Source organism: Streptomyces sp. NPDC020884 (assembly GCF_044333935.1).
GTDB lineage: Bacteria > Actinomycetota > Actinomycetes > Streptomycetales > Streptomycetaceae > Streptomyces.
Map to the genome: position 1 here is coordinate 326410 of NZ_JBIRRY010000007.1, position 54529 is coordinate 380938.

Genomic DNA, 54529 nt, shown 5'->3' on the forward strand with positions numbered 1-54529 from the left:
CGTACTACCTCGCGCCGCTCTGGCCGGACTCCGTCGCGCTCGCCGCCCTCCAGGCGCAGGCACTCATCGACGCGGGCGCCACCGACGAACCCGCCCTCGCCGAGATCGCCGCCCGCAACCGCACCGCCGCCGCCGACAACCCGCACGCCCAGCTCACCGGCGACGTTCCCGCGGGCGACTACCTCGTACGTCCGCTGCGCACCGGCGACTGCCCGCCCATCGGCGACGGCGCGGCCGCCGTGGTCCTCGCCGCCGGGGACACCGCCCGCGCCCTGTGCGAGCGGCCGGCCTGGATCCGGGGCATCGACCACCGCATCGAGGCGCATGCCCTCGGCGTCCGCGACCTGACCGACTCACCGTCCGCACGGCTCGCCGCCCAGCACGCCGGAGCCTTCGAACGACCCGTCGACACAGCCGAGTTGCACGCCCCCTTCACCTCGCAGGAGGTCGTCCTGCGCAAGGCGCTGGGGCTCGGCGACGACGTCTGCGTCAACCCCTCCGGCGGCGCGCTCGCCGCCAACCCCGTGATGGCCGCCGGACTGATCCGGCTCGGCGAGGCCGCCGCCCGCATCCACCGGGGCGAGTCCGACCGGGCGCTCGCGCACGCCACCTCGGGCCCCTGCCTGCAACAGAACCTGGTCGCCGTCCTGGAAGGGGAGAGCACTCATGCCTAAGGAGCCCGTCGCCGTCGTCGGCATCGGCCAGACCAAACACGTCGCCGCCCGGCACGACGTGTCCATCGCCGGACTGGTCCGCGAGGCCGCCGTCCGCGCCCTGGAGGACGCCGGGCTGACCTGGAGCGACATCGACGCCGTCGTGATCGGCAAGGCCCCCGACTTCTTCGAGGGCGTCATGATGCCGGAGCTCTACCTCGCCGACGCCCTCGGAGCCGTCGGCAAACCCATGCTCCGCGTCCACACGGCGGGCTCGGTCGGCGGATCCACCGCCCTGGTCGCCGCCAACCTCGTCGCCGCCCGTGTGCACCGCACCGTTCTCACCCTCGCCTTCGAGAAGCAGTCCGAGTCCAACGCCATGTGGGGCCTCTCCCTGCCCGTCCCCTTCCAGCAGCCGCTGCTGGCCGGAGCCGGCGGCTTCTTCGCCCCGCACGTGCGCGCGTACATGCGGCGTACCGGAGCGCCCGACGCGGTCGGATCGCTCGTCGCCTACAAGGACCGCCGCAACGCGCTGAAGAACCCCTACGCGCACCTCCACGACCACGACATCACCCTGGAGAAGGTCCAGGCGGCCCCGATGCTCTGGGACCCGATCCGCTACTCCGAGACCTGCCCCTCCTCGGACGGGGCCTGCGCGATGATCCTCACCGACCGGGAGGGCGCGGCCCGCGCCCCCCATCCGCCCGCCTGGGTGCACGGCGGGGCGATGCGCAGCGAGCCGACCCTGTTCGCGGGCAAGGACTTCGTCTCCCCGCAGGCGGGCAAGGACTGCGCCGCCGACGTCTACCGGCAGGCCCGGATCACCGACCCGCGCCGGGAGATCGACGCCGTCGAGATGTACGTGCCGTTCTCCTGGTATGAGCCGATGTGGCTGGAGAACCTCGGCTTCGCCGGCGAGGGCGAGGGCTGGAAGCTCACCGAGGCCGGCGTCACCGAACTCGACGGCGACCTCCCGGTCAACCCCTCGGGCGGCGTACTGTCCACCAACCCGATCGGCGCGTCCGGCATGATCCGCTTCGCCGAGGCGGCCCTCCAGGTGCGCGGGAGGGCCGGGGAGCACCAGATCGACGGGGCCGCCAGGGCGCTCGGGCACGCCTACGGCGGCGGGGCCCAGTTCTTCGCCATGTGGCTCGTGGGAGCGGAGCCGCCGCCCGGCTGAGGGAACGCGGTGGGGCCGGGCCCGCGGGGCCGGGCCCGGCTCCGCAACGTGAGCCGGGACACGTAACATGGCAGCATGTCCTTCCTCCGCCGCCGTAGCGCCGCAACACCCGCGGGCCCGGACTTCGACGTCCTGGCCATGGATCCCGGGGACTGGCCCGGCAACCTCGGCGCCGGTCTGCTCCCCGCCCCCGACGGCAGCTGTCAGGGGGTCTTCCTCCGTTACGACCTGTACGGCGGACGAGGTCCGGCCATGATCATCGGCAACCTCCCGGAAGGCTCGCCCGCCCGCGAGACGGAGGAGGGCCAGGTCCCCTTCGAAGTGGCGCAACTGCTCCTCGCCCTGGAGAACGACGAGCCCATCGAGGTCGTCAGCTCCGAGGACGTCCCCGTCATGCAGGGCGACAATCTGCTGATCGTCCGCCGCGTCAAGCTCTCCGAGAGCCGCATCGCCTGCGTCCAGTTCGACCGCAGCGACGGCGTCCTCGTGACCATCGCCAGCTGGGACCGGCCGATCACCGACGACCTGTACACCCTGCTCAAGCCCCTGCCCGCGGAGCTCTTCCAGCAGGGCTGAAACGTCCCTGCTCAAGGCCGCCCCGGTATCCGGGGCGGTAGGGCTCAGGCCCCCCGGCCGTCGCCGTCGGCCGCGGCCCGCCGTACGTGCGTCCGCACGGCGGGCCGCGGCCGCGTGAACTACACCGGGCTGCCCGCCGGCTGGACCATCATCCGGGTCACCTGCGCCGCCGACGTGCCGAGCCCCGTGGGACCGCTGATGTGCCAGGGGGTGCCGTGGCCGCGCCGCAGGTCCTCCTCGCGGTAGCGGCGGCAGCCCCGGTGCCAGATCAGGATCCCCGCGATCCAGTGCTTGAGCTCCTGCACATAGCCCGCCAGGATCTCCCGCGCCTCGGCGTCCAGGGCGAAGTCGTCGTACAGCACCGGGAGTTCGACCTCGGCGACATGCAGGAACTGCCGCAGCCGCGAGTTCATCAGGTCGTGCACGATCGCCACGCCCGTCGGGTAGTCGACGCCGAAGAAGTTCTGCACGACCAGGACGCCGTTGTGCACCTCGCCCTCGTACTCGATCTCCTTCTGGTACGAGAACAGGTCGTTGAGCAGGCACGCGTAGTCCGCCGCCGCGTTCTCCAGGGAGCGCATCGGGCCGCTGCGGTAGACCGCTTCGGGGACCTTCCGGCCGTGCCCGAGCCGGCACAGGCTCATCGTCAGGTCCGAACCGAACGTCGCCCGTCGCATCTCGACGTAGTCGACCGGGTCGGGGATACGGTTCTGCGCCTGGTTGGCCAGCTCCCAGAGCCAGCTCGCGGTCATCGACTCGATCGCGGTCCGGAAGGTGCGCCGCCCGCTCGCATCCATCGGGGCGGCCGTCCTGCGCCACAGGTCGCCCAGACTCCGCTCCAGGGCGTTCACCGGCTCCGGCGTGCCCTCGCCGTCCAGCGGCATGAACAGCGACAGCCGCTCGTTCGCCAGCCGGGCCCCCGCCAGGTCCCGGGTCCGCCCGTGCACGACCGGGAACCAGTCGTCCCCGTACGTTCCCCAGGCCAGCCAGCCCGAGGACAGGTCCAGCTCGTCCGGGGTCGCGTCCGGATCCAGGCCCGCCGCGCACAGCGGCAGGTCGATCGCGATGATCCGCTCCTCGTCCCAGATGTGCGAACCCGGCACGCCCGGCTGGGCCTCCAGGATGCCCATCCGCCGCGCCCAGTCGACGAGCCGGACCCGGGCCCCCTCCAGATGCGGGCTCAGGGTCGTCCCGAACGGCAGGTCGAAGTCCGGGAGCAGCGAGGGCCCCACGTGCTGGTAGGGCACATGGCTGTGGCTGCGGGCCCGCGAGGTCTCCGAGCGGAGCGTGAACCTGATGGAGGCGGCGGACATGCCGAAGCCGGCCACGGCCTCGCCCGCGCCGCCGCCGTTCATGTAGCGGCTGGAGCGCATGTGCCATTCGTGGCCGCCGGACTGCCAGTCCTGGAGCCCCTTGACGTACGCCAGCACGGCGGCGGTCTGGGCGGGGTCCAGGCCCCTCTCGGCGCAGAGCGGGCCGAGTTCGGTGAGGGCGGTGTTCTCGAACTGCTGGAGCCGTGAGGTCAGCAGGTCGTTGACGGACTCGGCGGCCTCCTGCGTGGAGCAGCCGAGGAACTTCTCCAGCACCAGCACGCCGTTGCTGTTCTCACCCTCGTCCTCCACCTCGCGCTGGTAGGAGAAGAGGTCGTTGCGCAGGTGCACCCCGTCGGAGAACGCGTCCCGCAGCACCCGCAGCGGGCGGGCGTCGGCGACCGACGCGGGGACCTCGGCGTTCGCCGCGTACTCCACCAGGCCGGCGGACCAGGGCGCGCCGCCCACCTTGCGGCGCATCTCGATGTACTCGACCGGGTTCGCGATGCGGCCCTCGTGGATGTTGGCGAGCTCCCACAGGGACTCGTTCAGGAGGTTCTCCGTCGCCTCCGCGAACCGGACCCGCCAGGCGTCCGTCATCGCCGGGACCGTCCGGGCCCACAGATCGGCGAGCCCCGCCTCGACCGGGTTCTCGGGCTCCGGCGTCGGGGCGCCCCGCTCCATCGGCATGAAGGCGGGCAGCCGGTCCAGATACCGCTTGCCGCCCTCGCGGTCGGGCGTGCGCTTGAACAGCTCGAGGAAGTGGTCGTCGAAGAAGAAGACCCACACGTACCAGTCGGTGACCAGGGAGAGCGCCTCGGCCGAGCAGTCGGGGTGGGTGTAGGCGCACAGGAGGGCGTAGTCGTGCGCCTCCAGGTCCTTCTCCTCCCAGATGCCGGATCCCTCCAGCATCCCCATGGAGCGGGCCCACGCCCGGGTGTGCGTGCGTGCCGCCTCTACATGAGGGTTGAGCCGGGCAGGATACGGAACATAGAAGTCCGGCAATGAGAAGGGCTGTGCCATGTGCGTCAGGCCTTTCCAGAAGGCTCCGCGCGGGGAAACGCGCGGACCGGTCGTGTCCGCGCAGCACTACCCTTCGGCCATACGGAGCACGCACGACAGCGATTAGTCACATAATCGCGGCTTTGTGTGTGCGTGCTCGGAAGTCGCTCGCTCAGTAGGCGGAGTCGACGTTGTCGATCGAGCCGTAGCGGTCCGCCGCGTAGTTGGCGGCTGCGGTGATGTTGGCGACCGGGTCGGTGAGCTTCTTCGGGGTGCCCTTGACGTGGTACGTGTCGAAGGTGGGCTGGATCACCTGAAGGAGGCCCTTGGAGGGAATGCCGTTCTGCGCGTTGATGTCCCAGTCGTTGACGGCGTTCGGGTTGCCGCTGGACTCGCGCATGATGTTGCGGTGCAGCCCCTCGTAGGAGCCGGGGATGTTCTTCTTCTTCATGATGTCGAGCGACTCACGGATCCAGCCGTCGAGGTTGTTCGCGAACTTCTTCGGCGTGATGGCCTTGCGCTCGGTGGAGCGGTTGGCGGCCTGCTTCTCGGAGCGCGCCTTGTCGGCGTCCTTCTCCGCGGTCGCCTTGCGGGCTGCCGCGGCCTTCTTCGCGGCGGCTTCCTTGGCGGCGGTCTCCTGAGCGGCCTTCTTGGCCGCCGCGTCCTTCGCCGTGGGGATACCCGCGGCGGCGACCGGCTCCACGGAGACGGAGGACCGGGCCTGGGTGGTCTGCGCCTCGCTCGGACCGCCGGTGGCGGCTATGGCGCTGACGGAACCGGCCGCGACGAGCACGGCGGTGGCGATCTTGTGCGAGCGGGTGATGCGCAGGGTGGAGATGCGGGGCATGCGTGAGCTCTTCCTATGGGGGACGGGCTTCGCGGCCTTCGCGCCGCGTCGGCAGGAACCGGATGTCCGGGCCGCGGTCGCCGGTGGGCGCTCGTCGCTGGCTCGTACTCGGTGCTTGCCGGGATCCATGGTTAACGGGCACCGACATAGGAAGCAATCACCGCCTTTACTACTCTTCATCGTGAGATGCCAATTTATGAGCCATATGGGCGGTTCGTTACGCCGGACGAGAGGGGGCGCGTCCACTACCGGAGGTCGTAGGTGACGTGGGTCTCGTGGCGGGCCTCACCCGCCGAGGGCCCCGGAGCGGCACAGGGTCAACGCACGGTCACGCGGAGAAACGGCCCGGAACGCAGAAAAGCGCGCTGCCGGACCGGTGTGTCGGCACCGGTCCCGCAGCGCGCTTCTTCTTCTTCTTCTTCTTCACAGTGGTCTGGTCACTGTGGTTCTCGTCGGACGGGCCTCTCGCCCGCGTCGTCGTCCCGGCTCAGCGGGTGCCGACCGCCGCCCGCACCGCCCGCCGCGCCATGGCGCAGTCGTCGTGCAGCCTCCGCAGCAGCAGCCGCTGCTCCTCGCCCGAGGAGAGCGCCCCGGGGCGGTCCGTCCCCGCACCCGCCGCCGGCGCCTCGCGCATGGTGCGCTGGACGGCCGTCTCGTAATTGCGGATCTCGCGGGTCAGCACCAGCATCAGGTTCACCAGGAACGCGTCCCGCGCGGCCGGGCCCCTGGCCTGCGCCAGTTGACTGATCTGGCGTCGCGCCACCGGGGCGTCGCCCAGCACCGCCCACAGCGTCGCCAGGTCGTACCCCGGGAGATACCAGCCGGCGTGCTCCCAGTCGACGAGCACCGGCCCGGTCGGCGACAGCAGGATGTTGGAGAGCAGGGCGTCCCCGTGGCAGAACTGCCCCATGCCCTGCCTGCCGCCCGCGTGGGCCAGGCCGTGCAGCAGCTTCTGCAGATCACCGAGATCGCGATCGGTGAACAGCCCGAGCTCGTGGTAGCGCGTGATCCGCGAGGCGTAGTCGAGCGGGGCCTCGAACAGTCCGGGGGGCGGCCGCCAGGCGTTCACCCGGCTGATCGCGCCCAGCGCGGCGCGGATGTCGGCCCGCGGCGGCGCCTCCGCCGGATGCCGGGTGAGGGCGGCGACCCGGCCGGGCATCCGCTCGATCACCAGCGTGCAGTTCTCCGGGTCCGCCGCGATCAGCCGGGGCGCCCGAACCGGGGGGCGGTGCCGGACGAACGCGCGGTACGCCGCTATTTCGTGCCGGAACCGTTCGGTCCAGGCCGGCGAGTGGTCCAGTAAACACTTCGCGACGACGGTGGCCCGCCCGGTCGTTCCGACGATCAGGACCGAGCGGCCGCTGCGGCGCAGCACCTGGACCGGGTTGAACTCCGGGCAGATGCGCTGCACGGAGGCGATGGCCATCCGCACCTGTGCGCCCTGGGGGCCGGACAGGTCGATCCGACCGCTGAGCGGTCCGGTGCCCGTGCCCGGGGCCCGTCGGGCCCGGCCCGGACCCTGCACCGGTGCGCCGGCGTGAGGAGCGAGATAGGGCCCGCCGCCGGCGCCCATCGGGCGGAGCGGACGGGGCGGGGCGGACACGGAGGACGATGCTGTGTACATGGGCGAGACAGATCCCTTCGTGCGCCGACAAGGTACGTGCGCCAACCCGGCCGACGGCCGTTCGGCACCCTGGGGAGTACCTAGGGCTGCCGGGCGGGGTGGCGCTTTCCTACCTGACACCGGGGCGCGGGTGGCAGACCATCTGGCGGACCCTGGCGAACCCTGGCGAATAGTCACAGCGCATCTGACAGGGGGTTAGTGTCAAGTCAGCCGAGAACCTGGGGGCTTGAAGTGACCGGAGAACCCAACACCCGCCTTTCTGACCTGTTCGGCCTGGCCGGCTGGTCCAAGGGCGAACTCGCGAGAATGGTGAACCGGCAGGCGGCGGCCATGGGCCACCCGCAGCTGGCCACCGACACCTCGCGCGTCAGGCGCTGGATCGACATGGGGGAGTCCCCCCGTGATCCCGTGCCCGAAGTGCTGGCAGCTCTGTTCACCGAGCGGCTCGGCCGTGTCGTGACCATCGAGGACCTCGGGTTCGGCCGACGCGGGCGTGTGGGGAAACGGCGTGACTCCGGGACGGAACACGATCCCGATCAACTGCCGTGGGCGCCCGAACGGACGGCAGCGGTCCTCACCGAATTCACGGGAATGGACCTCATGCTCAACCGACGCGGCTTGGTGGGTGCGGGCGCCGCGCTCGCCGCCGGCTCAACCATCGCCGGCCCCATGTACGACTGGCTGCAGAGCGACCCCGCTCCGGCGGCCGACGCTCCACATGCCCACGATCCCCTGCACGCCGATCCCGCCGGTCTCGACCGGTACGAGGCCGCGCCGGTCGGCTCCGAGGAGATCGAGGCCCTGGAGCATTCGGTCGAGGTCTTCCGCGCCTGGGACGCGTCCCGGGGCGGCGGACTTCAGCGCAAGGCGGTCGTGGGCCAGCTCAACGAGGTGGGCGGCATGCTCGCCTACCGTCACCCCGACCATCTCCAGCGCCGGCTGTGGGGCGTCGCCGCCAACCTCGCCGTCCTGGCGGGCTGGATGTCCCACGACGTCGGCCTCGAACCCACCGCCCAGAAGTACTTCGTCATCGCCGCCCACGCGGCCCGCGAGGGCGGCGACCGGCCGCGCGCCGGAGAAGCGCTCTCCCGGGCGGCCCGCCAGATGGTCCACCTGGGCCGGCCCGACGACGCGCTCGACCTGATGAAGCTCGCCAAATCCGGCTCGGGCGACGAGACCCTGCCCCGTACGCAGGCGATGCTGCGCACCATCGAGGCCTGGGCACAGGCCTCCATGGGCCGCGGCCAGGCCATGCGGCGCACCCTCGGCGAGGCCGAGGAGCTCTTCGTCTCGGACAAGAGCGATGTGCCGCCGCCCAGTTGGATGCAGATGTTCGACGAGGCCGATATGCACGGGATGCAGGCGCTCGCCTTCCGCACGCTGGCCGAGCACGACCCGGGGGCGGCGATCATCGCTCAACGCCACGCCAAGCAGGCGCTGGAGCTGCGGATCAACGGCCGCCAGCGGTCGAAGATCTTCGACTACATCTCCCTGGCCTCGGCCTGCTTCATCGCCAACGACCCCGAACAGGCCGACCGTTACGCCCGGCTCGCGCTGGTGTCGATGGGGGAGACCTCATCGCACCGCACCTGGGACCGGCTCCGCGAGATGTACCGGCTCACCGGTCAGTTCTCGGGATACGCCGGGATCCAGGATCTGCGCGAGGAGATCGAGCTCTCGATGCCGCCGAGCCAGAAGAAGGCCAGAGGCACGCAGATCTGATCCGGTCCCGCCGCGCGGCTCCGCGCTCCCTCATGCCCCGATTCTGGCGACGAGCACACACGCGTCGTCCAGGCGCTCCGTGCCGCCGAACTCCTCGACGACGCTCCGCACGCACTCCTGTGCCGTACGGGCCTCCGCCAACCGGGGGGCGAGGGCGAGCAGTGCCTCCGGGCCCGCACCCCGGTCGTCGCGTCGGGTCAGGCCGTCGGTGTGCAGGACGAGCACATCGCCGGGGAGGAGTCGCACCTCGTCCTGCTCGAAGACGACGTTGGACGCGGCGCCGAGCAGCACCCCGTCCGGCGGGGGCAGGAGCCGTCCCGAACCGTTGCGGAAGAGCAGCGGTGCGGGGTGTCCGGCCTGCGCCCAGGAAAGGATGGAGCCCTCGGGGTCGAAGCGGCAGCACAGGGCGCTGCCCAGAGCGGGCTGTATCGACGTTTCGAGGACCTGGTTGAGGTGTCCCATCAGCGCGCCCGGCTCGATGCCGGCGACCGCCATGCCGCGCAGTGCGCCCAGCATCATCGCCATCGCCGAGGTGGCGGGGATGCCGTGCCCGGTGAGGTCGCCGACGGTGAGCAGGGTGCGCCCGTCCGGGAGCTCCATCGCGTCGTACCAGTCGCCGCCGATGAGCCCGCTCGACGCGGAAGGGAGGTAGTGCGCGGCGATGTCCAGGGCGCCGGGGCCCTGCGGCGGGAGGCGTAGTGATCCACGCCATGGCGGCAGGACGGTCTCCTGGAGCTCCACGGCCATGCGGTGCTCGGTCCGCTCGATGTGCTCCTCGCGCCGTACCGACGCACGGCTCCTGCTGACGGTCCGCTCGCCGCGCCGCAGATCGCTGACGTCCCGCAGGACCGCCCACATCGAGGCGGTGCGGCCCTCGGCGTCGAGGACCGGCTCGCCCGTCATATGCAGGGTGCGCGTGCGGCCGTCGGGGCGCACGATGCGGAACTCGCCGTCCATCGGCCGGCCGTCGACGAGGCAGCCGGTGACCATCGCGGTCAGCAGCGGCTGGTCCTCGGGCAGCAGCACGGACGGGATGTCGTCCAGGGAGAGCGGAGGGGACCCGGGGGGCCTGCCGAAGATCTCGTACAGCTCCTCGGACCAGCTGGACTCGTCGGTGAGGAGGTTCCACTCGGCGCTGCCCACCCGGTTCAGCGGGGAGCCGTCCCTCGAGCCGTCCGGGGCCCGGTCCTCCCGGGGGGCGGAGTCCTCGGCGCGGCGGCCCGGCAGACCCGCCCTGAGCTGGCCCAGGTGCTCGTCGAGGTTGTCCAGGTGATGCACGGCCAGCTCGCACAGGGCACGCTGCCAGCGCAGCTGGGGGTCGTCCTCGTCGAACACGACGGCGTCCCGCCGCACGGCGTCCACGTCCCCCCGCAGCCGGCGCGTCCGATGGATCAGGGCGTCGACGGCATCGTGCGCGGGAGGCTGTGGTGCGGGGCGGTCCGCGAACAGGGGGGACGGCATCTCGTACTCCGATACAGGCGCGGCACAGCCGGTTCTGAAGGGTGGACCGCTACCGACTGTCGCACAGGCCGCCGCGGCCCGTAAGAGATTTGGCAACACTCGATGGGTTGTTGCGTCTGGCATATGCCAGCGGCTCTCCGGAGTGATGAGCATCCGAACAGGTTTGCGTGTGCGGCGAGTTGACCGCGCGGTTCGGGGTGCATGGCGGGGCGGGAATGCCGAGGGGGCGGCTCGCGTTACCTCACCAGAACGAAAACGAATCCCATTGCCGATAGGGGAATGGGGTCGGCAGAGGCTTCGGGAGGCGCCCATGGCACGCAACGAGATCAGGCCCGTCGTCACCCTCCGGTCCACCGTCGGAACGGGCCGGAGCTATACGACGCGCAAGAACCGCCGCAACGACCCCGACCGGCTGGAGCTCCGCAAGTTCGACTCCGCCGCCGGCCGGCACGTCCTGTTCCGCGAGGTCCGCTGACCGACCGGATGAGGTCTGTCCCCCTGTACGCCACCGCTCCGCGCGGTGAGGAAGGAACGCATCGATGAAGTCCCGTATCCACCCCGAGTCCCGTCCGGTGGTCTTCCGTGACCGCGCCGCGGACGTCGCCTTCCTGACCCGCTCGACCGCCGACTCCGGCGAACGCGTGGAGTGGGAGGACGGCAACAGCTATCCCGTCATCGACGTCGAGACCTCGTCGGCGAGTCACCCGTTCTACACCGGCGGTGGCCAGGTGCTCGACACGGCGGGCCGGGTCGAGCGGTTCCGGCGTCGCTACGGCGTCGGCGAGACGCCCCCGAGCTGATCGAACGAGCTCTGATCGGGAGCGGAGTCCGGGATTCCGTGCCGTGGATCACATCTGCGGAGGCGGGTTCCCGGGAACGACCTGGGATGGTTTATCGTTCATCTATACGTGGGTGTGCGGGGGACAGTGTCCCCGGGCCTCACCTGTGGCCCATGGGGAAGATCGCACCGCCGAAGCCCCGTGGAGCCCTTCGCCGAGAGGCGAGGGCCTTCACGCCCGCACTCAAGCCGCCCCGGCTGGATTCCCCCGATCCGGCCGGGGCTTCCCCTTGCCCGGCCGGAAGAGACCTTCCCGGCGCGGGGCCGTCTCCAGGACCAGCGCACCGGCAGCCAGCACCACCGCGCCCAGCGCCGCCCCGGGGCTCCACCACCGCTCGGTCAGCGCCGCGACCGCTGCCCCGGCCACCACCGCCGCCAGCCGCCCCAGCACCCAGCCGTCCCCGCCGCGCAGCTCCCGCAGGGCGAAGCGACCCGCGAGCGAGGTCAGCGTCCCCGTGAAGTAGTTCGTCGGCGTCACCCGTACGCGCCCCTGGACGCCCATCGCGAGCGCCACCAGGGCCAGCACGCCGAGCCGGTCACCGTACGTCGAGACCAGCTCCAGCCCCCACAGCACGGCCGCCGCCCCCAGCAGGACGACCTCCGTCCCCAGCAGCAACGCGACCCGGGGCCCTCGCGACCCGGTCAGCAGCGCACCCGCGGCCACCCCGCAGAAGTACGCCCCCAGGGCGACGGCCACCTTCAACGCCACACCGTCCTCGCCCGCACCGGCGGCCGAAGCCCCGAGCAGCACCAGGTTCCCGGTCATCACCCCGGCGAAGACCTGCCCCACGCACAGGAACACGAACGCGTCCGCCGCCCCGGACGCCGCGGACAGGAGAAGCAGCGCCCCCTCCCCGCGCCACGGCGCATCGCCGGCCCGGGGCGCGGCCGAAGAAGGAGAGGACGGCGGAGACGGCGGGGGCGCCGGGGGAGCGGTGGGCACCCGAGCATTCTCGGCACCCGCCGCTCCCGGACCGGCGCGTCGGCCACGACGCTGCGCGCCGCGGACGACCGTCCCCGCCCCGCCCGCGTCACACGGTCGCGTCGAGGTCCTTCGCATAGTGCTCGATCGCCCGCCGGTACTGCTGGACGTACGGATCCTGGCTGGTGGCGGCCGTCAACTCCAGCAACAGCCGCATCGCCTCCTGGTGCTCGCCGGTGTTGAACAGCGCCATCGCCAGGAACGTCCGCAGCGCGCCGTCGTCCGGGAAGTCCTCGACGCCCCGGCGCAGCGTCTCCACCGCCTGCCCGTACCGGCCGAGGACCCGGTACGTGCTGCCGAGCCCCAGGAGCGCCCCGCGCCGGTCCTCCGTGCCGAGCTCCGGCTTCGCCAGGGCGCGCTCGTAGTACGGAACCGCCTCCGACTCCAGACCCAGCACGTCGTGGATCCACGCCGTCCGGTAGGCCACCTCCGCGTCGTCGGGGTACTCGGCGGTCAGGGCGAGGAGCCGTTCACGCGCCTCCTCGGGCCGCCCCTCCGTACGCAACCGGTAGGCCTCGTCCAGCAGGTCGCTCTTCTCTCGTCCGCTCATGCGCACATCGTCGCAGGCGCTCGCGGACGCCGGGGTGAGATAGAGCGCGGCACCGCGCCCGGGGGGTGTGTTCCGGCCGGTCGGGGGAATCCGTCGCCCATGACAGCAGAGGCGAATCCCCCCGCACGTCAGGGGACATGGGTACGAGTGCTGGTGCGTGGGGCGGTCCTCACGGTGGTGTTGCTGGGGCTGGTGGTGTTCTCCGTGCTGCTCGCCAAGGTGACGCTCACGCCCTCACCGGCCTCCGAGGACCTCGTCACCTCGAATCTCCGCCCCGGGCGCTCGTTGCGCCAGTACGCCGAGGACTACACCTTCCTCGCCGCGTGCAAGCAGGCCGGCGGAAATCTGCTGCTCGGCGTGCCGTTCGGGCTCCTGCTGCCGTTCTTCGTGCCGCGCCGCCTGCGGATGATCCGGACGACGCTGCTGACGGCCGGCGCCATGGTCATCGTCGAACTGATCCAGGGAGCCCTGGTCGCGGGGCGCGCCTTCGACATCGACGACGTCATCCTCAACACGACGGGCGCGCTGCTGGGGTACTTCGTGCTGGGCCGCCGGATCAGCCACCGCTACTACACCTACGCCGACGCCCCCGGCCCCGCCGAACGGCCGGACGAGCCCAAGGCCGAGCAGCAGCGCACGCCGAGGCCGGCCGGCCGCACGAAGACCGCCGGTGCGAAGGCCGCGGCCGCCAAGACCGCAGGTGCGAAGACCGCCGGGACGAAGCCTGCCGCCACCAAGCCCGCCCGCACGAAGGCCGCCGGGACGAAGACCGCCGCCACCAAGCCCGCCCGTACGAAGACCGCCGCCACCAAGGCCGCCCGTACGAAGGCCGCCGCCACCAAGGCCGCCGGCACGAAGACCGCCCGCACGAAGTCCGCTCGTACCGGCACCGCCGCTGCGAAGGCTGCCCCGACGAAGGCCGGCCGCTCCCTGCTCGACCGCTTCCGCAGGCGCTGAGCGGGGGCACCCGTTCGGGCCGGGCCGTTTGCGGGCGGCCCGGACCGGACGCACGGTGAGGACAGATCCTGCGCGCGGATGCCGTACGGATCCCCTGCCGAGGAGGAGCGACATGGCCGAAGGCCAGTGGAGCCCAGGCCGCAAGGAGACGGACGCGGACGAGTTCAGGCCCGTCCTGGACATCGTCGAACCGGCACGCCAGCGGCGGCTGACCGTCCTGCTGCGACTGCTGCTGCTCGTCCCGCACTTCATCGTGCTGTTCTTCCTGCACATCGCGGCGTTCTTCACCGTGATCGTGGGATGGTTCGCGGCCCTGGTGCTGGGGCGGCTGCCCGATCCGGTCTTCCGTTTCCTGACCGGCGTCCTCGGCTACGACATGCGGGTGTCGGCGAGCGACATGCTGCTCATCGACCGCTACCCGCCCTTCGCCCTGACCCCGCCCGCCGACTACCCGGTGCAGATCGAGGTGCGGCCCACCCCGCTGAACCGGCTGGCGGTGCTGTTCCGCGTCTTCCTGATGATCCCGGCGGCGATCGTGCAGAGCCTCGCCGTGTACGGGTGGTGGGCGCTGGCCTTCGTCTGGTGGCTGATCACCCTGTGCCTCGGCCGGATGCCCCGGCCGCTGTTCGAAGCGACGGCGGCCACCCTGCGCTACCGGATGCGGTTCTCCGCTTACGTCATGATGCTCACCCCCGCCTACCCCAAGGGCCTGTTCGGGGACGACGACCTCGCCGTGGTCCAGGGTCCCTCGCGCTCCGCCACCCGCCCGCTGGTCATGAGCAGCGCCGCCAAATGGCTCGTCGTGCTGTTCCTGGTGCTCGGCCTCGCGGGGAACATCACCTCGTCGGTGACCGCCTCGACGTCCGACGACACCTCCGACACCCGTCTCGTCGGACGCTAGGCTCTGTCGTCAGCCTCCGTCGCCGCGGCGTCGGCGTAGCGGCGGGCCAGGTGTGCGAAGGCGTCCCTGAGCTCGGCGGGCCCGACGACCTCGATGTCCACGTCGAACCTGCCGAGCTCGGCGGCCAGACCGGGCCACGACCAGGCGCCCAGGACCACACGGCAGCGGTCCGGTCCGTACTCCTCCACGATCCCGTCGCGGGCATGCCCGGCCACCGAGGAGGCCGGCGCGTCCAGGATCACCTCGCCGCGGCAGGGCCACCGGCCCGGTGGCTCCGAGCCCTGGAACCGGGCGGCGACGAAGGCCGCCACATCCCCGCCCGGCACCGCACGCGGCGTGAACCGGGGGCCCGTGGGGGTGCGCGGGGTGATCCGGTCCGCGCGGAAGGTCCGCCAGTCCTCCCGGTCCAGGTCCCAGGCGACCAGATACCAGCGCCCGCCCCAGGTGACCAGGTGGTGCGGCTCCACCCGCCGCACCGCGGGCGCGGCGTCGGCGGTCGGCGAGGTGAACGCGGGGGAGTGGTCGAAACGCAGCACCTCGTGGGCGTGCACCGCGGCGCTGAGCGCGAGGAGAACGCGCGGATCGGCCTGCGGCCGCGGTGGGCCTCCCGTGCGCTCGACGGCGGTGACCTCCAGGGCGTCGACGCGATGGCGCAGCCGGGCGGGCATGACCTGCCGGACGGTGGTGAGCGCACGGGCCGCGGCCTCCCCGATCCCGGCACCGGTCGCGGCGGCGGTCCGCAGCGCGACGGCGAGGGCGACGGCCTGATCGTCGTCGAACAGCAACGGCGGCAACCGGGCGCCCGCGTCCAGCCGGTATCCGCCCTCCGGCCCCTTGAAAGCCGCGATGGGATATCCCAGTTCCCGCAACCGGTCGACATCACGCCGCACCGTGCGCGGACTGACCTCCAGCCGCTCGGCCAGCAGCCGGCCCGGCCAGTCCCGGCGCGCCTGGAGCAGGGAGAGCAGCGCCAGCAGTCGCGCTGAGGTCTTCGGCATGACGCCAGTATGACCGGAGAAGAGGCCACACCCTGGCCTCTTCCCTTGCGAAGGTTGATCCGTACCGCACGACGGGAACCACCGGAAGGACCCGATCACCATGACCGCACTCCCCACGTCCCCCGACGCCGAGCGGACGGACCTGCTCGCCGCTCTCACCACCGCGCGAGCCGCCCTGATCCGCTCGGTCCAGGGCCTCGGCGACGAACAGGCCGGTGAGCGCCCGACGGTCAGCGCGCTGTGCCTGGGCGGCCTCGTCAAGCACGTCACGGCCATGGAGGAGAGCTGGCTGCGCTTTGTGACCGAGGGCCCGTCGGCGATGTCCTTCGCCCTGCCCGACGGGGTCACCTGGGACGATCTGGCGGCCGGGACGGCACGCGAGTTCCCGACGTGGGCGATCGAGCGGGAGAAGGAGTTCCGGATGCTGCCCGGCGAGACGACCGCCGGGGTCCTCCACGCCTATGAGCAGGTCGCCGCCCGCAGCGAGAAGACCATCCTCACGGTTCCCGACCTCTCGGCGACGCACCCGCTCCCCGAGGCCCCCTGGAGCGACCCCGGCGGCGTGTGGAGCGTACGGCGGGTGCTGACCCATGTCATCACCGAGACCGCCCAGCACGCCGGGCACGCGGATATCCTGCGCGAGACGCTCGACGGGCGGCAGGCGACCTGACCGCCGACGCGCCGCGCGGGGACGCGCGAGGAACCGACGGCAGACAACCGAGGGAAAGGCGTCCCTGTGCAGACGCGCGAGATCGCGGCGGGCCGCCGCACCGCAGGACCCCCGGCCGGCGAGCGCGGCGGGGCGATCCGATGACCGTCCTCGACCACCGGGCGCTCAACCGCGCCACGCTCGCTCGGCAGCTGCTGCTCGACCGGGCCGATCTGCCGGTCGCGGACGCCGTGGCCCACCTCTGCGGCCTCCAGGCGCAGGAACCGCAGGAGCCCTTCGTCGGGCTCTGGTCCCGGCTGACCGCCTTCGACCCGGCGGTCCTCTCGGACCTGCTGACACGGCGCGGCGTGGTGCGCACCCATCTCATGCGCCGCACGGTCCACCTCGTCGCCGCCGAGGACGTCCTGGCCTGGCGGGCCCGTCACGACGCGATGCTGCGTCAACGGGTGCTCGGCGTCTACCGCGACGAGCTGAAGGGCGTCGACCTCGACGAACTCGCCGTGGACGCAAAGGCTTTGATGGCCGACGGGCAACCGCGCACCGCGGCCGAGATCGTGCGGGCGCTCGCCCCGGGCCGGCCCGGGGTGGGGCCCCGGCCCCTGGGCGAGATGGTGGTCGCCGCCCTCGTCCCGATGGCGCAGGCGCCGCCCCGGGGGCTGTGGCGGACGAAGGGCGGGGTGCGCAACGTCGCCCTCTCCTCCTGGCTGGGCCGCCCGGTCGATCCGCCCGCCCCCGACGGCGCCGACCCGGTCGGCCAAGCGCTGGTCCGGCGCTATCTGGCCGCCCACGGACCCGCCGCCACGGCCGACCTGCGTGCCTGGTCGGGCCTGGCCGGACTGCCCGGCGCGGTGGCCGCCGTACGCGGGGAACTGGTCGCCTTCCGCGACGAGCGGGGACGGGAGCTCCTCGACCTCCCGGACGCGCCGCGCCCGGATCCGGACACCCCCGCCCCCGTACGGTTCCTGCCGGCCTTCGACAACGCGATCCTCGGCTATCAGGACCGTGGCCGGATCATCGACGACGCCCACCGCGGCCTCTCGGTCGCCGGTGAGCGCGTGGTGCTGGTCGACGGCCGGGTGGCGGCCACGTGGAGCGTCTCCGAAGGCGCCGTCACGGTGACCCCCTTGCGCGCCTTCTCGCGGGCCGACCGCACCGCCGTGGCCGACCAGGGGCGGGAGCTGGCGTCGTTCCTCTCCGACGGCGAGAGCGACCGGGTCAGGGTGGCGGCCTCGCCGCGCTGAGCGGACCCGGCCGCCGGGAAAGCCCTCGCGTCTGCACGGGCGTACCGGAACTGGCCCATTTTCTGGGGGAGATGGCGGGAGGCGGACTGAAAGCACCGGGCACGGGTCACAGGCAGAACATGACGTCCAGTGACGTAACCCCAGAGCCCGCGCCGAACGGCGACGAAAAGCGGAACGCCCGCCCCTCCCGGGGGTGGCTGAAAGCCCTCGGCGGCTGTGCGGCCGTACTGGTCCTGCTGTTCGCCGGCAGCCGGCTCAGTCTGCTGCCGGGACTCGACGACCTCTTCGGCGAGGAGACCCACGACCGGTCGGGCCCCGCCGTGCTCAAGTCGATCCAGGACATGAGCGCGTACGAGGCGGCCTCGGGGAACTTCCAGGTCGTTGTCGACCTGGAGAAGGACGCGAAGTTCCTCCCCGACGCGGTGCGCGGCACCCGGACCCTGTTCGTCGGGGCGGGCACCGTCGGCGCCTCCGTCGACCTGGGCAAGGTCACCGGGAACGGCGTCGTGGTGAACGAGGACCGCACCACCGCCGAACTCCGGTTGCCGCACGCGGTGCTGGGCAAGCCGGCGCTCGACCCCGACCGCTCCTACGCGGTGTCCAAGCAGCGCGGTCTCCTCGACCGGCTGGGCGACCTCTTCTCCGACAACCCCGGCAGCGAACAGGCGGTCAACCAGCTCGCCGCCGAGCACATCTCACGGGCGGCGAAGGAGGGCGAGCTGACCGCCCGTGCGGAGAAGAACACCGCCGACATGCTGAAGGGGCTGCTCGGTTCTCTCGGCTTCGAGCGCGTCACGGTCCGCTTCGGCGACGACCAGGGGTGATGGCCTCGTACGGGTGGCCGCGCGCACCCCGCGCGGCCACCGGCGAGGGTCCGGCGGGGGCGTTGCCCGCCGCGCACCGCCCTTGACGTGAACGCGTCGGTCGGTATGGTCTAGTCCAAGTGCAAGGCGTTTCCGGACACCTGTCATCAGGCTTGTCCGGCAGGGTACTTGCAGCTCTTCGCGCCTCTTGGCCCCACACTCGCGAGGCCTCGCCGCCGAAGCCGGGCCCCCCACGGCCCGCCACCGCGCGGTGCGGTCTCATGTGAAGGAGAAGCATGCACGCGAAAAGGAAGACCGCACTCGCCGTCGGCGCCCTGCTCGCCCCGGTTCTCGCCCTGAGCCTTCCGGCGAGCTCCGCCAGCGCCCACGGCTACATCTCCAACCCGCCGAGCAGGCAGGCGCAGTGCGCCGCGGGAACGGTCAGCTGCGGCGCCATCAAGTACGAACCGCAGAGCGTCGAGGGCCCCAAGGGGCTCAGCAGCTGCAGCGGCGGCAACAGCGGCTTCGCCGAGCTGGACGACGACTCCAAGGGCTGGTCGGTCACCCCGGTGAACCGCTCCCAGCAGTTCGAGTGGAAGCTCACCGCACGCCACTCGACCAGCACTTGGCAGTACTTCGTCGGCGGCGAGAAGATCGCCGAGTTCGACGACGGCGGCGCGCAGCCCGGCGCGACCGTGACCCATCAGGTCGACTTCGGCAACAAGACCGGCCAGCAGAAGGTCCTGGCCGTCTGGAACATCGCGGACACCTCGAACGCCTTCTACGCCTGCATCGACGTCAACGTCGGCTAGCAGCCTCGCCGGTCGGGGCCCCGGGCCCCTGCCTCCGCCGTGCCCCGGTCGCGCCTCGTCGCGGCCGGGGCACGGCGCTGTTCCGGTGGCCGGAAAACGGCATGGCGCGGCAGACTCGTGTAGTCGAGCGGTTACCCTACGTCAGCTGTCCTGATGGATCATCAGTGCTCGAGGGGACTCCTGAATGAACCGTATGCGTACCGTCTGCGCCGCGCTCGGCATCACCGCCGGACTGATCTCCGCCCCGGCGGCGAGCGCCGCACCGGGGCCCGAGCGGCCCGCGCCCGCCGCCGAGCGCCACGAACCCTGCACCGGCGAGTTCCGCGGCGACGCCCGCCTCGGCCCCAAGTGGCTGCCGAACAAGCGGCTCGCCCCGGTCGGCCCGCTGCTGAAGGGCTGGCAGCGCACCGGCGACCTCGCGCCGAAGGACTTCCTGAAGAAGTACTGGGAGGGGCCCGCGGACACCGGCAGCTGGAAGTACCCGCCCAACGACGGCTTCGCCGAGGTGAACGGCGCGATCGACAAGGAGCCCGTGAAGCTCCGCACCGGCCAGCGCCTGGACCGCTTCGGCTCGGAGTACGGCGGCTACCTGGCCCCCGCCGGCGACGCCTACGCCGAGCGCGCCCTGCCCCCGCAGAACCTGAACACGCGTGACGCGGCCACCCCGTGCGACTACCGCGTCTACAAGGTCGCCAAGCCCTTCTGGGTCTGGCAGGGCGGCATCGCCCCGTGGTTCGAGCAGCCCGGCGGCGGCCAGCAGATCAAGCTCGACGCGGTGTTCCTCGACCCGGGCGAGGGCCAGCGGCTCAACGTGAAGTGGCTGCTGGAACACGCCTATCTGACGCCCGTCGGCGCGTAACCCGCCATGGACCGCCGGGCCCTGCACACCGCACTCGTCGAGGCACGGATCCCCGGCGGCTACTACTGGATCGAGGGCGTCCACGAGCCCGTTCCCACCCCGCCGGACTTCCTCTTCCTCCGGCGGGGCGGGAACGGCGGCTGGGAGACCGGGGCGTTCGAGCGAGGAACCCACGAAGTCCTCGCCCGCCACCCGGACGAGGCCGCCGCCTGCGCGCACCTGCTGAACCTGCTCGTCCGGCCCGCCCCGCACCGGTGACCCTCCCCGCACCGCCTTTTGCCGGACCGGCAAAAAATCTTGTCCGGGCGGGCGCACCGGCCGAATGATCGTGACCGGGCGGCCGGGCTCCCCGGCCCGGCCGCCCGCCGAAGCGTCACGACCGCCCCGCCCGCACGGGGCGCCCGAGGAGGAGCCATGCCGGAGCCCACCCCCCGACCCACGCCGCCCGCGGACCCCGCCGCCCGCCCCTCCACCGTCCTGCCCGGTGCGACGCACCGGACGGTCGACGTCCCCGGCGGCCGGATCCACTGCGTCGAGCAGGGCGCCGGCCCCCTCGTGCTGCTCGTCCACGGCTTCCCCGAGTCCTGGTACTCCTGGCGCCACCAGCTCCCCGCCCTGGCCGCCGCCGGATACCGGGCCGTCGCCATCGACGTACGCGGCTACGGGCGCTCCTCGGCGCCCGCCGCCACCGACGCCTACCGCATGCTCGCCCACGTCGCCGACAACACCGCCGTCGTGCACGCCCTCGGCGAGGAGGCCGCCACCGTCGTCGGACACGACTGGGGCTCGCCCATCGCCGCGAACAGCGCCCTGCTCCGGCCGGACGTCTTCACCGCGGTCGCCCTGCTCAGCGTCCCCTACGCACCGCGTGGAGGCCCCCGCCCCACCGACGGCTTCGCGCGGATCGGCGGCCCCGAGGAGTTCTACGTCAGCTACTTCCAGACCCCCGGCCGGGCCGAGGCGGAGATCGAACCGGATGTACGGGGCTGGCTCGCCGGCTTCTACGCGGGCCTCTCCGGAGACACCCCCGCCCCCGCCGACCGGGGGAGTCTCTTCTTCGTACCGCCGGGCGCGCGCATGGCCGACCGGTTCCCCACCGACCGGCTCCCCGGCTGGCTCGACGAGCGGGACCTCGACGTCTACACCGAGGAGTTCGAACGCACCGGCCTGACCGGCGCGCTCAATCGCTACCGCAACGTCGACCGGGACTGGGAGGACCTCGCCGCCTGGGACGGGACACCGCTCACCCAGCCCTCGATCTTCATCGGCGGCGCCCTGGACTCCTCCACCACCTGGATGTCCGACGCCATCGACGCCTACCCGCGGACCCTCCCCGGCCTGTCCGCCGCCCACATCCTCGAGGGCTGCGGCCACTGGATCCAGCAGGAACGCCCCGACGAGGTCAACCGGCTGCTGACCGACTGGCTGCACGGCCTGCGCTGAGGGACCTCCGGTCCGCGCGGCGCTCGCCTCAGCAGGCCGTGCCGCGGGTCGCCGCCGTCGCCCGCAGGAGATCGCGGACCAGCGTGAAATCGATCTTCTGCGGGTCGCGGAAGCGCAGACAGCCCTTGCCCATGTCCTGGGAGGCCAGCCGGTCGGCGAACGCGTCGCGGACGTCCGTGCGCAGCAGGTAGAACGAGAGGTACTGCTTCTGGTCGGCGAAGGCGATCTCGCCCGTCCCCTCCCGCTCGTAGACGGGCATGCCGTACGCCATCACCTCGCGGAACCCCGTCAGCTCCGCCCGGCACAGCGCGCGCAGCGCCGACAGCGCCTCCCGGCGGGCCTCCGGGGCCTCGGCGAGATACTGATCGACATTCTCCGCGCTGCTCCGGACCATGAGCAGATCGTACGACGGCCCGCAGGGGACCCGGCGGTGTGTCGCACCCCGGGCCCCCTGCGCCCGGTGGGCCAGAGTGGGCAGATGAACACTGCAGGCATGCTGGCCGAAGCGTTCGACCGGGTCGGGGAAGCGGTCCACGCGGCGGTCGAAGGACTCCCGCCCGGCGACCTCAACGCCCGCGTCGAGGTGGGGGCGAACTCGATCTCCTGGCTGGTCTGGCATCTCACCCGCGTCCAGGACGACCACATCGCCGACGCCGCCGGAACCGGACAGATCTGGCTCACCGAAGGCTGGGCCGACCGCTTCGGGCTGCCCTTCGACGAGAGCGCCACCGGCTACGGGCACAGCAGCGACGAGGTGGCCGCCGTCCGTGTGGACTCCGCCGCAGCCCTCCTCGGCTACTTCGACGCCGTGCACGAGCGGACCCTGGACTTCGTCGCCGGGCTGGAGGGCCACGCCCTCGACCGGATCGTCGACGCGGGCTGGTCGCCCCCGGTGACCCTGGGCGTCCGGCTGATCAGCGTCATCGCCGAGGACCTCCAGCACGCGGGCCAGGCCGCATTCGTCCGCGGGATGCTCGAACGCGCCTGAGAACCGGCGGCGGGAGCCGGGACCGCGCACACCCGTGCGCGGTCCCACCGGCGGTGCCATACTCGGAAGGAGTCGGCTGGACAGGCTTGCCATCGTCCGAAAGGTGACCGTCATGAGCTGGGCATCTTGGACGACCAGCGGGGTCTTCGCGGGGACCGGCGGAGTGCGCACCCAAGAAGCGGGCATCCTCAGCGGCGACCTCACCGTGCACACGACCTGGTCCGACGGACAGGCGTCGGTGGCCGTGCAGTACAGCGGCTCCTCGGACTGGTTCACCCTCACCGGCAGCCCCGTGCCGTGCCCCTCCGAGGCGGAGAGCCGCACCTTCCACCAGAGCGTGGTCGAAGCGGTCCGCGCCGGGGAGGGTGCGACGGTCCCGCCGGTCGGAGCGGAACCCGCATAGCGTTCGCCGGACACGCCCTAGAGTGGATCACCGGATCCGTCCCCCGAGGGACGGGCGGGCGGTACACGGGGCGAGGAGCGGGTCACATGGGGCGTGCGGGCACACGGCGGTCGAGGACGCGGAAGAACCGGCCGTTCTGGGTGGAGCTGCCGCTCCTCATCGGTATGGCCCTGGTGCTGGCCCTGCTCATCAAGACCTTCCTGGTGCAGGCCTTCTCGATCCCCTCGGACTCCATGCAGAACACCCTGCAGCAGGGCGACCGGGTCCTGGTCGACAAGCTGACCCCGTGGTTCGGATCCGAGCCGGAACGCGGCGAGGTGATCGTCTTCCACGACCCGGCCGACTGGCTCGCGGGCGTGCCCGTGGACGAGCCCAACACCGTGCAGAAAGTCCTCAGCTTCGTCGGCGTGATGCCCTCCGCCGAGGAGAAGGACCTCATCAAGCGGGTCATCGGCGTCGCGGGCGACACCGTGGAGTGCGCGGGCGACGGCCCGGTGAAGGTCAACGGCACCGCCCTGGACGAGCCGTACGTCTTCCCCGGCAACAGCCCTTGCAGCAACGACGAGGGCGGCCGGTTCAAGGTCACCGTGCCCGACGGCAGGGTCTGGGTGATGGGGGACCACCGCCAGGCCTCCGCGGACTCCCGCTACCACCAGGACGACCCCCACCGGGGGATGGTCCCGGTCGACGAGGTCGTCGGCCGGGCCGTCGTCATCGCCTGGCCGGTCGGCCGCTGGAGCACCCTGCCGGTGCCGGCCACCTTCGAGAAGGTGGCCGACCCGTCCTGAGGGGCGTCTAGCGCGGTGCGAAGTTCCGTACGTAGCGGCGCTGCCAGGGCGTTTCCACCGCCCGCGGGTGGTAGCCGGCGCGCACGAACGCCACCGCCCCGCCTGCGGGGACCCCGTCCAGCACGGCCAGACAGGCCAGCGCCGTCCCGGTGCGGCCCATCCCGCCGCCGCAGGCCACCTCGACCCGTTCGCCGGCGGCCCGGTCCCACACCTCCTGGAAGAGGTCCCGCGCCGCCGCCCGGTCCGCCGGGAGCCGGAAGTCCGGCCACCGCAGCCACCGCGACTCCCAGCCGACCGGGGGCGGGGTGCGGCCCAGGAGGTGGACGGAGAAATCCGGTGCGGGGCCCGCGGGCAGGGGCTTGCGCAGCCCCCGGCCGCGCACCAGCCGGCCGGAGGGAAGGGCCAGGACGGCGGGGTCGGCAGCGTTCCACGTCTCGGTCACGGGTCCCAATCTAACGACCCGGCGACCGCCGGTGGCACGCATCGCGGGAGCGGGCCGGGGATCAGACGGCGGTGTCGAGATCCTGCGCGAGCAGCTCCGCCAGCTCCTCGACCGCCGCCCGCGCCCCCTCGCCCTCGGCGCTGAGCACCACGGTCTCCCCGTGCGGCGCCGCCAGGGCCAGCACCGCGAGCATGCTGCGGGCGTCGACCGGGTCGCGGCCCTCGCGGGCGATGGTCACCTTGACCGGCTGGCGGGCGGCGGCCTTGACGAACAGCGACGCCGGGCGGGCGTGCAACCCGCTGCGGGAGGCTATGGCGACGGTCTGCTGGTGCATGGATCACTCCTCGGTGGTGGACGAACGGTTGGCGGGACGGGGGGTGCGTGTGCGCGGTGTTCAGGCGGCGACGCTGACCCGGGAGTCGCCGGGGTCCGTGGCGCCGGCGTCCCCGGCCGGGGACGAAGCCGTCCGGCGTGCGCCCTTGAGCAGGACCACGAGGGCCGTCGCCACCAGCGTTCCGGCGGCGATGGCGAGCAGGTAGAGGAAGGGCTCACCGATCAGCGGGACGACGAACACGCCGCCGTGCGGGGCGCGCAGGGTCGCGCCGAAGGCCATCGACAGGGCGCCGGTGACCGCGCCGCCCGCCATCACCGACGGGATGACCCGCAGCGGATCGGCGGCGGCGAACGGGATCGCGCCCTCGGTGATGAACGAGGCGCCCAGCACCCAGGCCGCCCGGCCGTTCTCGCGCTCGGTCTTCGTGAACAGCCTCTTGCGCACGGTGGTCGCGAGCGCCATCGCCAGCGGCGGGACCATCCCGGCGGCCATGACCGCGGCCATCACCTTCAGGCTGCCGTCGGTCGGGTCGGCGAGACCGCCGACCGCGAAGGCGTACGCCACCTTGTTCAGCGGGCCGCCCATGTCGAAGCACATCATCAGGCCGAGGACCACGCCGAGGATCACCGCGTTGGAGCCCGACAGACCGTTCAGCCAGTCCGTGAGCGCGCTCTGCAACGAGGCGATGGGCTTGCCCACCACGATGAACATCAGGAAGCCCACGACCGCCGAGGCGATCAGGGGGATCACCAGGACCGGCATGATGCCGCGCAACGTCGCGTGGACCGGGACCCGCTGAATGGCCATCACCACCGCACCGGCCAGCAGACCGGCGACCAGACCGCCGAGGAACCCGGCGTTCACGGTGAGCGCGATGGCCCCGCCGACGAATCCCGGCACCAGCGCCGGCCGGTCCGCCATCCCGTACGCGATGTACCCGGCCAGCACCGGCACCAGGAAGCCGAAGGCCGCCGAGCCGATCTGGTTGAGCAGCGCGCCCCAGCTGTCCATCTCGCCCCACACGAAGTGGTCGGCCACCGACTTGGCGCTCGCTATCTCGTAGCCGCCGATGGCGAACGACAGGGCGATCAGCAGCCCGCCCGCCGCGACGAACGGCACCATGTAGCTCACGCCGGACATCAGATACGTACGCAGCCGGACGCCGAAGTGCGCGTGATCAGCGCCGGATCCCTCCGCTTCCCCGGAACCGGTGGCCCCGTCTTCCCCGGGAGCGGTGGCGATCTCCCCGCGTTCCGCCTTGCGGCGGGCCTCGGCGATCAGCTCGGCGGGCCGGTTGACGCCGGCCTTCACCCCCACGTCGACCAGCGGCTTGCCGCGGAAGCGGGCCTTCTCCCGGACCTCCACGTCGTGCGCCCAGATCACGGCGTCCGCCGCCGCGACGACGGCGGGGTCCAGCTTCTTGAAGCCGGCCGAGCCCTGGGTCTCCACCGTCACCTCGACCCCCACGGCGCGGCCCGCCGCGGCCAGCGACTCGGCGGCCAGGTAGGTGTGGGCGATACCGGTGGGGCAGGAGGTGACGGCGACGATCCGGAAGGGGGCGCTCCCGTCCGCTTCGCCGGTCCCGGTCTCCGGCTCCGCCCGCTCCGGGCCGGGGGCGGGCGCCTTCGTCGGCTCCTCTCCCCGGATCAGCGCGGCCACCTCCCGGGGGTCCGTCGCGGCGCGCAGCGCCGCGGTGAACTCCGGGTCCATCAGCCTGCGGGCCAGGCCCGAGAGGATGGTGAGGTGGTCGTCGTCGGCCCCGGCCGGGGCCGCGATGAGGAAGACCAGGTCGGCCGGACCGTCGGCCGCCCCGAAGTCGATGCCCCCTTCGCTGCGCCCGAAGGCGAGCGTCGGGGCGCTCACGTGCTCGCTGCGGCAGTGCGGGATGCCGATGCCGCCGTCGAGCCCGGTCGGCATCTGCGCCTCACGGGCCGCGACGTCGGCCAGGAAGCCGTCGAGATCGGTGACGCGGTGTGCGGCCACCATCCGCTCGGCGAGCGACCTCGCGGCGGCGTCCTTCGTTGCGGCGGACAGATCGAGGTCGACCAGTTCCGCGGTGATCAGCTCACTCATCGCGGTGCTCCTTGCTCGGGGACCGCCCTGGGGCGGCTCGGGGGGACGGGGCGGCGGGCTCGTACGGGTGGCTGCCGTACGGGAGTTGCGGGGGGTGACGGTGGTGCGGGGGTCATGGGGCGGGCTCCGTCAGCTCGCGGTCCAGCGGGACGTCGGAGGTCGTCACGACCGACGGCAGATCGAGGTCGGCAGGGGTGGGCATGAGGCTCCCTGCCAGCTGTACGGCCGCGGCCCCGTGGGCGACGGCCGAGGCGAGCGCCTCCGGGCCCCGTCCGCCCGCCGCCAGGAAGCCGGCCAGGGACGCGTCCCCGGCGCCGACATTGCTGCGCACGGCGGCCACCGGTGCGGTGGCGAAGTACGCTCCCGACGCCTCGACCAGCAGCTGCCCGTCGGCGCCCAGACTGGCCAGCACCGACCGGGCGCCGCGCCCGCGCAGCTCCTCGGCCGCCTTCAACGCGTCGCCCACCGTGGTGAGCGGCCGGCCGACGGCCTCGGCGAGCTCCTGGGCGTTGGGCTTGATCACGTCGGGCCCCTGGGCCAGCGCGGCGGTCAGCGCCGGTCCGGAGGTGTCCAGCGCGATCCGCGCACCGTCCCGGTGGGTCCGCTCGACCAGCTCCGCGTACCACTGGGGCGGCAACCCGCGCGGCAGGCTCCCGCAGCAGGCGATCCAGTCGGCGGCGGGCGCGTGGGCCCGCACGGTCTCCAGAACGTCCCGCGCCTCGGCCGGACTCAGCTCGGGACCCGCCGCGTTGATCTTGGTGAGGGTGCCGTCGGGTTCGACGAGCGTGACGTTGATCCTGGTGTGCCCGGCGATCGGCACGCCTGCGGCCTCGATGCCGAGATCGCCGAGCAGCCGGCTGAGCAGCGCGCCCTCCGGCCCGCCCATCGGGGCGACGGCGACGCTGCGGTGACCGGCCGCCGCGACCGCGCGGGAGACGTTGACGCCCTTGCCGCCCGGGTCGACGCGGTCCGCCGTGGCGCGCAGCACGGTGCCGCGCGCGAGGGCGGGCAGTTCGTAGGTGCGGTCCAGGCTGGGGTTGGGGGTGACGGTGAGGATCATGCGCGTACTACTTCCGTGCCCCGGCTCTCGATGGAGCGGGCGTCGTCGGGGCTCAGGCCCGTGTCGGTGATGAGCAGGTCCACATCGCCGAGATCGCCGAAGCGGGCGAAGTGCTCCTGGCCGAACTTGCCGGAGTCGGCGAGCAGGACGACCCGGCGGGCCGCCCGGATCACCGCCCGCTTCACCGCGGCCTCGGCGAGGTCGGGCGTGGTGAGACCGCTGTCGGGGGAGAAGCCGTTGGTGGCGAGGAAGACCACGTCGGCGTTGATCTCGGCGTACGAGCCGAGCGCCCAGGCGTCGACCGCCGCGCGGGTTCGGTGCCGGACCCGGCCGCCCACCAGGTGCAGCGCGATGCCGGGGTGGTCGGCGAGCCGGGCGGCCACCGGCAGCGCGTGCGTCACCACGGTCAGCGTCGCGTCGACCGGTACGGCGGCGGCGAGCCGCGCGGTCGTGGTCCCGGCGTCGACGATCACATTGCCGTCGGCGGGCAGCTCGGCGAGGGCGGCCTGCGCGATGCGGTCCTTCTCGTCGGCGGCGAGGGCGTCGCGCTCGGCGAGGTCGGGCTCGAAGTCGAGCCGCCCGACCGGGATCGCCCCACCGTGCACCCGGCGCAGCAGTCCCGCCCTGTCCAGGGCCTTGAGGTCGCGCCGGACGGTCTCGGCCGTCACCTGGAACTCCTCGGCCAGGGACAGCACGTCGACCCGCCCGCTCTCCTGCGCGAGGCGGAGGATCTCCTGCTGACGCTCCGGTGCGTACATGTGGTTTCGTTTCCGTTTCATGCCCGAGTCTGTGGTTTCGCGCTCAGGTTACGTCCGAGGTACGGGAATGTAAACACAATCGGGCGAGGAAGAGGCATGAACGGAAAGGTGCGTCCACGTGTCGACGTGTGGACGCACGGCCGGGCGCACGGCCGGGCGGGGCGCACCGTGCACGGTGCGCCCCGCCCGGCGGGTCGGGTCACCGGGTTTCGGGCGCCTCGCTCAGGGGACGGGCCAGCAGGGGGGCTCCCGGGATCTGATGGCCGCCGCTGGCGAGCATGCGCACCTCGCCCCGGTCGCTGATCTCGGCGCGGACGATCCCCGTCTCGTCCTCGTACACCGGGAATCCGCCCGCCCCCAGCCGGTCGGTCAGCCGGACGGAGACCACGTCGTCCGCGGCGCCGGACATCTGGAAGATGAGCTCGTAACGCTCCGTGTGAACCATGTGATCCATGACGGCCTCCCGGCCGGGCGCGGCAGAATACGGCCCTGCCGTCATTGTTTCGCACTCCGGCGTCCGCCGCCCGGGGAGCGACGGCCAACGGGCGGACCCGTCCGGTCGATCGGGTGACTCCCCGGTAGGACAACATGACCGGTGGTTCAAAGGGCTAGGCATGCGTGCATGAGACTTGAGCCTCGACGAATGAACAGTGCCTCCTCCCGTTCCCGCACCCTCAAGACGGTCGGCGCCCTCGGCTTGGCCGCCGCCACGGCCGTTCTGATGACCGGATGCGGTCAGAGCTCGGACAGCGCGACGAGCGCGGCCACCTCCGAGGCCGCGAAGGTCGTCCCGCAGAAGCAGACGACGTCGCCCTCGGCCAGCGCCCAGCTGACCGAGGACCAGCAGGAGCGCAAGAAGGTGCTCGACGCCACGAAGGTCACCTTCGACGACGCCGCCACCACCGCCACCGGCGAGGTGGCCGGGGGCAAGCTGGTCGACCTGGACCTGGAGGGTGTGGACGACGACGACAGCGACCAGAGCCCCAGCCCGACCGGATCCGGCAGCCCCACCGGCTCGGCCAGCCCTTCGGGTTCGGCCAGCCCGTCCGGCTCCGCGAGCCCCAGCGGAACCGGCACGTCCAGCCCGAGCGCGAGTCCGGGCGCCGAGGGCCCGGTCTGGGTCGCTGAGGTCGCCGAGAAGGACGGCACGATCCACACCGTCCGCATCAACGCGGTCGACGGCAAGGTGATCGAGGCCCGGGTCGACGCGGATCAGGACGCGGACGACAAGAAGCAGACGGCCGACCGGCTCGCCCAGGCCACCCAGACCCCGCAGCAGGCTGCCAAGGTCGCCACCGAGAAGCAGAAGGGGACGGTCACCTCCGTCGGCCTCGACGACGAGGGCGACACCGTCATCTGGCAGGTCGACGTGGTCGGTTCCGACTGGAAGAAGACGACCTTCGACGTGGACGCCAAGAACGACACCATCGTCCGTGAAGAGACCGACAACGACTGAACGGCCCCACCGAAGTGAAGAAGGGGTACGCCGGACACCCGGCGTACCCCTTCTTCGCGCTACCGGCGTCCGCCGCCCGGCTTTCCACGGCCGAGCAGCCGGCAGACGAAGTCCTCCTGAAGCTCGCGGAGGGTGGCCAGCAGCCGTGGGTTGGTCGTGCTGTTCACCTGGGAGGTGAGCGAGACGGTCAGCGACCGCTTGCCGTCCTTGGTCCCCGCGGCCAGCTGGGTGTAACCGGGGAAGTTGCCCGTGTGGCCGTACACGGTGCCGCAGCGCGTCGTGTACGAGAACACGCCGAGACCGGCCCTGTTGCGCCCCGGACCGGCGGGTTCGGAGCTGCCCGCCACGAAGGACAGCTGCTGCCGGCGGACCTGGGGGCCGAGGCCCAGCCCGCCGGCGTAGCCCCGGATGAAGGTCCCCAGGTCCCGGGGTGTGGAGACGATGCCGCCCGACGCCCACACGCCCGAGGCGCCGAGCACCGTGCTGATGTCCTCCGGCGGGGCCGGCGGGTCCACCGCGTAGCCGTGCAGGTAGGGCTCCGGCAGCCGGTAGCCCTGCGGGAGGCTGGTGTCGCGCAGGCCGAGCGGCCGGTAGACGAGTTCGGCGAGGAGCTTCTCGTACCGCTGCCCCGTCGCCGCCTCGGCCATCAGGGCCACGGCGATGTTGTCGGAGTTGGAGTAGCGGTACGCCGACCCCGGCCGGAACCGCAGCGGGTCCCCGGCGACGTAGTCCAGCAGTCGGCGGGAGTCGAAGTGCCTGCGCGGATCGGCCGTGACTTCGGCGATGAACGTCGGGTCCTCGGTGTAGTCGGGGAGCCCGCTCGTGTGGTTCAGGAGCTGGCGCAGCGTCACCCGGTGCCAGGCTCGGGGCAGCCGGGGCAACCGCCGCCCGATGGTGTCGTCCAGGGCGAGCGCGCCCCGCTCGGCCAGTTGCAGAGCGACCGAGCCGCTGAAGGCCTTCGCCGTGCTGGCGATCCGCATGTGGTCGGTCGTCCGGGGCGGACGACCGGTCCCGATCTGCGACGTACCCGCCCGGTACACCTCGTCCCTGCCGCCCACGGTGAGGACGGCGATGGCGCCGGGCGGCCCTCCGGGGGTGTCCACGAGAGCCTGGAGCCCGCGCTGCAACGCACGGTCGGCCGGTCCGTGCGGCCCTTCGCCGCCGTCCCCGCCCGCGTGGGCCGGACCGGTCATCAGGCCGGTGAGCGAGGCGGCCGCCAGGGCCCCGACGACGGCTCTTCGCCGCAGGGGCCGGACGCGGGAGAACAGGGTGTCCGGAACGGATCGTGCTGGCACGGGGTCCTCCTGGGAGCGTGGGCGTGGGGCGGGCGGAGCGGTGCGCTCCGTCCCCGCGAGCCCCAGCATCGGGCGGCCGGGCGGGGCCTGCCCCCGAGGTGGACCATCCGGCCGATCACCGCCACACCGTCGGCGGGACGCACGCAGCCGCCCGCCCGCTTCCGGGCTGCCCCCCCCGCCGGCGCGGGTCCCTCCGGAGGGCCGACGGTCATCGGGCCGGGGGAGCGCCCCCGCTCAGATCCAGGACGTACCGCCGCCCGGGGCGGTCGCCGAACATCACGTCCTCCAGCGGCTCGAACCCGGTGCGCGCCAGCACCGCGCGGGAGCCCGTGTTGTCCAGCGTCGTCTCCGCGCGCAGCGCGGTGAGCCCGTACTCCCGGACCGCCAGAACACAGACCTGCTGTACCGCCCAGGTGGCCAGCCCCCGCCCCGAGGCCTTCTCCGCTATCCGGTAGCCCAGCTCGGCCGAACCGTCCTGCACCCCGATGAGGTTGATCCGGCCGAGGACACCCCCGTCGTCGTCCTCGATGAGATGGAAGTGCAGCAGCCCCGCGTCCTGTTCGGCGAGCAGCGCGCGGTGGCGTTCGGCGAACTCGGCGAAATAGTCGTCGCCCCGGTCGGGAATGGACGCGGCGAAGTAGGCCCGGTTCTCCCGCTCGAAGGCGAACAGGGCCTCGGCGTGGTCGGGACGGAGTCGGCTGATGGACGTCATACCGGGATGCTAGGGGCTGCCCGGCCCTTCGCGTCCTCTCCCGCGGGGCGGCCGCGCAGCCGGGTCCCGCTAGCCGGGCGGCCCGTGCTCCAGCGCGTGGGCCAGACCGCGTTCGGCGTCGTCGGCTGAGGCGCGCAGGTAGGCCCGCTCGTACGCCGAATCACCGGCCGCCTGCCGGGCCCGGCGCTCCCACTGCTCGCGGATCGCCCCGAGCTCCGGGGTGCCCCGGTGCGGGTGGCCGATCATGCGCCAGAACGTGTGCCCCGTACCGGAGGCACGGGCCGCGGCCACCCCGTTCCCCTGGGCGGCGATGGCTCCGGCGAGCAGGTCGAGGCCGAGCGCTATGCCCAGGCTGTCGTGGAGCTCGTGCTTGCTCGCGAGCATCGCGCGCGCGTGGCTCTCGGCGTGCCGGGGACGGCCCTGGAGCAAGTGGATCAGGGCGAGTTGATGATCGGCGTAGGCCCGTGCCCAGTGCTCGCCGAAGCGCAGACTGATCCGCTGGAGCCGCATGGCCTCCTCGTACGCCTCGTCGAGCCGGCCGAGGGCGGACAGGGCGAACAGCCGTATGACCCGACAGCGCAGCTGCGACGGCGCGTCGGCGGGGTCGCCCGAGTGCCCGCGCAGCGCGCGGTCGCTCACTGAGTGCGCGGTGTCCGGCCGGCCCATCATCAGATACGTGAAGCTCGTGGAGTGGGCGGCCAGGAGCACCGCCTCGGGGTCCTCGTCGCGGCTCGCCGCCCGATGGCACTCCTCGCCGGCGCGGCGGGCCGCCTCGTGATCGCCCTGCAGGGTCAGCGTGATGCCCAGGGCCCAGAGCGCCCGGGTCCGGTGCGGACCGGCGGAGAGCGGCAGCGCGAGGACCCGTTCCAGATACGCACGTGCCTGGTGCAGATGGCCGCAGCAGCTCCAGAAGAGGCCGGCGCACCCGGCCATCTCCATCGCCATCTCCGGGTCCTCGGCCAGCAGATGGTCCAGAGCCGCGCACAGGTCCGCGTGGGTGTCGGCGATCCGGTGGTACCAGGCGACCTGCGAGGGACCGAGCCAGCCCGTGTACGCCTGGACCGCGACATGGGCGAAGTGCCGGGCGTGCCGGTCCGCCAGGAGCGCGTCCTCGGCCAGCTCGGCCAGCCACATGGATCCGTACTCGCGCAGCGTGTCCAGCATCCGGTAGCCGTCCCCGGTCCGCCGGAGCACGGACTGGTCGGCCAGCCGTTCCAGGGCGGCGGCGATGTCCGCGCCGTCCAGCGGCCCGCCCGCGCACACCGCCTCCGCGTCCGGAGTCGTGATGACCCCGCGGAAGACGGACAGCCGCGCCCACAGCAGGCGCTCCAGCGGTGCGCAGAGCTCGTGGCTCCAGCCGATCGTGGTGCGCAGGGCCCGGTGGCGGCGGGGCCAGAGGGTGTCGTCGGTGAGGTCCTCCCGCCGGGAGGCCAGCCGCCCGGCGATCTCCTGCACGCCGCTCTCGCGGAGCTGCGCGCAGGCCAGTTCGACGGCGAGCGGTATGCCGTCGAGGCGGCGGCAGATCTCGGCGACGGCGACCGCGCTCCCGGGGTCGTCGAGCGAGAGGTCCGGAGCGACGGCGGCCGCCCGCTCGCGGAAGAGCCGGACGGCCTCGTCACCGTCGTCGCCCGCGGACAGCGGGGGCACCTCGACGCACCTCTCGTCCGCCGCGTCCAACGGCTCCCTGCTGGTGGCCAGGACCGTCAGCCCCGGGGCCGCGGACAGCAGTTCGGCGACGAGCTGTCCGGTGGGGCCGACGATCCGCTCGCAGCAGTCGAGAACCAGCAGCAGCCGCCGTTCGGACAGCCATTCGGCGAGCGCGGCCACCGGCCGGCGGGGGCTGTGGTCCAGGAGCCCGACGCCGTCGCAGACCGTGGTGGCGAGCAGTTGCTCGTCGTGCAGATGGGACAGGTCGGCCCACCAGACGCCGTCGGCGTAACGGTCCCGGGCACGCTCGGCGGTGCGCAGGGCCAGCCGGCTCTTGCCGACCCCGCCGCTGCCGGTGAGCGTGACCAGCCGATGATCTCGAAGTGCCCGTTCGACGCTGACCAGTTCGCTGTCGCGGCCGACGAAGCTGGTCGTCACGGCGGGGAGGTTGCCCATCACGGGGACATCCTGCCTCGCGGTGGCCCACTGCCTCCGTTCATAGCGAAAAGCAGTCAGAATCGGCCGACAATGCATCCTCTTCGATCAATAAGTGGCGTGCAGCGAAAGGCGATCGTGTCGCCTATACCCCGGTGCTCGTGGTGTCCGTGTTGTCCGTGTTGTCCGTGCGGTCCGTGGTTTCGGTGTCGAGCACGGCGGCCAGCGACTCCAGGGCCCCCACCGGGTCCGAGCCCGTCGGGGCCAGGACGGAGTCGGTGACGCCCGCCGCCCGCAGTTGGCCGAGGCGGGCGCGGGCCTCCTCGGGGGTCCCGGCCACGGCCAGCCGCGCGACCCAGTCGTCGGGCATGCGCCCGACGAACTCCGCGCGGCTCGCGCACCCGGCCCGCAGCGCGGCCAGCTCGTCGGCGAACGGGAGCGGGGCGATGTGCGCGTGCCAGTCGGGTTCGCCGATCCACTCCAGCCCCGGGCGGACGGCGGCCAGCGCGACGACCGGATCGGCGTCGACGGACGCGATGTTGTACGCGACCAGCCGGTGCGGGCGGTGGGCGGCGATGTGCCCGAGCGCCGCCCGCGCGTACGCGGGGGCGACCGGCTCCGCGAGGACCGTCCCGTCGGCCACCGCGCCGGAGAGCGCCAGCGACCTGGGGCCCCGGACCCCCGCCAGGATGTCGGGCACCACGTCGGGCAGCGCGCTGGGGTCGAGCTGTACGCCGTCCAGGTGCACGTACTGCCCGCGCCGCTGCGTGAGTTCGCCGCGCAGGAGGGCCCGCAGGGCGTCGACGTACTCGCGAAGGAAGGTGAGCGGGCTCCGGGGCCACTGATCGACGCTGCGCATCCAGTGGGGCATGCCGTGCCCCACGGTGACGTCGATCCGGCCGGGGAAGAGCTGCGCCAGGGACGCGATCTCCATCGCCGCGAACGCCACGTTGCGGGCCCCGGCGGGCAGCAGCCCGATGCCGACCCGGATCCGTTCGGTGCCGGCCAGCACGGCGACTGCCTGGGCGATCCCGCCGCGGAAGCCCAGGTCCTCGACCACCCACACGGAGCCGAACCCCAGCTCCTCGGCCCGGCGCGCGTACGGCAGGATCCGGTCCACGGGCAGATCGCGCGGCAGCAGAACGCCCACGGTGGGGTCGGTGGCGGGGGAACGCACAGGTGCTCTCCTTCGGTCGGCGGCCGGGCGACGGGGATCACCGCGCCGGCAGCCCCGCCCGATGTCCCGTCCAGGTCCCGTGAAGATAGCGAATCACCGGCGGTGAAGGGGGACGGAGGCAGAGGGGGGAAGGGCGGGGAAGGCGGCGGGGAGGCTCTGTCAGACCCCTGCGCTACGTTGCTGGCATGACGCAATTCGTACTCGTGGCAGGGGCCTGGCTCGGCTCGTGGGCATGGCGTGACGTGGAGCCCGGCCTGCGCGCGGCCGGTCACGGGGTTCACCCGCTGACCCTGTCGGGCCTCGCCGACAAGAGGGAAGCGGCGGCGGGCCTGCAGACGCACGTCCAGGACATCGTCGACGAGGTCGAGCGCCTCGACCTGCGGGACGTGGTGCTGGTCGGGCACAGCTATGCCGGCATCCCGGCCGGGCAGGCGGCCGAGCGGATCGGCGACCGGCTCGCCCGCGTGGTGTTCCTCGACTCCAACGTCCCGGCGGACGGCGAGTCCTTCGTCTCGGGCTGGCCGGACGGCCGGGCCGGTGTGGAGGCGGCCATCGCGGCGAACGGAGGCTTCTGGCCGCCGCCGGCCGCCGCCGACTGCGCGGACCAGGGCCTCACCGACGAACAGCTCGCCCGGTTCGTCGGCGGCGCGACACCGCACCCCGGGGCCACCCTCACCGAGCCCGCCGCCCTGACCCGTCCGCTGGGCCTGCTGCCCGCGACGTACGTCAAGTGTCTGCTCGACTGGCCCGAGCCGAGCGCCGAGGTGGCCGAGCTGCTGAAGAGCGAGCGCTGGCGGCTGGCGACCATGGACACCGGACACTGGCCGATGTTCTCGCAGCCGCGCGAGCTCGCCCGGATCCTCTTGGACGCCGCGGGAACGGGCGCGTGACGATGGCCACCCCCTCCCGTCCGGAGCGGCGGTCGCAGAACGGGGCGGCCACGGAGCACCCGGAGATCACCTACATCGGATGCGCGCGGTGCGGAACCCTGATCGCGGGTCTCGACGGCCGGTACGCCTGTTCGGGCTGCGGCTGGGTCAACGAGTGGACGGAGGGCCACCGGCCCCTGCCCGCGGCCCGGCGACGGCGCGCCTAGGGCCTCCTCCCGCTCCGCGACCCGCAAGCCCGTACGCCCTGCCCCGCGCCCACCCCGCCGCCGAAGGAGTTCACATCATGTCCGACCCGCACGACGCCGGCACGATCCGCACGTCCCTGGCCGGGATCGCCTCGCTGCTCGCCCCGGCACACCCCGCCGTGGCCGAGGAGGTGCTGCTCGCCCACGACAGCCCGCACGACTACGTGAGCGCCTTCGGGGGCCGGCTGGCGGAGCGGGGCATCGACGAGCCGGTGGACGGCCTCGCGTGGACAGCGCTCGTCGACGGGCTCTCCGCCCAGGGGCTGCTCGCGGAGTTCGACTGGAAGGAGGACGCCCAGGAGATCCGGTCCCGGCTGAAGAAGCTGCGATCGCGGCCTTCCGTGGACCCGTGGGTGCTCTTCGAGGCCGACGAGATGCTCCTGGCGACCGAGAGGTTCCTGGACGTCTGCGGCCGCCGCTACCGGGAGATCGGTGCGGCGCTGGCCGTCCTCGACATCGAGTCCGACTGCTACCCGGTGGTGGGTCTGCGGGCGGCCCGTGCCGAGGAGCTGACCGCCCTCGCCGCCCGTGCGGGCTTTACCGTGCGGCATCTCGGCGTGGGACGGCGCAGGCGGTGACGGAGCCCTCGCCCGCAGTCGCCGGGGGAGGGGCGGGACACTGTTCCAGCAGGTGCGGCGGGGTGCCCGCGCCGAAAGGGAATCGCGACCGCCGCCGCCCACCACGTACACTCGCCCCCGCCTCCGCCGACCGGCAGAGGCTTTTCGCACCAGACCGACGGGGAAACATCCGCATGAGTTCCGCAGACAGCATCGAAGCACCGATCTACGCCGGCCTCGTGGAGGAGCAGGGCGACGTGTTGGCCGAAGTGCGCCGGGTGGCCGAGGAGGTCCTGCGCGACGCCGACCGCGCGATCGACTTCGGCACCGTGCGGACGGCCGCGGCCGCCCGCTAGCGCCGCTGTGGCGGGCGAGCCGGAACCCGGGTCGCAGCCGCCCGAGGCCGACATGCCCATCACGGGACGATAAACGTCCTGCAACTATTGCCATATTCTTGCGTTCGTGACGCGATGGCTTGCTGAAGAGCCGTCGTCAGCGGAAGCGGGTGAGGCCGCGGTAGGCCGGGCGTCCGAACGACGCGCCCGAGGTCACCGCGGCCCCCCGGACCACCCGCCACGATGCGCCCCGGCGGCCGTGCTCCGGTGAGCGGTCCACGCAGCTGCTGCGTGGAGAGCGCTCCCAGCCGGCCGCCGAGGGGTGGCCCCCTTCTGTGCTCTGTCCGCGGTTCCTTCCGTCGCCGGAAGCCCCCCGACAGGGCAAGAACTGTTAGAAATTTACAGCAACATCAAAGGATGTTGCGTATGCACCCCGGTGGATCCGCTCGGCCTGCTCGATCGACCCGCGGGTGCGTCGGTCGCGCTCGCGAGGCAGAAGCCTGCCCATCTCCCCCGGGACCTGAAACACGCCACGGATGTCCGGAACCCCGCCGAGTGCGGCCCCTGGTGGCCCATCTGTGCCGGGAGAGCGTGATGTAGTCGTAATCTTGCAAATTTGGATCGGAATATTGCGTACCTCTGCCTGTCGTTCTATCGTGACGCTCCGATCAAGGCAGTGCTTGGGCGTCACCCCAGAGGAGCCGTAATGAAGCCCCGCAATCTTGCGATCTTGCTGACCACGGGTCTCGTCATGAGCCTCGCTGCCTGCGGCGGCGACTCGGACTCCGATGCGGGAGGAGGCGTGTCCATCACCGTGGCCTGTCAGCCACCGAAGACCGCACCGAAGCAGCGGGAGGCGTGGAACGACGACGTCGCCGCGTTCGAGAAGGCGCATCCGGGTGTCAAGGTCAAGAGCACCGACCAGCAGCCGTGCTTCGACCCCAAGACCTTTGCCGCGAAGCTGGCCGGCGGGCAGATGGAGACGGTGTTCATGGTGCCCGTCACCAACTACGCCGACGTGATCTCCAAGAAGCAGGCCAAGGACATCACGAGCGTCACCGACCTCGTGAAGAACTACGACGACATCAAGCAGGACGTCAAGGACATGGTCACCAAGGACGGCAAGAACTACGGCGTCCCCAACGTGAGCTACAGCGTCGGCCTGGTCTACAACCGCAAGCTGTTCAAGGATGCCGGTCTCGACCCCGACGCCCCGCCGAAGACGTGGGACGAGGTCAGCGCCGCGGCGAAGAAGATCGCCGCCCTCGGTGACGATTACGTCGGCTACGGCGAGTACGGCGGCGGCAACGTCGGCGGCTGGCACTTCGCGCAGTCCATCTTCAGCCGGGGCGGCGAGATGGTCGTCGACGACAGGGCCGCGTTCAACAGTCCGGAGGGCAAGGCCGTGCTGCAGACGCTGCACGACATGCGCTGGAAGGACGACAGCGTCGGCAAGAAGGTGCTGATCGGCTGGGAGACGCTGATGCAGCAGATGGCCGCCGGTAAGACGGGCATGATGCTCGGAGCCCCGGATGTCGTCACCGACGTGGTCCAGAAGTTCCAGGGGAAGAAGGACGACTACGGCATCACCGGCATCCCCGAGGGCGAGGCGTCGCTGACCGGTGGCGAGGCCTACATGGTCAACCCCAAGGCGAACGCCGCCCAGACCGAGGCGGCCATGCAGTGGATCGACTTCCAGTTCAACACCCCGGGCAAGGGCCGACACGACTACGCCCGCGGCAAGGCCAACGGCGAGGCCGTCGGTGTGCCCAACAACGACTACATGGGTGACTCCCCGACCGGTCAGAGAATCGCGGACGACCGGGAGGCGAACGCCGTCCTGCCGGTCGAGTACTACGAGCCCTACGTGAACACCTCCCGGGGGGTCGAGCTCAAGCTGGAGCCGGCGAAGGCCCAGGAGCTCTACGCGGTGCTCGACGTGGCCATGTCCGCGGTCCTGACGCGGGAGAGCGCGGACATAGACAAGTTGCTCGCGGACGCCGAGACCAAGGCCAACGGGATTCTGGCCAGAGGCTGACGGCAACTGTCCCGGGGTGTCGCCCAGGAGGGAAGGGCGACACCCCGCGTAGGGCCGGTGCGAGAGGCGGGAACGGGAGAACACCATGGAAACACTCACCATCGAACCGAAGCGGCCGTCCAAGCCGCGTCGCAGGCCGGCGGCGAAGCGGAAGAGGACAGTCCGGGCCAACATCACCGCGTACGGCTTCCTGTGTGCGGCGCTGTTCTGCTTCGCCATGTTCGCCTGGTGGCCGATCATCAGGCAGGTCGTCCTCTCCTTCCAGGAGACCAACCTCGTCGACGAGCCCACGTGGGTGGGCCTGGACAACTTCCGCACGGTGGTGGAGGACCCGGCCTTCGGACAGGCCTGGAAGAACACCGTCGTCTTCACCCTGCTCGCCCTGGTCTGCGGCTATGTGATCCCCTTCGCGGTGGCGATCGTGCTCAACGAACTGCGGCACGCCCGCGGCTACCTGCGCTTCGTGGTCTATCTGCCGGTGATGCTGCCGCCGATCGTCTCGGTGCTGCTCTTCCGCTGGTTCTACGATCCCGGACCGGGCCTCTTCAACCAGGTCCTGGACTTCGCCGGGCTGCCGGCCCTGTCCTGGCTCGACTCATCGAGCACCGCACTGATCTCCCTCGTGATCGTCTCCACCTGGATGAACATGGGGTCCGGCGTCCTGATCTACCTCGCCGCCCTGCAGAACATCCCCGGCGATCTGTACGAGGCCGCGGAGTTGGACGGGGCCGGGATCTTCAAACGGATCTGGAACGTCACCGTCCCGCAGACCCGCCTGATCCTGCTCCTGATGTTGATGCTCCAGATCGTCGCCACGATGCAGGTGTTCATCGAGCCGTACATGCTCACCGGCGGCGGACCGGAGAACGCCACGGTCACCGTCGCGTACCTCATGTACCAGTACGCCTTCGTGTACGGCGGCAACTACGGGGCCGGCAGCGCGCTCGGCCTGATGCTCATGTTCGTTCTCCTTGCGGTCGCCGCGGTGCAGCTCCGGCTGACCCGTGACGAGAAGAGGTAGTCCCGTGGCCAACACAGTCCACACAACAGCCCCCTCCGGTACGGCGGGAGAGACCCGGAAGGCGACACCGCCGCCGGCCCCCGGCAGGCCCGAGCGGCGTCGCGCCGCCTGGGCCGACGGCCACGCCCGGACCATCGTCTCGCCCCTGGAGCTCAAGTCCCGCTGGGGCAGCCGCATCTACTGGACGGTCCTGGTCGCCATCCTGCTCGTCTTCACCCTGGTCTTCGTCTTCCCGCTGTACTGGATGGTCACCGGGGCGATGAAGTCGGGCGAGGAGATAGCCCAGATGCCGCCCACGCTGTGGCCCGAGAAGCCCGACTTCTCGGTGTTCTCGGACGCCTGGGAGCTCTTCGACATCGGGCTGCTCCTGAAGAACACCCTCTTCTACGCGGTCGGCGCGTGGCTCTTCGCCCTCGCCGTCGATGTCACCGCCGCCTACGCGCTGTCCAAGCTGCGCCCGATGTTCGGGAATGTGATCCTCGGCGCGATGCTGGCCACCTTGATGATCCCGCCGATCGTCGTGATGATTCCGGCCTACATCACGGTCACCGATGTGCCGATCTTCGGCTGGCAGCTGCTCAACACGCCCTGGGCGATCTGGTTCCCGGTGGCCGCCAACGGCTTCAACATCTTCCTGCTCAAACGATTCTTCGACTCGATCCCCGATGAGATCCTCGAAGCGGCCGAGATCGACGGCGTACCCCCGTGGCGAGTCCTGGTCTCGATCATCCTGCCGATCTCGCGGCCCATCCTCGGTGTGGTCTCCATTTTCACCGTCGTCCTGGTCTTCAAGGACTTCGTCTGGCCGCTGCTCGTCCTGCCGGACAGCGAGAAGATGACGATCAGCGTGGGGCTCTCGCAGACCGCGGGAGCCGTCACCCAGAACCAGATCATGGCCGGTCTGGTGATCGCGAGCATCCCGATGATCATCGTGTTCTTCTTCTTCCAGCGCAGCATCATGGCCGGTCTCACCGCCGGGAGTCTCAAGGGCTGATCCGCACCCCGCACCGCCTTCTCGCTCCACCATCGACATGCTCTCCGCCGCCGGTCACCTCATCAACGCCCCGCTGCGACCGGCGGCGGAGTCCCCACCTGCCCGAAAGGACCCTCACGTGGCAGCCGTGCCCCCCTCCCGAACCGATACATGGTGGCGAGACGCCGTCATCTACCAGATCTACCCCCGCAGCTTCGCGGACGGGGACGGCGACGGCACCGGGGACCTCGCGGGGGTCCGCGCGAATCTGCCGTACCTCGCCGCACTCGGCGTGGACGCCGTCTGGTTCACCCCGTGGTACGCGTCGCCGCTCGTCGACGGCGGGTACGACGTGGCCGACTACCGCACCATCGACCCGGCCTTCGGCACCCTCGAGGAGGCCGAGAAACTGATCGTGGAAGCCGCCGAGTGCGGTATCAGGGCCATCGTCGACATCGTCCCCAACCACATCTCCGACCAGCACGTCTGGTTCCGGGCCGCCCTCGAGGCCGGCCCCGGCAGCCCGGAGCGCGAGCTCTTCCACTTCCGTCCGGGCCGCGGCGAGAACGGTGAACTGCCCCCGAACAACTGGCCCTCCCAGTTCTCCGGCGACACCTGGACCCGGGTCCCCGACGGCGAGTGGTACCTGCACCTGTTCGCCCCCGAACAGCCCGACCTCAACTGGTCCCACCCCGCCGTCCGCCGCGAACACGAGGACGTCCTGCGGTTCTGGTTCGAGCGCGGCGTCGCCGGCGTCCGCATCGACTCCGCGGCCCTGCTCACCAAACACCCCGACCTGCCCGACTTCACCGAGGGCGTCGACCCGCACCCGTACCTCGACCAGGACGAGATCCACGACATCTACCGCTCCTGGCGGGTGATAGCCGACGAGTACGACGGCGTGTTCGTGGGCGAGGTCTGGCTCCCCGACTCCGAGCGCTTCGCCCGCTATCTGCGCCCCGACGAACTGCACACCGCCTTCAACTTCAACTTCCTCGCCTGCCCCTGGGACCCCGAGCGCCTGCGCCGCGCCATCGACGACACCCTCGCCGAGCACGCCCCCGTCCAGGCCCCCGCCACCTGGGTCCTGTGCAACCACGACGTGACCCGCACGGTCACCCGCTACGGCCGCACGGACACCGCCTTCGACTTCGCCACGAAGACCTTCGGCACCCCCGCCGACCTGGAACTCGGGACCCGCCGCGCCCGCGCCGCGGCGCTGCTGACGCTCGCCCTGCCCGGGTCGGTCTACCTCTACCAGGGCGAGGAGCTGGGCCTGCCCGAGGCGGACATCCCCCTCGACCGCATCGAGGACCCGATGCACTTCCGCTCCGGCGGCACGGACCCCGGCCGCGACGGCTGCCGCGTCCCGCTGCCCTGGGCGGCGGCCGAACCCTACGGCGGCTTCGGCTCCACCACCGAGCCCTGGCTGCCGCAGCCCGCCGACTGGCCGGCGTACGCCGTCGACCGGCAGGACGCCGACCCCGCCTCGATGCTCAGCCTGTACCGCGCGGCCCTGCGGCTGCGCCGCGAGACCTCCGGCTTCGGCGACGGCCCGATGACCTGGCTGCCCGCCGAGGACGGGGTGCTCGCCTTCGCCCGCACCGACGGCCTGGTGTGCGTGGTGAACCTGCGCGGCGACAGCGTCGAACTGCCCGTTCACGAAGAGCTGTCGCTGGCGAGTGGACCGCTGGAGGCCGATGGCCGGCTGCCGTCGGACACGGCGGTGTGGCTGCGGCGCTGACCACGAGCGCCGGGACGAGGAGGGGGCGGCACGGGGTGGATCCCCGGCCGCCCCCTCCTCGTCAGCGGGTCCGCCCGCGCACTCAGCTGCGCAGCGTCCGGTCCAGCCGGCGGAAGGCGAGGGCGAGGCCGCCCAGCACGAGCAGACAGACGGCCGGGAGCAGCAGCCCGGTGCCGAAGTGGCCCAGCGAGGGCTGCCGGATCAGCTCGATGCTCAACCAGATCCGGCGTCTGGTGATCTCGACCTCGCTGTGACCCCGGGGGCCGCACCTCAGGCGGCCTGCCCCGCACTGCGCGCCACCGGGTGCAGCGCCGCGTACTCCAGGGGCGCCGACGGGTCGACCGACACGTCCAGCGGTGCCGGCTCGGCCCCGGCCCGCACCAGCAGATCGCCGACCGCCGCGATCATCGCCCCGTTGTCCGTGCACAGCTTCGGCGGCGGCACCCGCAGCGTGATCCCGGCCGCCCGGCACCGCCGCTCCGCCAGTTCCCGCACCCGGGAGTTGGCGGCCACTCCGCCGACCACCACCAGGGTGCCCACCCCGTGATCACGGCAGGCCGCCACGGCCTTGCGGGTCAGCACATCGGCCACGGCCTCCTGGAGCGACGCGGCCCCGTCCGCCAGCGGCAGCTCCCGGCCCGCGATCCGCTGCTGCTCGGCCCACCGGGCGGCCGCCGTCTTGAGCCCCGAGAAGGAGAAGGTGTACGGGGCGTCCTGCGCGCCCGTCATCGGGCGCGGGAAGGCCACCGTGCGCCGATCGCCCTCCCGGGCCGCCCGATCGATGGCCGGACCGCCCGGATAGGGGAGACCGAAGACCCGGGCGACCTTGTCGAAGCACTCCCCGGCGGCGTCGTCCACGGTGTCCCCGAGGTGCAGCACCCGATCCCGGGCCAGATCCCGTACCAGCAGCAGCGAGGTGTGGCCGCCGGAGACAATCAGCACCACACAGGGGTCGGGCAGTGGCCCGTGCTCCAGGGTGTCGGCGGCGACATGGCCCGCCAGATGGTGCACCCCGTACAGCGGGACGCCGAGCGCGTACGCCAGTCCCTTCGCCCCGGCGAGCCCTACCTGGAGCGCGCCGGAGAGCCCGGGGCCGGTGGTCACGGCGACCGCGCCGATGTTTGCCCCGCGCAGCCCCGCGCTCTCCAGCACCTGCCGGACGACCGGACCGAACGCCTGCACATGCGCCCGTGCCGCGATCTCGGGCACCACCCCGCCGAAGCGGGCGTGCTCGTCCATGCTGGACGCGAGCGCGTGGCCGAGCAGCCGTCCGTCCCGCACCAGCCCCGCGCCGGTCTCGTCGCACGACGACTCGATACCGAGCACCACGGGAGAGCCCACGTGAGCCTCCTTGCCATGAAGATGTAGTTGCGAACTATGTGCAACAAGGTAGTCCACGGTGTGCGGACGGTTCACCGCCCGGGGGAGTCCCGGCCCGGGGCGATCGACCCAGAGGGCCTGAGTACCCGCACTCAGGCCCCGCCCCCGGGCCGCCACGACGATGAGGGCGTGGCGGGCGAAGCCGAGGACGGCGGGCCCCGACCGCACCGCCGTCACAGGAACGGCCCCGCCCGCCGGACCCCGGGAGAACCGTGCTCAGCCGCATCGCCGCCGCCGTAGTCCCCTCGCTCGGACGCCTCACGGTCACCTCCGACCACGCCACGGCCCCGGCCGCCGGCAGCATCATCGTCGCCAACCACACCTCCCTGGCCGACCCGGGCATCGTCCTCGCCGCACTGCTGCGCCTCGACGTCGAACCCGTCGTCATGGCCGCCGCCGGCCTGTGGCGCATCCCGGTCCTCGGCCGCGTCCTGGAGCGCGGGGGCCATGTGCCCGTCCACCGGAACTCCGACCGGGCGGCGGGCGCCCTCGATGCGGCGGCCGCCGTGCTCAGGGACGGCCGCCATCTCCTCATCTACGGCGAAGGACGGCTGCCCTGCCGCACGGACGCGGCGGAGGCCCCGCCGGAGAGCTTCCGCAGCGGCCTCGCCCGCCTCGCGCACGCGTCCGGGGCGCCCGTCGTGCCGCTCGGCCAGGCGGGCGCCCGCCGGGTGACCTCGGGTCGCTGCGTCAAGCAGATCTCCGGGCTCCTCACCGCCCCCGCCCGCCGCCCCCGGCTCCACGTCCACATCGGCGCCCCGCTGCACCTCCCGCCGGAGGTCGGGGCGGCGACCGCCACGGCCCGCGCGGCCGTCACCGCCGCCTGGCGCACCGCCGCGCACCAGCTCGGCGAACCCGCCGCGCTCCCCGGACGCTGAAACAGGCGACACGCCCCAGGGGAGGGGGCGCGCACCCCGCCCGTCCCGGGCCGCGCCCCGGGTGGCGGCGGCGACCGGGGCGGCGTAGGTATGGAGGCGTGCCGCTCCGAGGGCGCCTGACGCCACGGAGCGCGTCGGCCTGCGAACGGCCGGTGACCACAGGCCCACCCGGCCGGACCGGTGTCAGCGTCCGGCGGCCCACCACCGGGGACGAGGAGACGGATCCCGATGACCGCGGCAGAGCAGAGCGCCCCCGTGCACGGGATTCCGTGCTGGGTCAGCCTCATGACCCGGGACCTGCGGGCCACCGAGGACTTCTACGGGACCGTTCTCGGGTGGACCTTCCGCTCCGGCACCCTCGGCGAGGGCTTCTCCGTCGCCCACCTCGACTCCCTGCCCGTCGCCGGGATCGGACAGATCGCCCCCGGTCTGCCCACCGCCGTCTCCTGGACCCCGTACTTCGCCGTCGCGGACGTCGACGCCGCCGCCTCCCGGGTCCGCGAACGGGGCGGCACCATCGCCGTCGGCCCGATCCGGCTGGGCCCCGGCCGGGGCGCCGTGGCCGCCGACCGCGAAGGCGCCGCATTCGGCTTCTGGGAAGGCCGGACCCCGCCCTGGTCGATCGGCCGCGACAACGCGCCGGCCTCCCTCGAACTGCGCACGAGCCACGCCTTCGACTCCGCGATCTTCTACGCGGGGGTGTTCGGCTGGGCCTCCGAGGAACCCGGTGGCTGCGAGGTCGGGTACGCCTACCAGCAGGACGCGGTCGTCGTACGGCAGGGCGGCAGCACCGTGGCCACCCTGCGCGGGGGCGGGGACGCCTCGTCCCCCGATCCCCGGCTGCGCCCGCGCTGGCACGTCCGCTTCCCGGTCGCGGACCTGGAGGCGGTCACCGGGCGGGCCCGCGCGGCGGGCGGAACGGTCGGCCCGCCGGCGCACTCGCCCGCCGACGGAACCGAATCGGTGATCAGCGATCCCGACGGAGGGCTCTTCACGGTCTGCGCCCACCCGGCGTAGGCCCTGCCCGCCCTGCCCGCTTCTCCGAGCGGCCCTCAGCAGGTACGGAACACATACCCGGGCTGTCCGGCCGGACTGACGTCGAGATCCCGGCGGACCACCGAGACCTCCGCCCCCACGGACGAACACGCCTTCGTGAAGTCGCGGTCGGTGTACTCCACGACGAAGACCTTGTCGTCGTACGCGGAGGCGTAGTCGGCGCACTCGTCGTAGCGGCCGCACTCCTCGGCCACGGCGAAGTCGAATCCGATCCTCGCCCGCTCCGCCAGCAGATCGGTGGTGTTCTTCTGGCCGATGGCCAGCCCGGCGGCGTGTGCGCGGTCGGCCAGGAGCTCCGCGAACGCCGCGTTGTGCTCCGGGGTGAGCAGGCCGTCCGACCGCTCGAAGGAGTCCAGGTTGTCCGGCTCCACCGCCTGGAAGCCGGACTGCGCGCAGCCCTCGAACCAGTCCCCGACGATCTTCGCCAGCCGGGTGCGCTTGTCCGCGGTCGAGGTGTCGAGCAGCGCCTCGCCCCAGGCCTCGTCGTTGACCAGGTCGCCGTTCTTGTCCCGCAGCAGCAGATCGGGGTCGTTCTTCTCCCACCAGTCCAGCGCGTCGGGCTGGGTCTGGAAGGCGTTGACGTAACAGACGTTGTACAGACCCTCGGCCGGCTGGTCGCCACGGTCGCGGGAGACCGCCCCGACCCCGGCGGGCGGGGTGTACGCCCCGCCGATCTGGTAGTCGAAGGTCACGTTCGCCCCGGGCGGCACGACCTCGGGCGCGGACCCCGCCGATGACCCCGTGGCGAAGGCGTTGGACAGGAGCAGTCCTGCTCCCGTCGCGACCGCGAGACCACCGGCCAGAGCGGCGAGCGTGCGACCGCGGCGGAGGAACGGAGGGACGGCGTGCTGGGGCATGGATGACTCCCGTGCGTGAGGTTCGGACCGGCTCCTCATCATGGACGGCCGATCATGAGCGCATCGTGAGCGTGGGCCCCGCCCCGGGCCGGCCGTCGCGCCGCGACCGGGCGGGGGCGAGGCGCAGCACGAACTCCGCGCCGCCGCCGGGACGGGCCCGGACGGTGAGCTTCCCCCGGTGGGCCTCCGCGATCCGGCGCACCAGCGACAGGCCGATGCCCGTCCCGCCGCCCGGCGAGCTGAACCGCTCCATCAACTCCGGCAGCCGGGACGGGTCCACGCCCGGCCCCCGGTCGGCGACCCACACCTCCGGCCCGCGCACGGTCACCAGCAGCTCCGCCCGGTCCGGTGCGTCGGGCGTGCGGCCGTGCCGTACGGCGTTGTCGAGCAGGTTGCGCACGGCGACCCGCACCAGGGCCGCGTCGGCCGCGGTCACCGACTCCTGGAGCCGCAGCTCCAGGCGGCGCCCGGCCTCCGGCAGCTCCGCGCACACCTCCTCGACGAGCTGGTCCAGCCGCAGCGGCTCCACCCGTACGACGTCCACGGCGGCCTCCAACCGCCCCCGGGTCAGCAGGTTCTCCACGACGTCGGCCATCCGGTCCGCCGCCCGCCGGATCCGGGGCAGATGCGCCTCGAGCCCGTCCGGAGAGCCGGCGGCCACCTCCACCGATCCGCGCATCACCGCCACCGGGGTCCGCAACTCGTGCGCCGCGTCGGCCAGCAGCCGTTCCTGCTGCTCCAGCGCCTGCCAGGCAGGGCGCATGCTCCGCCCCGAGAGCACATGCCCGGTCAGCGCGGCCAGCGCCGTCAGCGCACCGGCCCCGACGACGAGGGAGAGCACCAGACTGCGGTGCTCGGCAGCGCCCCGCCCCGGATCGCCGACCGCGACGGCCGCGCCCGCGACCTCGTCGGTGGCGTCGTGGTAGAAGGGCACGGCCAGCAGCCGCACGGGCTCGCCCGCGCGGTCGCGCGCCTCGGACCGCACCGGCCCCTCCTCGTCCATCGCCGAACGGGTCACCGCCGAGATCGTCCCGGCCGGGACGGCGAACTGCTCGGTGCGGCCCCGGAAGACGGTGACCGGATCACCCTCGGGCCGTGCCTCCAGCACCACGATCTGCGGGGTGCCCGCCGTCGCCTCGTCGTCCCTGAGGCCGTCCAGACGGATCCGGTCGTCCTCGTAGTAGACCAGCGAGGCCGCGACGGACGCCCGGCGGCGCATCTCGTCGTACTCGGCGCTCTGCCGCGCCCGGTCGTCGGTACGGATCACCAGCCAGGACAGGCAGGCCAGCCCGACCACGGTGATCAGGGTGTACGCGGCGGTCAGCCGCAACTGCAGCCGGTGCAGCCGCCTCCGGGCCGGGGAGCGGCGGACGGGCCGTGCCATCAGGACGGCCCCGGCTCCGCCGACAGCAGGAACCCCCGGCCGCGCACGGTGTGCACCAGCCCGGGGGAGCCGAGCTTGCGCCGCAGGCCCGCGACGACGGCGTCCACCACGTTGGAGACCGGCTCGGCCATCTCGTCCCAGCAGTGCTCCAGCAGCCCGGTGCGGGTGACGACGGCGTCCCGATGGACCAGGAACTGCTGGAGCACGGCGTACTCCTTCGGGCTCAGAGACAGCAGCACACCGCCGCGCCGCACCTCGTGCCGCGCCACGTCCATGACCACGTCCGCACAGCTCAGGAAGGCGGGGAGCCGGGCCGACGCCCGCCGGCTCAGACTGCGCACACGCAGCACGAGCTCGCGCATCGCGAACGGCTTGGCCAGGTAGTCGTCCGCCCCGCTCTCCAGCCCGCGCAACCGGTCGTGCAGGGAGTCCCGGGCGGTGAGGCACAGCACGGGCACGGACCAGCCGGCCCGACGCCGGCTCTCCAGCGGGGCGAGGGTGTCCCCGAAGGGCACCATCCGGTCCAGCACCACACAGTCGTACGCGGTGACATGCAGCATCACGTCCGCCTCCGGCCAGTCGCCCGCGCAGTCCACGGCGAAGCCCCCCTCCCGCAGCCCGGACGCGATCACCTCCCGCAGATCGTCGTCGTCCTCCACCAGCAGTACGCGCATGGCAGGCGCCTCCGAGTTTCCGGGGGGAGAGACCCGTCATCCTAAGGCGTCCCGCGCACCTGCCCCGAGGCGGCCCGTCAGGCCGGTGACGCCTCCAGGATCTGGAAGACGTCGGGCGCGGGCAGCGGTGTCACACCCCGGAGGGTGAAGCCGCCCGCCGTGCACAGGGCGGCGAAGTCGTCCGCGGTCCGCTCCCGGCCGCCGACGTTCACGAGCATGTTGAGGTCGCTCAGATAGACGCCCCCCGGCAGGTCCGGCGGCACGGTGGCGGTCAGCACCGGTTCGACGATCAGCAGCGAGCCGTGGGCGGGGATGACGTCCCGGATGCGCCGCAGGACGGCCGCGCACCGGGCGTCGTCCCAGTCGTGCATGATGCTCTTGAGGAGATAGACGTCGCCGCCGGCCGGGGCCGAGGCGAAGAAGTCGCCGGTCTCCAGGGCGACGCGCCCGGTCAGGCCCGCCTGGGCCAGCCGGTGCGGAGCCTGCGCGAGTCCCTCGGCCGTGTCGAACAGGACGCCCCGCAGCCTGTGATGCTTGCGAAGGACCGAGGCCAGCAGCGTGCCGTCGCCGCCGCCGATGTCCACGAGCGTGTCGAAGCGCCCGAAGTCGAAGTGGTGCGGCACGTTCGCGGCGGTCAGCCGGGTGCCCTGGCTCATCGCCTCGTTGAACGCGGCGGACAGCTCGGGGTGCTCCTTGAGATGGCCGAAGAAGTCGGTCCCGAACACCGTCTCGAACGTGGTCTCTCCCGTGCGGATGCTCTCGTCGAGCAGATCCCAGCCCCGCAGCATGACCGGATCGGTGAACATCCGGGCCATCGCGGCCATGGAGCCCGCCGTGTCGGCGCGCAGGAAGTCGCCCGCCGCGGTGGTCCGGAAGACGCCCGGCTCCGTCTCGGACAGCAGCTGAAGTCCGGCCAGGGCGCGCAGCAGACGCAGCGTCGCCTGCGGATGCGTGCCGAGCGAACCGGCGAGCGCGTCGGCACTCAGCTCGCCCGCTCCGATCCGGTCGAAGACCCCAGACCGCACCGCCGTGCCCAGCGCCTGGGTGGCCATCTGGCCGAGGACGAGCCGGGACACCGTGCCCCGTGCCCGCCAATCCACCGCCGCTTCCTCGCTGTTGCCGGACTGCTGCTCATGACGGTCCGTCATGTGCCGCTCCTCTCTGCGTGGTTAGGTAAACCTAACCTCGGGCGGGAGGGGTGGCAATCGGCTCTCCGCCGTCGAGCGCTTCGGCGGCCTCGGCCGCCACCGCCCCGGCCACGGTCGCCAGCGCCGGCGAGTCCAGCCTCCACTGCTGCCAGTACAGCGGTACGTCGACGATGTGGTCCGGGGCGAGCCGCACCAGCCGGCCGCTGCCCAGCAACGGCTCCGCCTGCACGTCGGGCACCATGCCCCAGCCCATGCCCGCCGCCACGGCGTTCACGAACCCCTCCGACGTGGGCACCAGATGACGCCGGACGCCGGCCCGGGGCCCCGGCCCGAGCCGCCGCACGAAGGCGTCCTGAAGATCGTCGCGCCGGTCGAAGGCGATCACCGGGGCGTCGCCGATCAGCTCGCGCAGCGCGGTGCCCGCCCGCCGCCCCAGCCACCGGTCGGCGAAACCGGGACTGGCCACCGGCAGATACCGCATCCGCCCCAGCCGGTGCACCGAGCAGCCCGTCACCGCCTCCGGCGACGAGGTCACCGCCGCCATCACCAGCCCCTCCCGCAACAGGGCGGCCGTATGGTCCTGGTCCTCCCGGCGCAGCTCGTAGCAGAGGCCCAGCTCCTCCGGGACGCGCCGCAGGGCGGGCAGGAACCAGGTGGCCAGCGAGTCGGAGTTCACCGCGATCGACAGAGGTGTCGGCTCGCCGGGCCCGGACATCCCGAGCGCCGCCCGCGCATCGCGCTCCAGCCGGGCCAGCTGACGGGCGAAGCGCACCACCACTTCACCGGACTCGGTGGGCCGCACCGGCTTCGTGCGCATCAGCAGCACCCGGCCCGTGCGCTGCTCCAGCGCCTTGACCCGCTGACTGACCGCCGACGGGGTCAGCCGCAGCTCGTTCGCCGCCGCGTCGAACGTGCCTTCGTCGACCACGGCCAGCAGCGTCCGGACCTGGTCGAGAGGAAGCTCAGACATCATAGAAGCTAATGATACGTAAGAATCTTTAGCTGGACAGGGGATCGTCCTTCTCCGTAGCGTCGGCCGCATGACGAACGCCCTGACCACCGCGGCCGCCGGATTCGGCACCGGCCTCTCCCTCATCGTCGCCATCGGCGCCCAGAACGCCCTGGTGCTGCGCCAGGGCGTCCGCCGCGACGGCGTGCTCGCGGTGGTCGGGATCTGCGCCCTGTCCGACGCGGTGCTCATCGCGCTGGGAGTCGCCGGGGTCGGTGCGGTCGTCGTGGCCTGGCCCTCGGCGCTGACGGCGGTGGCGCTGCTCGGCGGGGTGTTCCTGATCGGCTACGGCCTGCTGGCCGCGCGCCGGGTCCTGCGCCCCTCGGCGCTGCACGCCGGGGACGCCCCGGCCGCGTCACGCCGGGGCGTCGTGCTGACCTGCCTGGCGATGACCTGGCTCAACCCGCACGTCTACCTCGACACCGTCTTCCTGCTCGGGTCCGTCGCGGCCGACCGCGGGCCGTTGCGCTGGACCTTCGGCCTCGGCGCGATCCTCGCCAGCGTGTGCTGGTTCGCCGCGCTCGGGTACGGCGCCCGGCTGCTGAGCGGGGTCCTGGCGAAGCCCTCCGCATGGCGGGTGCTGGACGGTCTGGTCGCCGTGATGATGATCGGACTCGGCACGAAACTGGCGCTCGACGCCTGAACGCCGAGCGCCTGTTCCGTACGTCTGAGGGATGAGGGTCACGCCACCACGAGGACGAGCTTGCCGGTGGTCCGGCCCGTCTCGCCGAGCGCGTGCGCCTTCGCCGCATCGGCCAGCGGGAAGGCCGCCTCGACGTGGGCGCGCAGGTCGCCGGACCGGACCAGGTCGGCGATGGCCGTCATGCCCGCGTGATCGGCCTCGACCAGCAGGTTCTCCACCCGGATCGCCCGCTCGGCGGCCTTCGCGGCCTCCGTGGGATCGGTGCCCGGCAGCAGCGACACGAGGGTGCCGCCCCGGCGCAGGACATCGAGCGAACGCGCCCGCGTCTCCCCCGCGAGCGGGTCGAGCACCATGTCGACGTCGCTCACCGCGTCCCTGAAGTCCACGGTGCGGTAGTCGATCACCTCGTCCGCGCCGAGCCCCCGCACGAACGCGTGCTTGGCGGCGCTCGCGGTGCCGATGACGTACGCCCCCAGTGACTTGGCGATCTGGACGGCGAGGTGGCCGACCCCGCCGGCGGCGGCGTGGACCAGGACCCGCTGCCCCGGGCGGACGTCCGCCGTGTCGACGAGCGCCTGGCGGGCGGTGAGCGCGGCGAGCGGGAGGGCGCCGGCCTGGATGTGGTCGACGCCCTCGGGTTTGTGGGCGAAGGCGCGGGCCGGGCCGACCGTGAACTCGGCGTGGGAGCCGACGCCGTAGGGGTAGGGCAGCATGCCGAACACCGCGTCGCCCGGCTTGAAGAGGGTCACGCCGAAGCCCACCGACTCGACGACCCCGGAGACGTCCCAGCCCAGCACGAGCGGCAGCCGGTCGACGAACAGGCCCTGCCCCCGGTGCTTCCAGTCCGTGGGGTTCACTCCGGCCGCGTGGACGGCGACCACGATCTGGCTCGGCCCCGGTACGGGCCGCGGGAGCTGGACCTCCTTCAGGACTTCGGGGCCTCCGTGGACGTTCTGGCTGATGGCGCGCATGCTCTCGTTCTTCGTCATGGGTCCAGCGTCGCGGGGGCGCGCCCGGCGTACCATGGCATGATTGCCATCTTTCGACAGGATCGTGCCATGGGAAACGTGCACCGGGTCGTCGTTCTCGCCCTGGACGGGGTGTATCCGTTCGAGCTCGGCATCCCGAGCCGGGTCCTCGGCGCGGCCGACGGCCGCTACTCCGTGGTGACCTGCACGGTCGACGGCCGGCCGGTGCGCACCAACTCCGACTTCTCCATCACCGTCGAGCACGGCCGGCAGGTGCTGGCGACGGCGGACACGCTCGTCATCCCGCCCTTCGACACCTCCCGCCTCACCCGGGAGCCGCCCGCGGACGTCGTCGCGGCGCTCGCCACCGTGCCGCCCGGCACCCGCATCGTGTCCATCTGCACCGGCGCCTTCGTCCTCGCGGCCGCGGGTCTGCTGGACGGTCGGCGGGCCACCACGCACTGGGCCCTGGCGGAGCTCTTCCGGTCCTGGTTCCCCCAGGTGCGGCTGGACCCCAACGTGCTCTTCGTCGACGACGGGGATGTGCTGACCTCCGCCGGCGCCGCCTCGGGCGTCGACGTCTGTCTGCACCTCGTCCGCGAGGACCACGGCAGTGAGGTCGCCAACCGGGTCGCCCGGATCTGCGTCGTGCCGCCGTGGCGGGACGGGGGACAGGCCCAGTACATCGAGCAGCCGGTGCCCGATCCGGCGGCGAGCGGCACGGCCGCCACCCGCGACTGGGCGCTGCGCAACCTCCAGGAACCGCTGACCCTGGCGGGCCTCGCCGACCACGCCCGGATGAGCCTGCGCACCTTCGCCCGACGCTTCAACGAGGAGGTCGGCACCAGTCCGGGCCGCTGGCTCATCCAGCAGCGGGTCGACCGGGCCCGGCATCTCCTGGAGTCCACGGACCTGGCGGTGGACGAGATCGCCGGCCAGGTCGGCTTCGCCACCGGAGCGTCGCTCCGCCAGCATCTGCACGCCGCCATCGGCGTCACCCCACTGGCCTATCGGCGTACGTTTCGTGGCGCCGTCCTGGCGACCGGGCGCCGCTAGGACGGGGCGGCGGCGGATGCCCCTCCCCCGGCCGCCCCTCAGCCGACCGGATCCAGCAGGCTGAGGCGCTCGGCGCGCTGGGGCGTCAGATCGAGGGCGGTGAGGATGGAGGGCGTGGCGATGCTGGGGAGTATGTGCTGCTGCAACGTGATGTGGCGGCGCTGCAGGTCCCGGTAGTTGGTGAGAGTCTGGGAGACCGCCTGGGTGCCCGCGAAGGCGGCCACGTACAGGTCCGCCGTCTCGGTGGGGTTGACGTGGGGGAGCAGTTCGCCGTTGTGTTTGGCCTGGGAGAGGAGGTGGTGGGTGGCTTCCTGCCAGCGGAGGAAAGGGCCGCTGCGGTCGAGGCCCTGAGCCTGCTGGTCCATCGAGAGGCGCACGCCCGCGCGGGCGAGAAGGCTGGTCTGAAGCCGGTGGCTGAACAGCATCCCCAGGTCGATGAGTTCCTGGAGTTTGAGAGCCTGGTCCGGAACGGTCTGGGGCGGCTCCTGGGCGTCGAGAACACCGAGTGCGAGATCTTCCTTGGACGGGAAATGGAAGTAGAGAGCGCCTTTGGTGACACCGGCGCTTTTGAGTATCTCGGTGATCGTCGCGGCCTGGTAGCCGTATTTCTCGAAGGCCTGCGCCGCTGCCATCAGGATTGTCTGGCGAGTGCGGATCGCCCGGTCCTGCTTGGCCA

Annotated in this window: 58 protein-coding genes (2 of these 58 running past the window's edge); 31 read left to right on the plus strand and 27 right to left on the minus strand. The window is 72.4% G+C overall.

Annotated features, from left to right (window positions below; genetic code table 11):
* From ACH4UK_RS22860 to ACH4UK_RS22870, 3 genes are all read left to right on the plus strand, one after another.
* Positions 1 to 674, plus strand: the 3' portion of a protein-coding gene (locus ACH4UK_RS22860) for a thiolase domain-containing protein (RefSeq protein ID WP_398358977.1). The gene continues 379 nt to the left of window position 1, outside the view; 674 of the gene's 1053 nt are visible here — the last part of the coding sequence; its start codon lies beyond the left edge, outside the window; it ends in the stop codon at positions 672 to 674.
* The gene (locus ACH4UK_RS22865; protein ID WP_398358978.1) at positions 667 to 1833 is read left to right on the plus strand and encodes a thiolase domain-containing protein; all 1167 of its coding nucleotides are present in this window, start codon (positions 667 to 669) and stop codon (positions 1831 to 1833) included. The genes ACH4UK_RS22860 and ACH4UK_RS22865 overlap by 8 nt, the downstream gene beginning before the upstream one ends.
* A gap of 75 nt (positions 1834 to 1908) precedes the next feature.
* On the plus strand, positions 1909 to 2409 hold the full coding sequence (locus tag ACH4UK_RS22870) for a hypothetical protein (protein WP_003971159.1): 501 nt from the start codon (positions 1909 to 1911) through the stop codon (positions 2407 to 2409).
* A gap of 119 nt (positions 2410 to 2528) precedes the next feature.
* Here the strand turns inward: ACH4UK_RS22870 and ACH4UK_RS22875 are convergent, their stop codons facing one another.
* The 3 genes from ACH4UK_RS22875 to ACH4UK_RS22885 form a co-directional block, all read right to left on the minus strand.
* Positions 2529 to 4742, minus strand: coding sequence for a germacradienol/geosmin synthase (locus tag ACH4UK_RS22875; RefSeq protein ID WP_398358980.1), 2214 nt, complete (start codon positions 4740 to 4742; stop codon positions 2529 to 2531).
* 151 nt (positions 4743 to 4893) lie between these two features.
* On the minus strand, positions 4894 to 5568 hold the full coding sequence (locus tag ACH4UK_RS22880) for a transglycosylase SLT domain-containing protein (RefSeq protein WP_398358982.1): 675 nt from the start codon (positions 5566 to 5568) through the stop codon (positions 4894 to 4896).
* A gap of 487 nt (positions 5569 to 6055) precedes the next feature.
* Positions 6056 to 7192, minus strand: coding sequence for an aminoglycoside phosphotransferase family protein (locus ACH4UK_RS22885; RefSeq protein WP_398358984.1), 1137 nt, complete (start codon positions 7190 to 7192; stop codon positions 6056 to 6058).
* Positions 7193 to 7423: 231 nt separating this feature from the next.
* Here ACH4UK_RS22885 and ACH4UK_RS22890 point away from each other — a divergent pair, with 231 nt between their 5' ends.
* Positions 7424 to 8914 carry a hypothetical protein gene (locus ACH4UK_RS22890; RefSeq protein ID WP_398358986.1) on the plus strand — a complete coding sequence of 497 codons (1491 nt, stop codon included), beginning with the start codon at positions 7424 to 7426 and terminating at the stop codon, positions 8912 to 8914.
* A 30-nt stretch (positions 8915 to 8944) separates the two neighbouring features.
* On the opposite strand, the gene ACH4UK_RS22895 is transcribed toward ACH4UK_RS22890, so the two are convergent.
* Positions 8945 to 10375 carry a PP2C family protein-serine/threonine phosphatase gene (locus ACH4UK_RS22895; protein WP_398358988.1) on the minus strand — a complete coding sequence of 477 codons (1431 nt, stop codon included), beginning with the start codon at positions 10373 to 10375 and terminating at the stop codon, positions 8945 to 8947.
* 310 nt (positions 10376 to 10685) lie between these two features.
* On the opposite strand from ACH4UK_RS22895, the gene rpmG reads away from it, so the two are divergent.
* Positions 10686 to 10850: a 50S ribosomal protein L33 gene (rpmG, locus tag ACH4UK_RS22900; RefSeq protein ID WP_398358990.1), complete on the plus strand. Its 165-nt coding sequence runs from the start codon at positions 10686 to 10688 to the stop codon at positions 10848 to 10850.
* A gap of 64 nt (positions 10851 to 10914) precedes the next feature.
* A complete protein-coding gene (locus tag ACH4UK_RS22905) occupies positions 10915 to 11175 on the plus strand; it encodes a type B 50S ribosomal protein L31 (RefSeq protein ID WP_398358992.1) in 261 nt (86 codons plus the stop codon).
* A gap of 222 nt (positions 11176 to 11397) precedes the next feature.
* On the opposite strand, the gene ACH4UK_RS22910 is transcribed toward ACH4UK_RS22905, so the two are convergent.
* Both ACH4UK_RS22910 and ACH4UK_RS22915 read right to left on the minus strand, forming a co-directional pair.
* A complete protein-coding gene (locus ACH4UK_RS22910; RefSeq protein WP_398358994.1) occupies positions 11398 to 12156 on the minus strand; it encodes a YoaK family protein in 759 nt (252 codons plus the stop codon).
* An 88-nt stretch (positions 12157 to 12244) separates the two neighbouring features.
* A complete protein-coding gene (locus ACH4UK_RS22915; RefSeq protein WP_398358996.1) occupies positions 12245 to 12745 on the minus strand; it encodes a tetratricopeptide repeat protein in 501 nt (166 codons plus the stop codon).
* A gap of 147 nt (positions 12746 to 12892) precedes the next feature.
* Here ACH4UK_RS22915 and ACH4UK_RS22920 point away from each other — a divergent pair, with 147 nt between their 5' ends.
* Positions 12893 to 13702: a VanZ family protein gene (locus ACH4UK_RS22920; protein WP_398359253.1), complete on the plus strand. Its 810-nt coding sequence runs from the start codon at positions 12893 to 12895 to the stop codon at positions 13700 to 13702.
* A 112-nt stretch (positions 13703 to 13814) separates the two neighbouring features.
* Positions 13815 to 14603, plus strand: coding sequence for a DUF4389 domain-containing protein (locus ACH4UK_RS22925; RefSeq protein WP_398358998.1), 789 nt, complete (start codon positions 13815 to 13817; stop codon positions 14601 to 14603).
* On the opposite strand, the gene ACH4UK_RS22930 is transcribed toward ACH4UK_RS22925, so the two are convergent.
* Positions 14600 to 15601, minus strand: coding sequence for a helix-turn-helix transcriptional regulator (locus ACH4UK_RS22930; RefSeq protein WP_398359000.1), 1002 nt, complete (start codon positions 15599 to 15601; stop codon positions 14600 to 14602). The two genes, ACH4UK_RS22925 and ACH4UK_RS22930, sit on opposite strands and share 4 nt — an antisense overlap.
* A gap of 100 nt (positions 15602 to 15701) precedes the next feature.
* Between ACH4UK_RS22930 and ACH4UK_RS22935 the strand changes: the two genes are divergently transcribed.
* From ACH4UK_RS22935 to ACH4UK_RS22965, 7 genes are all read left to right on the plus strand, one after another.
* Positions 15702 to 16271 carry a DinB family protein gene (locus ACH4UK_RS22935; protein WP_398359002.1) on the plus strand — a complete coding sequence of 190 codons (570 nt, stop codon included), beginning with the start codon at positions 15702 to 15704 and terminating at the stop codon, positions 16269 to 16271.
* Positions 16272 to 16411: 140 nt separating this feature from the next.
* Positions 16412 to 17512: a winged helix DNA-binding domain-containing protein gene (locus ACH4UK_RS22940; protein ID WP_398359004.1), complete on the plus strand. Its 1101-nt coding sequence runs from the start codon at positions 16412 to 16414 to the stop codon at positions 17510 to 17512.
* A 119-nt stretch (positions 17513 to 17631) separates the two neighbouring features.
* Entirely contained in the window at positions 17632 to 18336 is a 705-nt protein-coding gene (locus tag ACH4UK_RS22945) for a DUF4230 domain-containing protein (protein WP_398359006.1), read from the plus strand.
* A gap of 275 nt (positions 18337 to 18611) precedes the next feature.
* Positions 18612 to 19127, plus strand: a complete 516-nt coding sequence (locus ACH4UK_RS22950) for a lytic polysaccharide monooxygenase auxiliary activity family 9 protein (RefSeq protein WP_398359007.1) — start codon at positions 18612 to 18614, stop codon at positions 19125 to 19127.
* A gap of 184 nt (positions 19128 to 19311) precedes the next feature.
* Positions 19312 to 19986 carry a TNT domain-containing protein gene (locus ACH4UK_RS22955; RefSeq protein ID WP_398359009.1) on the plus strand — a complete coding sequence of 225 codons (675 nt, stop codon included), beginning with the start codon at positions 19312 to 19314 and terminating at the stop codon, positions 19984 to 19986.
* Positions 19987 to 19992: 6 nt separating this feature from the next.
* Entirely contained in the window at positions 19993 to 20244 is a 252-nt protein-coding gene (locus ACH4UK_RS22960; RefSeq protein WP_398359011.1) for a hypothetical protein, read from the plus strand.
* A 156-nt stretch (positions 20245 to 20400) separates the two neighbouring features.
* Positions 20401 to 21429: an alpha/beta fold hydrolase gene (locus ACH4UK_RS22965; protein ID WP_398359012.1), complete on the plus strand. Its 1029-nt coding sequence runs from the start codon at positions 20401 to 20403 to the stop codon at positions 21427 to 21429.
* Positions 21430 to 21457: 28 nt separating this feature from the next.
* On the opposite strand, the gene ACH4UK_RS22970 is transcribed toward ACH4UK_RS22965, so the two are convergent.
* Positions 21458 to 21823, minus strand: coding sequence for an iron chaperone (locus tag ACH4UK_RS22970; RefSeq protein ID WP_398359014.1), 366 nt, complete (start codon positions 21821 to 21823; stop codon positions 21458 to 21460).
* Positions 21824 to 21907: 84 nt separating this feature from the next.
* Here ACH4UK_RS22970 and ACH4UK_RS22975 point away from each other — a divergent pair, with 84 nt between their 5' ends.
* The 3 genes from ACH4UK_RS22975 (at position 21908) to lepB (ending at position 23608) form a co-directional block, all read left to right on the plus strand.
* A complete protein-coding gene (locus ACH4UK_RS22975) occupies positions 21908 to 22417 on the plus strand; it encodes a DUF664 domain-containing protein (RefSeq protein ID WP_398359016.1) in 510 nt (169 codons plus the stop codon).
* A 112-nt stretch (positions 22418 to 22529) separates the two neighbouring features.
* Positions 22530 to 22820 carry a hypothetical protein gene (locus ACH4UK_RS22980; RefSeq protein ID WP_398359018.1) on the plus strand — a complete coding sequence of 97 codons (291 nt, stop codon included), beginning with the start codon at positions 22530 to 22532 and terminating at the stop codon, positions 22818 to 22820.
* 86 nt (positions 22821 to 22906) lie between these two features.
* Positions 22907 to 23608, plus strand: coding sequence for a signal peptidase I (gene lepB, locus ACH4UK_RS22985; RefSeq protein ID WP_398359020.1), 702 nt, complete (start codon positions 22907 to 22909; stop codon positions 23606 to 23608).
* Between the two features lie 7 nt (positions 23609 to 23615).
* On the opposite strand, the gene ACH4UK_RS22990 is transcribed toward lepB, so the two are convergent.
* From ACH4UK_RS22990 to ACH4UK_RS23015, 6 genes are all read right to left on the minus strand, one after another.
* Complete coding sequence (locus ACH4UK_RS22990; protein ID WP_398359022.1) at positions 23616 to 24050, minus strand: protein-tyrosine phosphatase family protein; 435 nt, start codon at positions 24048 to 24050, stop codon at positions 23616 to 23618.
* Between the two features lie 61 nt (positions 24051 to 24111).
* Positions 24112 to 24384, minus strand: a complete 273-nt coding sequence (locus ACH4UK_RS22995; RefSeq protein ID WP_398359024.1) for an HPr family phosphocarrier protein — start codon at positions 24382 to 24384, stop codon at positions 24112 to 24114.
* Positions 24385 to 24444: 60 nt separating this feature from the next.
* Positions 24445 to 26457: a fructose-specific PTS transporter subunit EIIC gene (locus ACH4UK_RS23000; protein WP_398359026.1), complete on the minus strand. Its 2013-nt coding sequence runs from the start codon at positions 26455 to 26457 to the stop codon at positions 24445 to 24447.
* Positions 26458 to 26569: 112 nt separating this feature from the next.
* Positions 26570 to 27517, minus strand: a complete 948-nt coding sequence (pfkB, locus tag ACH4UK_RS23005) for a 1-phosphofructokinase (protein ID WP_398359028.1) — start codon at positions 27515 to 27517, stop codon at positions 26570 to 26572.
* Positions 27514 to 28275, minus strand: a complete 762-nt coding sequence (locus ACH4UK_RS23010; RefSeq protein WP_398359255.1) for a DeoR/GlpR family DNA-binding transcription regulator — start codon at positions 28273 to 28275, stop codon at positions 27514 to 27516. Before ACH4UK_RS23010 ends, pfkB begins: the two co-directional genes overlap by 4 nt.
* Before the next feature lie 199 nt (positions 28276 to 28474).
* The gene (locus ACH4UK_RS23015; protein WP_398359257.1) at positions 28475 to 28720 is read right to left on the minus strand and encodes a DUF6296 family protein; all 246 of its coding nucleotides are present in this window, start codon (positions 28718 to 28720) and stop codon (positions 28475 to 28477) included.
* A 198-nt stretch (positions 28721 to 28918) separates the two neighbouring features.
* Here ACH4UK_RS23015 and ACH4UK_RS23020 point away from each other — a divergent pair, with 198 nt between their 5' ends.
* Complete coding sequence (locus ACH4UK_RS23020; protein WP_398359030.1) at positions 28919 to 29731, plus strand: PepSY domain-containing protein; 813 nt, start codon at positions 28919 to 28921, stop codon at positions 29729 to 29731.
* Positions 29732 to 29790: 59 nt separating this feature from the next.
* Here the strand turns inward: ACH4UK_RS23020 and ACH4UK_RS23025 are convergent, their stop codons facing one another.
* The 4 genes from ACH4UK_RS23025 to ACH4UK_RS23040 all read right to left on the minus strand — a co-directional run bounded on the left by ACH4UK_RS23025 (position 29791) and on the right by ACH4UK_RS23040 (position 34997).
* Positions 29791 to 31095 (minus strand): serine hydrolase domain-containing protein, encoded by a 1305-nt coding sequence (locus ACH4UK_RS23025; protein ID WP_398359032.1) that lies wholly within the window; start codon positions 31093 to 31095, stop codon positions 29791 to 29793.
* 139 nt (positions 31096 to 31234) lie between these two features.
* The gene (locus tag ACH4UK_RS23030; protein ID WP_398359033.1) at positions 31235 to 31738 is read right to left on the minus strand and encodes a GNAT family N-acetyltransferase; all 504 of its coding nucleotides are present in this window, start codon (positions 31736 to 31738) and stop codon (positions 31235 to 31237) included.
* 69 nt (positions 31739 to 31807) lie between these two features.
* A complete protein-coding gene (locus ACH4UK_RS23035; protein ID WP_398359258.1) occupies positions 31808 to 33841 on the minus strand; it encodes an ATP-binding protein in 2034 nt (677 codons plus the stop codon).
* A gap of 124 nt (positions 33842 to 33965) precedes the next feature.
* Positions 33966 to 34997: an LLM class flavin-dependent oxidoreductase gene (locus ACH4UK_RS23040; RefSeq protein ID WP_398359035.1), complete on the minus strand. Its 1032-nt coding sequence runs from the start codon at positions 34995 to 34997 to the stop codon at positions 33966 to 33968.
* A 185-nt stretch (positions 34998 to 35182) separates the two neighbouring features.
* Here ACH4UK_RS23040 and ACH4UK_RS23045 point away from each other — a divergent pair, with 185 nt between their 5' ends.
* From ACH4UK_RS23045 to ACH4UK_RS23080, 8 genes are all read left to right on the plus strand, one after another.
* Positions 35183 to 35887: an alpha/beta fold hydrolase gene (locus ACH4UK_RS23045; protein ID WP_398359037.1), complete on the plus strand. Its 705-nt coding sequence runs from the start codon at positions 35183 to 35185 to the stop codon at positions 35885 to 35887.
* A gap of 2 nt (positions 35888 to 35889) precedes the next feature.
* Complete coding sequence (locus ACH4UK_RS23050) at positions 35890 to 36093, plus strand: hypothetical protein (protein WP_398359259.1); 204 nt, start codon at positions 35890 to 35892, stop codon at positions 36091 to 36093.
* Between the two features lie 77 nt (positions 36094 to 36170).
* On the plus strand, positions 36171 to 36710 hold the full coding sequence (locus tag ACH4UK_RS23055) for a DUF6630 family protein (protein ID WP_398359039.1): 540 nt from the start codon (positions 36171 to 36173) through the stop codon (positions 36708 to 36710).
* Positions 36711 to 36883: 173 nt separating this feature from the next.
* Entirely contained in the window at positions 36884 to 37045 is a 162-nt protein-coding gene (locus tag ACH4UK_RS23060) for a hypothetical protein (protein WP_398359041.1), read from the plus strand.
* A gap of 781 nt (positions 37046 to 37826) precedes the next feature.
* The gene (locus tag ACH4UK_RS23065; protein ID WP_398359043.1) at positions 37827 to 39062 is read left to right on the plus strand and encodes an ABC transporter substrate-binding protein; all 1236 of its coding nucleotides are present in this window, start codon (positions 37827 to 37829) and stop codon (positions 39060 to 39062) included.
* A gap of 85 nt (positions 39063 to 39147) precedes the next feature.
* The gene (locus ACH4UK_RS23070) at positions 39148 to 40083 is read left to right on the plus strand and encodes a carbohydrate ABC transporter permease (RefSeq protein WP_398359045.1); all 936 of its coding nucleotides are present in this window, start codon (positions 39148 to 39150) and stop codon (positions 40081 to 40083) included.
* Between the two features lie 4 nt (positions 40084 to 40087).
* Entirely contained in the window at positions 40088 to 41077 is a 990-nt protein-coding gene (locus ACH4UK_RS23075) for a carbohydrate ABC transporter permease (RefSeq protein ID WP_398359047.1), read from the plus strand.
* 118 nt (positions 41078 to 41195) lie between these two features.
* Positions 41196 to 42800, plus strand: coding sequence for a glycoside hydrolase family 13 protein (locus tag ACH4UK_RS23080; protein WP_398359048.1), 1605 nt, complete (start codon positions 41196 to 41198; stop codon positions 42798 to 42800).
* Positions 42801 to 42882: 82 nt separating this feature from the next.
* On the opposite strand, the gene ACH4UK_RS23085 is transcribed toward ACH4UK_RS23080, so the two are convergent.
* Positions 42883 to 43017: a hypothetical protein gene (locus tag ACH4UK_RS23085; protein WP_398359050.1), complete on the minus strand. Its 135-nt coding sequence runs from the start codon at positions 43015 to 43017 to the stop codon at positions 42883 to 42885.
* Positions 43018 to 43070: 53 nt separating this feature from the next.
* Entirely contained in the window at positions 43071 to 44141 is a 1071-nt protein-coding gene (tsaD, locus tag ACH4UK_RS23090; protein ID WP_398359052.1) for a tRNA (adenosine(37)-N6)-threonylcarbamoyltransferase complex transferase subunit TsaD, read from the minus strand.
* 251 nt (positions 44142 to 44392) lie between these two features.
* Here tsaD and ACH4UK_RS23095 point away from each other — a divergent pair, with 251 nt between their 5' ends.
* Together ACH4UK_RS23095 and ACH4UK_RS23100 are read left to right on the plus strand one after the other, a co-directional pair.
* Entirely contained in the window at positions 44393 to 45058 is a 666-nt protein-coding gene (locus tag ACH4UK_RS23095; RefSeq protein WP_398359054.1) for a lysophospholipid acyltransferase family protein, read from the plus strand.
* A 228-nt stretch (positions 45059 to 45286) separates the two neighbouring features.
* On the plus strand, positions 45287 to 46075 hold the full coding sequence (locus ACH4UK_RS23100; RefSeq protein ID WP_398359056.1) for a VOC family protein: 789 nt from the start codon (positions 45287 to 45289) through the stop codon (positions 46073 to 46075).
* A gap of 35 nt (positions 46076 to 46110) precedes the next feature.
* Here the strand turns inward: ACH4UK_RS23100 and ACH4UK_RS23105 are convergent, their stop codons facing one another.
* The 5 genes from ACH4UK_RS23105 to ACH4UK_RS23125 form a co-directional block, all read right to left on the minus strand.
* Positions 46111 to 46971 (minus strand): endo alpha-1,4 polygalactosaminidase, encoded by an 861-nt coding sequence (locus tag ACH4UK_RS23105; protein WP_398359058.1) that lies wholly within the window; start codon positions 46969 to 46971, stop codon positions 46111 to 46113.
* A 52-nt stretch (positions 46972 to 47023) separates the two neighbouring features.
* Positions 47024 to 48355, minus strand: a complete 1332-nt coding sequence (locus ACH4UK_RS23110) for a sensor histidine kinase (RefSeq protein ID WP_398359060.1) — start codon at positions 48353 to 48355, stop codon at positions 47024 to 47026.
* Complete coding sequence (locus tag ACH4UK_RS23115) at positions 48355 to 49029, minus strand: response regulator transcription factor (protein WP_398359062.1); 675 nt, start codon at positions 49027 to 49029, stop codon at positions 48355 to 48357. The genes ACH4UK_RS23110 and ACH4UK_RS23115 overlap by 1 nt, the downstream gene beginning before the upstream one ends.
* A gap of 77 nt (positions 49030 to 49106) precedes the next feature.
* The gene (locus ACH4UK_RS23120; protein ID WP_398359063.1) at positions 49107 to 50177 is read right to left on the minus strand and encodes a methyltransferase; all 1071 of its coding nucleotides are present in this window, start codon (positions 50175 to 50177) and stop codon (positions 49107 to 49109) included.
* Between the two features lie 31 nt (positions 50178 to 50208).
* Complete coding sequence (locus tag ACH4UK_RS23125; RefSeq protein ID WP_398359065.1) at positions 50209 to 51150, minus strand: LysR family transcriptional regulator ArgP; 942 nt, start codon at positions 51148 to 51150, stop codon at positions 50209 to 50211.
* Positions 51151 to 51217: 67 nt separating this feature from the next.
* On the opposite strand from ACH4UK_RS23125, the gene ACH4UK_RS23130 reads away from it, so the two are divergent.
* Complete coding sequence (locus ACH4UK_RS23130; RefSeq protein WP_398359067.1) at positions 51218 to 51829, plus strand: LysE/ArgO family amino acid transporter; 612 nt, start codon at positions 51218 to 51220, stop codon at positions 51827 to 51829.
* Between the two features lie 38 nt (positions 51830 to 51867).
* On the opposite strand, the gene ACH4UK_RS23135 is transcribed toward ACH4UK_RS23130, so the two are convergent.
* The gene (locus tag ACH4UK_RS23135) at positions 51868 to 52800 is read right to left on the minus strand and encodes an NADP-dependent oxidoreductase (RefSeq protein ID WP_398359260.1); all 933 of its coding nucleotides are present in this window, start codon (positions 52798 to 52800) and stop codon (positions 51868 to 51870) included.
* Positions 52801 to 52887: 87 nt separating this feature from the next.
* On the opposite strand from ACH4UK_RS23135, the gene ACH4UK_RS23140 reads away from it, so the two are divergent.
* Positions 52888 to 53853 carry a GlxA family transcriptional regulator gene (locus tag ACH4UK_RS23140; RefSeq protein ID WP_398359069.1) on the plus strand — a complete coding sequence of 322 codons (966 nt, stop codon included), beginning with the start codon at positions 52888 to 52890 and terminating at the stop codon, positions 53851 to 53853.
* A 38-nt stretch (positions 53854 to 53891) separates the two neighbouring features.
* Here ACH4UK_RS23140 and ACH4UK_RS23145 read toward each other — a convergent pair whose 3' ends face one another.
* Positions 53892 to 54529, minus strand: partial view of a ScbR family autoregulator-binding transcription factor gene (locus ACH4UK_RS23145; protein ID WP_398359071.1) — the 3' portion only. The gene runs 1 nt beyond the window's last position; only the last 638 of its 639 coding nucleotides appear in the window; only part of the start codon is in view: it crosses the right edge, with 2 bases visible at positions 54528 to 54529; it ends in the stop codon at positions 53892 to 53894.

Coding starts and splice junctions, on each gene's coding strand:
- ACH4UK_RS22865 (WP_398358978.1), top strand. CDS start 667: ATGCCTAAGGAGCCCGTCGCCGTCGTCGGCATCGGCCAGACCAAACAC.
- ACH4UK_RS22870 (WP_003971159.1), top strand. CDS start 1,909: ATGTCCTTCCTCCGCCGCCGTAGCGCCGCAACACCCGCGGGCCCGGAC.
- ACH4UK_RS22875 (WP_398358980.1), bottom strand. CDS start 4,742: ATGGCACAGCCCTTCTCATTGCCGGACTTCTATGTTCCGTATCCTGCC.
- ACH4UK_RS22880 (WP_398358982.1), bottom strand. CDS start 5,568: ATGCCCCGCATCTCCACCCTGCGCATCACCCGCTCGCACAAGATCGCC.
- ACH4UK_RS22885 (WP_398358984.1), bottom strand. CDS start 7,192: ATGTACACAGCATCGTCCTCCGTGTCCGCCCCGCCCCGTCCGCTCCGC.
- ACH4UK_RS22895 (WP_398358988.1), bottom strand. CDS start 10,375: ATGCCGTCCCCCCTGTTCGCGGACCGCCCCGCACCACAGCCTCCCGCG.
- rpmG (WP_398358990.1), top strand. CDS start 10,686: ATGGCACGCAACGAGATCAGGCCCGTCGTCACCCTCCGGTCCACCGTC.
- ACH4UK_RS22905 (WP_398358992.1), top strand. CDS start 10,915: ATGAAGTCCCGTATCCACCCCGAGTCCCGTCCGGTGGTCTTCCGTGAC.
- ACH4UK_RS22915 (WP_398358996.1), bottom strand. CDS start 12,745: ATGAGCGGACGAGAGAAGAGCGACCTGCTGGACGAGGCCTACCGGTTG.
- ACH4UK_RS22925 (WP_398358998.1), top strand. CDS start 13,815: ATGGCCGAAGGCCAGTGGAGCCCAGGCCGCAAGGAGACGGACGCGGAC.
- ACH4UK_RS22930 (WP_398359000.1), bottom strand. CDS start 15,601: ATGCCGAAGACCTCAGCGCGACTGCTGGCGCTGCTCTCCCTGCTCCAG.
- ACH4UK_RS22935 (WP_398359002.1), top strand. CDS start 15,702: ATGACCGCACTCCCCACGTCCCCCGACGCCGAGCGGACGGACCTGCTC.
- ACH4UK_RS22940 (WP_398359004.1), top strand. CDS start 16,412: ATGACCGTCCTCGACCACCGGGCGCTCAACCGCGCCACGCTCGCTCGG.
- ACH4UK_RS22945 (WP_398359006.1), top strand. CDS start 17,632: ATGACGTCCAGTGACGTAACCCCAGAGCCCGCGCCGAACGGCGACGAA.
- ACH4UK_RS22950 (WP_398359007.1), top strand. CDS start 18,612: ATGCACGCGAAAAGGAAGACCGCACTCGCCGTCGGCGCCCTGCTCGCC.
- ACH4UK_RS22955 (WP_398359009.1), top strand. CDS start 19,312: ATGAACCGTATGCGTACCGTCTGCGCCGCGCTCGGCATCACCGCCGGA.
- ACH4UK_RS22960 (WP_398359011.1), top strand. CDS start 19,993: ATGGACCGCCGGGCCCTGCACACCGCACTCGTCGAGGCACGGATCCCC.
- ACH4UK_RS22965 (WP_398359012.1), top strand. CDS start 20,401: ATGCCGGAGCCCACCCCCCGACCCACGCCGCCCGCGGACCCCGCCGCC.
- ACH4UK_RS22970 (WP_398359014.1), bottom strand. CDS start 21,823: ATGGTCCGGAGCAGCGCGGAGAATGTCGATCAGTATCTCGCCGAGGCC.
- ACH4UK_RS22975 (WP_398359016.1), top strand. CDS start 21,908: ATGAACACTGCAGGCATGCTGGCCGAAGCGTTCGACCGGGTCGGGGAA.
- ACH4UK_RS22980 (WP_398359018.1), top strand. CDS start 22,530: ATGAGCTGGGCATCTTGGACGACCAGCGGGGTCTTCGCGGGGACCGGC.
- lepB (WP_398359020.1), top strand. CDS start 22,907: ATGGGGCGTGCGGGCACACGGCGGTCGAGGACGCGGAAGAACCGGCCG.
- ACH4UK_RS22995 (WP_398359024.1), bottom strand. CDS start 24,384: ATGCACCAGCAGACCGTCGCCATAGCCTCCCGCAGCGGGTTGCACGCC.
- ACH4UK_RS23000 (WP_398359026.1), bottom strand. CDS start 26,457: ATGAGTGAGCTGATCACCGCGGAACTGGTCGACCTCGATCTGTCCGCC.
- pfkB (WP_398359028.1), bottom strand. CDS start 27,517: ATGATCCTCACCGTCACCCCCAACCCCAGCCTGGACCGCACCTACGAA.
- ACH4UK_RS23010 (WP_398359255.1), bottom strand. CDS start 28,275: ATGTACGCACCGGAGCGTCAGCAGGAGATCCTCCGCCTCGCGCAGGAG.
- ACH4UK_RS23015 (WP_398359257.1), bottom strand. CDS start 28,720: ATGGTTCACACGGAGCGTTACGAGCTCATCTTCCAGATGTCCGGCGCC.
- ACH4UK_RS23020 (WP_398359030.1), top strand. CDS start 28,919: ATGAACAGTGCCTCCTCCCGTTCCCGCACCCTCAAGACGGTCGGCGCC.
- ACH4UK_RS23025 (WP_398359032.1), bottom strand. CDS start 31,095: ATGCTGGGGCTCGCGGGGACGGAGCGCACCGCTCCGCCCGCCCCACGC.
- ACH4UK_RS23030 (WP_398359033.1), bottom strand. CDS start 31,738: ATGACGTCCATCAGCCGACTCCGTCCCGACCACGCCGAGGCCCTGTTC.
- ACH4UK_RS23035 (WP_398359258.1), bottom strand. CDS start 33,841: ATGGGCAACCTCCCCGCCGTGACGACCAGCTTCGTCGGCCGCGACAGC.
- ACH4UK_RS23045 (WP_398359037.1), top strand. CDS start 35,183: ATGACGCAATTCGTACTCGTGGCAGGGGCCTGGCTCGGCTCGTGGGCA.
- ACH4UK_RS23050 (WP_398359259.1), top strand. CDS start 35,890: ATGGCCACCCCCTCCCGTCCGGAGCGGCGGTCGCAGAACGGGGCGGCC.
- ACH4UK_RS23055 (WP_398359039.1), top strand. CDS start 36,171: ATGTCCGACCCGCACGACGCCGGCACGATCCGCACGTCCCTGGCCGGG.
- ACH4UK_RS23060 (WP_398359041.1), top strand. CDS start 36,884: ATGAGTTCCGCAGACAGCATCGAAGCACCGATCTACGCCGGCCTCGTG.
- ACH4UK_RS23070 (WP_398359045.1), top strand. CDS start 39,148: ATGGAAACACTCACCATCGAACCGAAGCGGCCGTCCAAGCCGCGTCGC.
- ACH4UK_RS23100 (WP_398359056.1), top strand. CDS start 45,287: ATGACCGCGGCAGAGCAGAGCGCCCCCGTGCACGGGATTCCGTGCTGG.
- ACH4UK_RS23105 (WP_398359058.1), bottom strand. CDS start 46,971: ATGCCCCAGCACGCCGTCCCTCCGTTCCTCCGCCGCGGTCGCACGCTC.
- ACH4UK_RS23110 (WP_398359060.1), bottom strand. CDS start 48,355: ATGGCACGGCCCGTCCGCCGCTCCCCGGCCCGGAGGCGGCTGCACCGG.
- ACH4UK_RS23115 (WP_398359062.1), bottom strand. CDS start 49,029: ATGCGCGTACTGCTGGTGGAGGACGACGACGATCTGCGGGAGGTGATC.
- ACH4UK_RS23120 (WP_398359063.1), bottom strand. CDS start 50,177: ATGACGGACCGTCATGAGCAGCAGTCCGGCAACAGCGAGGAAGCGGCG.
- ACH4UK_RS23125 (WP_398359065.1), bottom strand. CDS start 51,150: ATGATGTCTGAGCTTCCTCTCGACCAGGTCCGGACGCTGCTGGCCGTG.
- ACH4UK_RS23130 (WP_398359067.1), top strand. CDS start 51,218: ATGACGAACGCCCTGACCACCGCGGCCGCCGGATTCGGCACCGGCCTC.
- ACH4UK_RS23135 (WP_398359260.1), bottom strand. CDS start 52,800: ATGCGCGCCATCAGCCAGAACGTCCACGGAGGCCCCGAAGTCCTGAAG.
- ACH4UK_RS23140 (WP_398359069.1), top strand. CDS start 52,888: ATGGGAAACGTGCACCGGGTCGTCGTTCTCGCCCTGGACGGGGTGTAT.